The organism is Streptomyces sp. NPDC027672, assembly GCF_055566335.1.
The window spans coordinates 834,031-890,189 of sequence record NZ_JBVHSO010000001.1; the positions used below are offsets into that span (position 1 = coordinate 834,031).

At 71.9% G+C, this 56,159-nt stretch carries 50 protein-coding genes, 1 tRNA gene, 1 pseudogene and 1 riboswitch (2 of these 53 only partly in view); of the genes and pseudogenes, 18 read left to right on the top strand and 34 right to left on the bottom strand.

What is annotated here, in order from left to right:
• Both ACZ4SV_RS03755 and ACZ4SV_RS03760 read left to right on the top strand, forming a co-directional pair.
• Window positions 1–413, top strand: the 3' portion of a protein-coding gene (locus ACZ4SV_RS03755; protein WP_468001072.1) for a hypothetical protein. Its footprint begins 100 nt before the window's first position; 413 of the gene's 513 nt are visible here — the last part of the coding sequence; its start codon lies off the left edge, out of view; it ends in the stop codon at window positions 411–413.
• A 197-nt stretch (window positions 414–610) separates the two neighbouring features.
• Window positions 611–1,069 (top strand): GntR family transcriptional regulator, encoded by a 459-nt coding sequence (locus ACZ4SV_RS03760; RefSeq protein ID WP_468001074.1) that lies wholly within the window; start codon window positions 611–613, stop codon window positions 1,067–1,069.
• A 148-nt stretch (window positions 1,070–1,217) separates the two neighbouring features.
• Here the strand turns inward: ACZ4SV_RS03760 and ACZ4SV_RS03765 are convergent.
• Both ACZ4SV_RS03765 and ACZ4SV_RS03770 read right to left on the bottom strand, forming a co-directional pair.
• Window positions 1,218–1,676 (bottom strand): annotated as a pseudogene (locus ACZ4SV_RS03765) (NUDIX domain-containing protein); the annotation flags it as partial.
• A gap of 91 nt (window positions 1,677–1,767) precedes the next feature.
• Entirely contained in the window at window positions 1,768–2,070 is a 303-nt protein-coding gene (locus ACZ4SV_RS03770; protein WP_468001076.1) for a hypothetical protein, read from the bottom strand.
• Between the two features lie 45 nt (window positions 2,071–2,115).
• On the opposite strand from ACZ4SV_RS03770, the gene ACZ4SV_RS03775 reads away from it, so the two are divergent.
• A complete protein-coding gene (locus ACZ4SV_RS03775; RefSeq protein ID WP_468001078.1) occupies window positions 2,116–3,165 on the top strand; it encodes a tyrosine-type recombinase/integrase in 1,050 nt (349 codons plus the stop codon).
• Between the two features lie 153 nt (window positions 3,166–3,318).
• On the opposite strand, the gene ACZ4SV_RS03780 is transcribed toward ACZ4SV_RS03775, so the two are convergent.
• Window positions 3,319–3,400, bottom strand: a tRNA-Tyr gene (locus ACZ4SV_RS03780).
• A gap of 214 nt (window positions 3,401–3,614) precedes the next feature.
• On the opposite strand from ACZ4SV_RS03780, the gene ACZ4SV_RS03785 reads away from it, so the two are divergent.
• Window positions 3,615–4,103 carry a YajQ family cyclic di-GMP-binding protein gene (locus ACZ4SV_RS03785; RefSeq protein WP_365876047.1) on the top strand — a complete coding sequence of 163 codons (489 nt, stop codon included), beginning with the start codon at window positions 3,615–3,617 and terminating at the stop codon, window positions 4,101–4,103.
• A 90-nt stretch (window positions 4,104–4,193) separates the two neighbouring features.
• On the opposite strand, the gene ACZ4SV_RS03790 is transcribed toward ACZ4SV_RS03785, so the two are convergent.
• Window positions 4,194–4,460, bottom strand: coding sequence for a GlsB/YeaQ/YmgE family stress response membrane protein (locus tag ACZ4SV_RS03790; protein WP_365876045.1), 267 nt, complete (start codon window positions 4,458–4,460; stop codon window positions 4,194–4,196).
• Window positions 4,461–4,703: 243 nt separating this feature from the next.
• Here ACZ4SV_RS03790 and ACZ4SV_RS03795 point away from each other — a divergent pair, with 243 nt between their 5' ends.
• Window positions 4,704–5,105: a YccF domain-containing protein gene (locus ACZ4SV_RS03795; protein WP_397938337.1), complete on the top strand. Its 402-nt coding sequence runs from the start codon at window positions 4,704–4,706 to the stop codon at window positions 5,103–5,105.
• Window positions 5,106–5,163: 58 nt separating this feature from the next.
• On the opposite strand, the gene ACZ4SV_RS03800 is transcribed toward ACZ4SV_RS03795, so the two are convergent.
• Entirely contained in the window at window positions 5,164–5,478 is a 315-nt protein-coding gene (locus ACZ4SV_RS03800; protein WP_468001081.1) for a hypothetical protein, read from the bottom strand.
• Window positions 5,479–5,546: 68 nt separating this feature from the next.
• Window positions 5,547–6,179, bottom strand: coding sequence for a hypothetical protein (locus ACZ4SV_RS03805; RefSeq protein ID WP_468001083.1), 633 nt, complete (start codon window positions 6,177–6,179; stop codon window positions 5,547–5,549).
• Window positions 6,180–6,498: 319 nt separating this feature from the next.
• Here ACZ4SV_RS03805 and ACZ4SV_RS03810 point away from each other — a divergent pair, with 319 nt between their 5' ends.
• Entirely contained in the window at window positions 6,499–9,096 is a 2,598-nt protein-coding gene (locus tag ACZ4SV_RS03810; protein WP_468001315.1) for a helix-turn-helix transcriptional regulator, read from the top strand.
• 23 nt (window positions 9,097–9,119) lie between these two features.
• On the opposite strand, the gene ACZ4SV_RS03815 is transcribed toward ACZ4SV_RS03810, so the two are convergent.
• From ACZ4SV_RS03815 to ACZ4SV_RS03870, 12 genes are all read right to left on the bottom strand, one after another.
• Window positions 9,120–9,572, bottom strand: coding sequence for a hypothetical protein (locus ACZ4SV_RS03815; RefSeq protein WP_468001085.1), 453 nt, complete (start codon window positions 9,570–9,572; stop codon window positions 9,120–9,122).
• Window positions 9,573–9,768: 196 nt separating this feature from the next.
• Window positions 9,769–10,632, bottom strand: a complete 864-nt coding sequence (gene htpX, locus ACZ4SV_RS03820; RefSeq protein WP_468001087.1) for a zinc metalloprotease HtpX — start codon at window positions 10,630–10,632, stop codon at window positions 9,769–9,771.
• Between the two features lie 211 nt (window positions 10,633–10,843).
• Window positions 10,844–12,361 (bottom strand): NADH-quinone oxidoreductase subunit N, encoded by a 1,518-nt coding sequence (locus tag ACZ4SV_RS03825; RefSeq protein WP_468001089.1) that lies wholly within the window; start codon window positions 12,359–12,361, stop codon window positions 10,844–10,846.
• On the bottom strand, window positions 12,358–13,932 hold the full coding sequence (locus ACZ4SV_RS03830; protein ID WP_468001091.1) for an NADH-quinone oxidoreductase subunit M: 1,575 nt from the start codon (window positions 13,930–13,932) through the stop codon (window positions 12,358–12,360). The genes ACZ4SV_RS03825 and ACZ4SV_RS03830 overlap by 4 nt, the downstream gene beginning before the upstream one ends.
• A 6-nt stretch (window positions 13,933–13,938) precedes the next feature.
• Window positions 13,939–15,933 (bottom strand): NADH-quinone oxidoreductase subunit 5 family protein, encoded by a 1,995-nt coding sequence (locus ACZ4SV_RS03835; RefSeq protein WP_468001093.1) that lies wholly within the window; start codon window positions 15,931–15,933, stop codon window positions 13,939–13,941.
• Entirely contained in the window at window positions 15,930–16,304 is a 375-nt protein-coding gene (gene nuoK, locus ACZ4SV_RS03840; RefSeq protein WP_365880380.1) for an NADH-quinone oxidoreductase subunit NuoK, read from the bottom strand. Before nuoK (ACZ4SV_RS03840) ends, ACZ4SV_RS03835 begins: the two co-directional genes overlap by 4 nt.
• The gene (locus tag ACZ4SV_RS03845; RefSeq protein WP_468001095.1) at window positions 16,304–16,927 is read right to left on the bottom strand and encodes an NADH-quinone oxidoreductase subunit J family protein; all 624 of its coding nucleotides are present in this window, start codon (window positions 16,925–16,927) and stop codon (window positions 16,304–16,306) included. The genes nuoK (ACZ4SV_RS03840) and ACZ4SV_RS03845 overlap by 1 nt, the downstream gene beginning before the upstream one ends.
• Complete coding sequence (locus tag ACZ4SV_RS03850; protein WP_397938357.1) at window positions 16,924–17,475, bottom strand: NuoI/complex I 23 kDa subunit family protein; 552 nt, start codon at window positions 17,473–17,475, stop codon at window positions 16,924–16,926. The genes ACZ4SV_RS03845 and ACZ4SV_RS03850 overlap by 4 nt, the downstream gene beginning before the upstream one ends.
• On the bottom strand, window positions 17,475–18,443 hold the full coding sequence (locus tag ACZ4SV_RS03855; protein ID WP_397938359.1) for a complex I subunit 1/NuoH family protein: 969 nt from the start codon (window positions 18,441–18,443) through the stop codon (window positions 17,475–17,477). Before ACZ4SV_RS03855 ends, ACZ4SV_RS03850 begins: the two co-directional genes overlap by 1 nt.
• Complete coding sequence (locus ACZ4SV_RS03860; RefSeq protein WP_468001098.1) at window positions 18,440–19,990, bottom strand: NADH-quinone oxidoreductase subunit C; 1,551 nt, start codon at window positions 19,988–19,990, stop codon at window positions 18,440–18,442. Before ACZ4SV_RS03860 ends, ACZ4SV_RS03855 begins: the two co-directional genes overlap by 4 nt.
• Entirely contained in the window at window positions 19,987–20,589 is a 603-nt protein-coding gene (locus ACZ4SV_RS03865; protein WP_397938362.1) for an NADH-quinone oxidoreductase subunit B, read from the bottom strand. Before ACZ4SV_RS03865 ends, ACZ4SV_RS03860 begins: the two co-directional genes overlap by 4 nt.
• On the bottom strand, window positions 20,580–20,999 hold the full coding sequence (locus ACZ4SV_RS03870; RefSeq protein WP_365880370.1) for an NADH-quinone oxidoreductase subunit A: 420 nt from the start codon (window positions 20,997–20,999) through the stop codon (window positions 20,580–20,582). The genes ACZ4SV_RS03865 and ACZ4SV_RS03870 overlap by 10 nt, the downstream gene beginning before the upstream one ends.
• Window positions 21,000–21,221: 222 nt before the next feature.
• Here ACZ4SV_RS03870 and ACZ4SV_RS03875 point away from each other — a divergent pair, with 222 nt between their 5' ends.
• The 5 genes from ACZ4SV_RS03875 (at window position 21,222) to ACZ4SV_RS03895 (ending at window position 28,009) form a co-directional block, all read left to right on the top strand.
• Complete coding sequence (locus ACZ4SV_RS03875; RefSeq protein WP_468001101.1) at window positions 21,222–22,406, top strand: sensor histidine kinase; 1,185 nt, start codon at window positions 21,222–21,224, stop codon at window positions 22,404–22,406.
• 256 nt (window positions 22,407–22,662) lie between these two features.
• Complete coding sequence (locus tag ACZ4SV_RS03880) at window positions 22,663–23,988, top strand: sensor histidine kinase (RefSeq protein ID WP_468001317.1); 1,326 nt, start codon at window positions 22,663–22,665, stop codon at window positions 23,986–23,988.
• 183 nt (window positions 23,989–24,171) lie between these two features.
• Entirely contained in the window at window positions 24,172–24,831 is a 660-nt protein-coding gene (locus ACZ4SV_RS03885; RefSeq protein WP_365941499.1) for a response regulator transcription factor, read from the top strand.
• 195 nt (window positions 24,832–25,026) lie between these two features.
• Complete coding sequence (locus tag ACZ4SV_RS03890) at window positions 25,027–26,955, top strand: 2-oxoacid:acceptor oxidoreductase subunit alpha (RefSeq protein ID WP_468001103.1); 1,929 nt, start codon at window positions 25,027–25,029, stop codon at window positions 26,953–26,955.
• Window positions 26,948–28,009: a 2-oxoacid:ferredoxin oxidoreductase subunit beta gene (locus ACZ4SV_RS03895; RefSeq protein ID WP_365878735.1), complete on the top strand. Its 1,062-nt coding sequence runs from the start codon at window positions 26,948–26,950 to the stop codon at window positions 28,007–28,009. The genes ACZ4SV_RS03890 and ACZ4SV_RS03895 overlap by 8 nt, the downstream gene beginning before the upstream one ends.
• A gap of 13 nt (window positions 28,010–28,022) precedes the next feature.
• Here the strand turns inward: ACZ4SV_RS03895 and ACZ4SV_RS03900 are convergent, their stop codons facing one another.
• Entirely contained in the window at window positions 28,023–28,427 is a 405-nt protein-coding gene (locus ACZ4SV_RS03900; RefSeq protein ID WP_397938371.1) for a winged helix-turn-helix transcriptional regulator, read from the bottom strand.
• A gap of 93 nt (window positions 28,428–28,520) precedes the next feature.
• On the opposite strand from ACZ4SV_RS03900, the gene ACZ4SV_RS03905 reads away from it, so the two are divergent.
• The 3 genes from ACZ4SV_RS03905 (at window position 28,521) to ACZ4SV_RS03915 (ending at window position 32,475) form a co-directional block, all read left to right on the top strand.
• Window positions 28,521–29,375: an SDR family oxidoreductase gene (locus tag ACZ4SV_RS03905; protein ID WP_397946739.1), complete on the top strand. Its 855-nt coding sequence runs from the start codon at window positions 28,521–28,523 to the stop codon at window positions 29,373–29,375.
• A 131-nt stretch (window positions 29,376–29,506) separates the two neighbouring features.
• A complete protein-coding gene (gene rarD, locus ACZ4SV_RS03910; RefSeq protein WP_468001105.1) occupies window positions 29,507–30,667 on the top strand; it encodes an EamA family transporter RarD in 1,161 nt (386 codons plus the stop codon).
• 1,211 nt (window positions 30,668–31,878) lie between these two features.
• Complete coding sequence (locus tag ACZ4SV_RS03915; protein ID WP_468001107.1) at window positions 31,879–32,475, top strand: flavodoxin family protein; 597 nt, start codon at window positions 31,879–31,881, stop codon at window positions 32,473–32,475.
• Between the two features lie 3 nt (window positions 32,476–32,478).
• On the opposite strand, the gene ACZ4SV_RS03920 is transcribed toward ACZ4SV_RS03915, so the two are convergent.
• From ACZ4SV_RS03920 to ACZ4SV_RS03935, 4 genes are all read right to left on the bottom strand, one after another.
• Window positions 32,479–33,357 carry an ABC transporter permease gene (locus ACZ4SV_RS03920; RefSeq protein WP_468001109.1) on the bottom strand — a complete coding sequence of 293 codons (879 nt, stop codon included), beginning with the start codon at window positions 33,355–33,357 and terminating at the stop codon, window positions 32,479–32,481.
• Window positions 33,344–34,357, bottom strand: a complete 1,014-nt coding sequence (locus ACZ4SV_RS03925; RefSeq protein ID WP_468001111.1) for an ABC transporter ATP-binding protein — start codon at window positions 34,355–34,357, stop codon at window positions 33,344–33,346. The genes ACZ4SV_RS03920 and ACZ4SV_RS03925 overlap by 14 nt, the downstream gene beginning before the upstream one ends.
• 44 nt (window positions 34,358–34,401) lie before the next feature.
• Window positions 34,402–35,613: a LolA family protein gene (locus ACZ4SV_RS03930; RefSeq protein ID WP_468001113.1), complete on the bottom strand. Its 1,212-nt coding sequence runs from the start codon at window positions 35,611–35,613 to the stop codon at window positions 34,402–34,404.
• A gap of 241 nt (window positions 35,614–35,854) precedes the next feature.
• Window positions 35,855–36,865, bottom strand: a complete 1,011-nt coding sequence (locus ACZ4SV_RS03935) for a polyprenyl synthetase family protein (protein WP_365878717.1) — start codon at window positions 36,863–36,865, stop codon at window positions 35,855–35,857.
• Window positions 36,866–37,349: 484 nt separating this feature from the next.
• A riboswitch (cyclic di-AMP (ydaO/yuaA leader) is annotated at window positions 37,350–37,530 on the top strand.
• A 3-nt stretch (window positions 37,531–37,533) separates the two neighbouring features.
• On the opposite strand from ACZ4SV_RS03935, the gene ACZ4SV_RS03940 reads away from it, so the two are divergent.
• Complete coding sequence (locus ACZ4SV_RS03940; protein WP_468001115.1) at window positions 37,534–38,016, top strand: transglycosylase SLT domain-containing protein; 483 nt, start codon at window positions 37,534–37,536, stop codon at window positions 38,014–38,016.
• A 41-nt stretch (window positions 38,017–38,057) separates the two neighbouring features.
• On the opposite strand, the gene ACZ4SV_RS03945 is transcribed toward ACZ4SV_RS03940, so the two are convergent.
• The gene (locus tag ACZ4SV_RS03945; RefSeq protein ID WP_468001117.1) at window positions 38,058–38,870 is read right to left on the bottom strand and encodes an HAD family hydrolase; all 813 of its coding nucleotides are present in this window, start codon (window positions 38,868–38,870) and stop codon (window positions 38,058–38,060) included.
• A gap of 260 nt (window positions 38,871–39,130) precedes the next feature.
• Here ACZ4SV_RS03945 and fahA point away from each other — a divergent pair, with 260 nt between their 5' ends.
• Together fahA and ACZ4SV_RS03955 are read left to right on the top strand one after the other, a co-directional pair.
• Window positions 39,131–40,348 (top strand): fumarylacetoacetase, encoded by a 1,218-nt coding sequence (fahA, locus tag ACZ4SV_RS03950; protein ID WP_397946752.1) that lies wholly within the window; start codon window positions 39,131–39,133, stop codon window positions 40,346–40,348.
• A 222-nt stretch (window positions 40,349–40,570) separates the two neighbouring features.
• Window positions 40,571–41,509, top strand: a complete 939-nt coding sequence (locus ACZ4SV_RS03955; RefSeq protein ID WP_365941493.1) for a M56 family metallopeptidase — start codon at window positions 40,571–40,573, stop codon at window positions 41,507–41,509.
• A gap of 52 nt (window positions 41,510–41,561) precedes the next feature.
• Here ACZ4SV_RS03955 and recQ read toward each other — a convergent pair whose 3' ends face one another.
• Window positions 41,562–43,571 (bottom strand): DNA helicase RecQ, encoded by a 2,010-nt coding sequence (gene recQ, locus ACZ4SV_RS03960; RefSeq protein ID WP_468001120.1) that lies wholly within the window; start codon window positions 43,569–43,571, stop codon window positions 41,562–41,564.
• 208 nt (window positions 43,572–43,779) lie between these two features.
• Between recQ and ACZ4SV_RS03965 the strand changes: the two genes are divergently transcribed.
• A complete protein-coding gene (locus tag ACZ4SV_RS03965) occupies window positions 43,780–44,382 on the top strand; it encodes a Uma2 family endonuclease (protein WP_468001122.1) in 603 nt (200 codons plus the stop codon).
• A gap of 60 nt (window positions 44,383–44,442) precedes the next feature.
• Here the strand turns inward: ACZ4SV_RS03965 and nuoN are convergent, their stop codons facing one another.
• The 9 genes in view from nuoN to nuoF are tightly spaced (at most 15 nt apart) and all read right to left on the bottom strand, a layout consistent with a single transcriptional unit that may run on beyond the window.
• Window positions 44,443–46,092, bottom strand: coding sequence for an NADH-quinone oxidoreductase subunit NuoN (gene nuoN, locus ACZ4SV_RS03970; protein WP_468001124.1), 1,650 nt, complete (start codon window positions 46,090–46,092; stop codon window positions 44,443–44,445).
• Window positions 46,089–47,660 carry an NADH-quinone oxidoreductase subunit M gene (locus ACZ4SV_RS03975; RefSeq protein ID WP_468001126.1) on the bottom strand — a complete coding sequence of 524 codons (1,572 nt, stop codon included), beginning with the start codon at window positions 47,658–47,660 and terminating at the stop codon, window positions 46,089–46,091. Before ACZ4SV_RS03975 ends, nuoN begins: the two co-directional genes overlap by 4 nt.
• 5 nt (window positions 47,661–47,665) lie before the next feature.
• Window positions 47,666–49,612, bottom strand: a complete 1,947-nt coding sequence (nuoL, locus tag ACZ4SV_RS03980) for an NADH-quinone oxidoreductase subunit L (protein ID WP_397938397.1) — start codon at window positions 49,610–49,612, stop codon at window positions 47,666–47,668.
• 15 nt (window positions 49,613–49,627) lie between these two features.
• On the bottom strand, window positions 49,628–49,927 hold the full coding sequence (gene nuoK, locus ACZ4SV_RS03985) for an NADH-quinone oxidoreductase subunit NuoK (protein WP_030742982.1): 300 nt from the start codon (window positions 49,925–49,927) through the stop codon (window positions 49,628–49,630).
• Window positions 49,924–50,769, bottom strand: coding sequence for an NADH-quinone oxidoreductase subunit J (locus ACZ4SV_RS03990; RefSeq protein ID WP_468001128.1), 846 nt, complete (start codon window positions 50,767–50,769; stop codon window positions 49,924–49,926). Before ACZ4SV_RS03990 ends, nuoK (ACZ4SV_RS03985) begins: the two co-directional genes overlap by 4 nt.
• A complete protein-coding gene (gene nuoI / locus ACZ4SV_RS03995) occupies window positions 50,766–51,416 on the bottom strand; it encodes an NADH-quinone oxidoreductase subunit NuoI (protein WP_365873912.1) in 651 nt (216 codons plus the stop codon). Before nuoI ends, ACZ4SV_RS03990 begins: the two co-directional genes overlap by 4 nt.
• A complete protein-coding gene (gene nuoH, locus ACZ4SV_RS04000; RefSeq protein ID WP_468001131.1) occupies window positions 51,409–52,773 on the bottom strand; it encodes an NADH-quinone oxidoreductase subunit NuoH in 1,365 nt (454 codons plus the stop codon). Before nuoH ends, nuoI begins: the two co-directional genes overlap by 8 nt.
• On the bottom strand, window positions 52,770–55,274 hold the full coding sequence (locus ACZ4SV_RS04005) for an NADH-quinone oxidoreductase subunit G (RefSeq protein WP_468001133.1): 2,505 nt from the start codon (window positions 55,272–55,274) through the stop codon (window positions 52,770–52,772). The genes nuoH and ACZ4SV_RS04005 overlap by 4 nt, the downstream gene beginning before the upstream one ends.
• Window positions 55,271–56,159, bottom strand: the 3' portion of a protein-coding gene (nuoF, locus tag ACZ4SV_RS04010) for an NADH-quinone oxidoreductase subunit NuoF (protein WP_365873918.1). The gene runs 461 nt beyond the window's last position; only the last 889 of its 1,350 coding nucleotides appear in the window; its start codon lies beyond the right edge, outside the window; the stop codon is at window positions 55,271–55,273. The genes ACZ4SV_RS04005 and nuoF overlap by 4 nt, the downstream gene beginning before the upstream one ends.

Here is a 56,159-nt window from a genome sequence, read left to right on the forward strand (position 1 = left end):
CCAGAGGATCAGAGAACGAACGACTCAAGCACCTGGAATTCATACAGGCGACCATCGCTCGACTCGCCAATAACTCTTCTCTTGTTCGCGGATGGACCGTTACGACAACTGGCGCCTTGCTCGTTATTTCTCTCCAATCCAAGGAATGGCGAATTGCTGCAATCTCTTTCCTTATGGTGATCGCTTTTTGGGTATTGGATGCCTCGCACATTCGTCGCGAACGAATGTTCAGACGGCTATACAATGACGTCGCTCTCTCTAGCGCTTCGTCCATTCCCGTGTTCAGCATGGACACCAATCAATACGTAGCCTCCGTCAATTGGAGCAGTGCCCTACTCTCCAGCTCCGCCCTGATGCTTTATTGCCCCATCACTGCCATCAACCTCGCTGCCGCATTCTTCCTGGCTCGCTAACACCGCCAGTCAGGCGGTTGAGCCGACGCGCACCTACGTGGCTTGGGTCGGCCGGACGGTGCTCTGGCTAATTGCTCTCTGCCGCACCCATAGTTGGTATCGGACCGGCTGGGCGCCACCTGACGCCCAGCCCTACACCCCGCCCCGGAAGGCGTGCGCACCTTGCTTCCGTTAGCAGTCTGCAGGAGGGAGAACGGGTGTCGGAGCAGGTCAGCCCTCGGGGAACCTTCCTGAAGGTTGCCGACTCGGTGAGGGCACTGATGGGGGGCGACCCGGAGGTGACCGAGCTGCCCTCCCTGTCTGAGGTCATGCGCGAACACGGAGTCTCGCGCGGAGTCGCCATCCGCGCCTACGGCGTGTTGCGGCAGGAGGGTCTAGCCGAACCCACGCCAGGGGCACGCTGGCGCGTCGTTCGGTCCGCGGCGCGAGTCGACCGGCGTCCCCTCCACGAGCGGATCGCGGACATCATCACGACTGACGGGCTCCAGGCAGGGGAAGCGTTCCCGAGTGCTTCGTCTCTGGCCGAGCGGTTCGGGGTCTCACGCCCCACGGTGACCAAGGCCCTGGAGAAGGTGGAGGCCGCCGGCGTGCTGGCGGGGGGCGGACAGGGCAGGGTGCGGACGGTCCGTGCCGTGTCGGCACGAGAGGAGCGTTGATGCGCGCCGAGCTGGAGTCCGAGTTTCCTCGCGAGCAGGCGCACCTGAACGACGCGCTCTGCTACTGCGACATGATCCGCCGGGCCGAACCCGAGATCCTTGCGTGCACGTCCCGCGTGCTCGAACGCGTCGGCGCCGCCAAGCGTCGGCCGATGTAGGGAGCCGTACGCGTCTTGTCCTGGGCGTGCTCGATGCGGAGGCGCATCGTGGGGTGCACGTCCAGGTCCGCCGGGTCCGCTGGATCCACCCAGCGGACCTGCGTCGTCTCGTCACTCGTACGGAGTTCACCGCCGACCGGCCGCGCCCGGAAGCAGATGCTGAACTGCTGGCGCACCTCGCCGTCGTCGTACTGCATGACGTGTCCGGGGTCCGTGTAGAGCCCGGACACATCGACCACCTCCACTTTGATGCCGGTCTCTTCCCAGACCTCACGCACGACGGTGTCGCTGATGGACTCGCCCACGTCGTGACCGCCTCCCGGCAATGCCCAGCGCCCGTTATCGGACCGCTGGATCATGAGCACCTGGCCGGCGTCGTTCTGGACGAAGGCGACGACGAACAGGTCGTCGGCGCGGTAGATGGAGTTGTAGAGCGTCGAATCGTGCAGCCGGAAACCGATGTCCGGGTGGCTGCGCATGAGCGGGCGGTACAGATGCAAGGCGTTGCGGATCTTGCCGTCCATGATCTGGTGGCCCTCGTCAATGCCCCGTTGCCGGACGGCCGCGCAGCCAGGGTCCCCGATGCAAGATGCGCACCTGGGCCCCGGCCTCCACCTTCGCCTTCAGCAGGTTGTGGAAAAGAGGGTCCTCCGAGAGAAACAGTCCGGAGTACACGAGCACATCCAAGTGCCGCTCGGCGCGGCCGTACAGCTCTCGCCACAGCCCCGGCGGAACGGTGTGCCGGTGCGGGTAGACGGTCGCTATCTCGGCTTTCGTCAGGTCCGTCGCGCTGTCGACGGTCCGACCGTCCTCCCATAGCGTCGTCACGTCGACCTTGAGCACGGCCGCTGTCGCGTACTGGTGACGCCGATACGGCACCTTGACTGCGTGATCCAGCGTTCGACCGTCTTCGTGAAGGACACCAAGGGCATGCCGGACGCCAGAGTCGTGCGGCGGGCCCTCTATAGCTGGGCGTTCAACAAGAACCGCTGGGACGAGGAGATCCCCGCCGACGTGGCCAAGGTGCTGCAGTGGTTCAAACGCAAGTCGTTGTCCACGTCAGCCCTGTCGGATCTCTCGCTGGTACGGGCCGCGCTCAACGCCGCGTCCGTGAAGCTGGACGGGAAAACGGCAGCACCCGGGACCATCAGCCGCAAGCGTGCGATCTTCCACAACTCCCTGGAGTTCGCCGTGGAGTCGGAACTCCTCGCCGACAACCCGCTCGCCCGCCTCAAGTGGAAGGCACCCGAGCAGGTGGTGGAAGAAGTCGACCCCGAATGCGTGCCGAACCCCGAGCAGGCAGCCAAGCTGCTGGCCGCGGTGCGGGACCAGAGCCCGCGCGGCCGGCGGCTGGTGGCGTTCTTCGGCTGCATCTACTACGCGGCAGCCCGGCCGGCCGAAGTCATCGGCCTGCGTCGCCGCGACTGCGACCTGCCTCGGCGCGGGTGGGGACTGCTCCGTCTGAGGGAAACCCGCCCCCGCTCGGGGACGGCCTGGACGGACAGCGGCGAGGCGCACGACAAGCGGGGACTGAAGCACCGGCCCCGGCGAGCCGTCCGGCACGTGCCGATCCCACCGGAACTGGTCGCCCTGCTGCGGTGGCACCTGACCGCGTACGGCACCGCCCCGGACGGCCGGGTGTTCCAGACCGCGCGAGGCGGGTTGGTCCAGGACACGGGCTACGGGGAGGTCTGGGCCGAGGCTCGTTCACGGGCCCTGGCCCCCGAGGAGTTCGCTTCGGTGCTGGCCAAGCGCCCATATGATCTTCGCCACGCCGCGGTGTCCACCTGGCTCAGCTCCGGGGTGGAGCCCCAGCTCGTGGCGGAGCGCGCCGGCCACAGCGTGGCGGTGCTCTTCCGGGTGTACGCCAAGTTCCTCAAGGACGGAGACGAGGCAGCGAACGCCAAGATCTCCGCCCGCCTGGGGCGGGCCGGATGACCAGCAGCAGAACCCGTCCACAGTCCGTCCACACGCATCGAGACGGGGCGTTCGAACGCGAGACAGCGTGAGACAGTCCCCTGATCACTGGGGAGTACGACGATGGCCCCGTGATCTGCTGTTTACGCAGATCACGGGGCCATCGCTCCCGTGTGGCGGCGCCAGGATTCGAACCTGGGAAGGCTGAGCCGGCAGATTTACAGTCTGCTCCCTTTGGCCGCTCGGGCACACCGCCGGGTGACGCTGCCGTTCGAACCCGCTTTCGCGGTGCTCCCCGGCAACGACGTAAACAATACCCGATCCACCGGGGTGCTTCGCCACCCGGTTGATCTCCGCTTCCCGGGTCGCGAGGTGGCTAGGCTGGTGCGGATGCGGCCCGGTGCTCCACCGGGCCCGGCGGTCGCCGCCGCGCACCCGATCACGCACCCCGATACAAGGAGCCACAGGACATGGCCGACTCCAGTTTCGACATCGTCTCGAAGGTCGAGCGGCAGGAGGTCGACAACGCCCTCAACCAGGCCGCCAAGGAGATCTCGCAGCGCTACGACTTCAAGGGCGTGGGCGCCTCGATCTCGTGGTCCGGCGAGAAGATCCTCATGGAGGCGAACTCCGAGGACCGGGTGAAGGCCGTCCTCGACGTCTTCGAGTCCAAGCTCATCAAGCGCGGTATCTCCCTGAAGTCGCTGGAGACGGGCGAGCCGCAGCTCTCCGGCAAGGAGTACAAGATCTTCGCGTCGATCCAGGAGGGCATCTCCCAGGAGAACGCCAAGAAGGTCGCGAAGATCATCCGTGACGAGGGCCCGAAGGGCGTCAAGGCGCAGGTCCAGGGTGACGAGCTGCGGGTCAGCTCCAAGAGCCGCGACGACCTCCAGACCGTGATCGCCCTCCTGAAGGGCAAGGACTTCGACTTCGCGCTGCAGTTCGTGAACTACCGCTAGGCGGACGGAACCGGAGAAGGGCGGGCACCCGGTGGTGCCCGCCCTTCCGCCTTCCGTCGCCGCCCTGCCGTCCCGCCGGGCCTGCCCGGTTCAGTCGCGTGAGTTGCCGAACAGCAGGCGGTAGACGATCAGCAGCACCAGCGAGCCGCCGACGGCCGCGGCCCAGGTGGCGCCGTCGTAGAAGTGCTTGCTGACCGGGTGGTCGAGCCAGCGCGCCGAGATCCAGCCCCCGAGGAACGCGCCCGCGATGCCGATCACGGTCGTGCCGATGAAGCCGCCGGGGTCGCGTCCCGGCAGCAGCACCTTGGCGATGGCTCCGGCCAGCAGCCCGAGGATGATCCAGCCGATGATGCCCATGCCGTGAACCTGCCCTTCCGTGCGGTGACCGCACCGTCCGGGCCCGGGTCTGTTCCGCCGTGGCCCCGCCGTCCGTCACGCGAGCGTGTGCGTGCCGTGTCAACAGGGAGGACGCCACGGGCGTACCCACCGGTTGCCCCGCCCGGCCCACGGCGTACGGCGGTGGCGGGCGAGGCGGCGCGGAAGGTGATGTGCGGCCGCGGCAGGCATGCCGGCTGAGCCACCTGGAGAGGTATACGGGTTATGAAGGTGTTCAACCTGCTGCTCAATATCCTGTGGTTTCTCCTCTGCGGGCTCTGGATGGCGATCGGTTACCTGGTCGCCGCCCTGATCTGCTTCGCCCTGATCGTCACCATTCCGTTCGGCGTCGCGTCGCTGCGCATCGCCGGGTTCGTCCTCTGGCCGTTCGGCCGTACCACGGTGGAGAAGCCGGGTGCCGGCGCACCGTCGTGCGTCGGCAACGTCGTCTGGCTGGTCTTCGCGGGCTGGTGGCTCGCGCTGGCCCACCTGGTCACGAGCATTCCGCTTTTCCTGTCGATCGTCGGCATTCCCTTCGGCTGGGCGAACCTGAAGCTCATCCCGCTCTCGCTCATGCCGCTCGGACAGGAGGTCGTGCCCACGGACAAGGCATTCGGCGAACGCTGACCTCGATCCCCCTCATCGCCGACGGCTGTGACGCCTACGGCGACCGACCGAGCGGGATTCACGCACCCGTCGTAGCGCTCGGGCGAATGTCGTCCAGGCTGCCGACGTACACCACCGACGACGGATGTGCGGGCTTGGGCACCTGAATGAGAATGGGCACGTAAACGACGTCACCGTGCCTGAACTCGGCCTTCCAGGAATGCCGGTAGCACGTGATGTCGTCCGGGTTGTTCCGCGTCGCGTAGCACTGGGTCGTCGACTTCACGGGTGCGCCGGCGGCATGCGCCGGGGGTCCCCAGCCGCCCAACGCCATGAAGCAGGTCACCGCGACTGCGAGCCCGGCTCCGCGTACCGTTGCGTTCTTCGTCTTCATCACCCCGCACGAACGCGGCAGTCCGGCGGCCAGGGGACTGTGGACACCCGGCCGCCGGACCGTCAAGTTCAGCCGTTGTTGTTATTGTTGTTGTTCGCGCCTCCGCCGCCGTTGTTATTGTTGTTGTTATTGTTGTTTCCACCTCCGCCGCCGTTATTGTTGTTGTTATTGTTGTTGTTCGCGCCTCCACCGTTGTTGTTATTGTTATTGTTGTTGTTCGCACCCCCGCCGTTGTTGTTGTTATTGTTGTTGTTGTTGTTCGCGCCTCCGCCTCCGTTGTTGTTGTTGTTATTGTTGTTGTTCCCGCCCCGCCCGCCGTTGTTATTGTTGTTATTGTTGTTGTTCCCGCCCCGCCCGCCGTTGTTGTTGTTATTGTTGTTGTTCCCACCCCGCCCGCCGTTGTTGTTGTTGTTATTGTTGTTGTTCCCACCCCGCCCGCCGTTGTTGTTGTTGTTATTGTTGTTGTTCCCACCCCGCCCGCCGTTGTTGTTGTTATTGTTGTTGTTCTGGTGGTGACCGCCCCGCCCACCGTTGTTGTTGTTATTGTTGTTGTTGTTCCCACCGTTGTCGCTCGGCGCCGTCGCGTGGGTTCCTGTGGGTGCCGGGGCGGCAAAGGCGCTCGACGGCGCCAGGGCGCCTCCCGCGGCCAGGGCTGCCGATGCGGCTATCAGGGCCGCGCGCTTGGCATACTTGTTCGCCATGATGTTTCCTTTCCGATGGGTATGGACGTCGTAGATCGGCAGTCCATTAGGCACAGGGCAGGCGACACACTCAGCGCGGAGACGGCAGGCGCCGCGAACTCCGATACCCCGGTCTGAAACTCTTCGGCCAGCATGCGCGGCCGGGGACGGCGGGCGCATCGGGTGTGCACCCCAAGTTCCGCCCCGCGCACCCCACGTCCGCCCCGGCCCACACCCCACGCTCCGCCCCGGCAGCCCGCATACGGCGCCGCCGCCCGGCCGGTCTTGATCGGTCTGGATCTTTTGCGCCGCTCCGGCCACGGGAGGAAACTGGCTGGTGATGGACCTTCTAGAGCGGGAGACCGTGCTCCGGGACCTGACCGGTCACCTGAAGGCCGCCGTGAGCGGGCCCGGACGCCTGGCCCTGGTCCGCGGGGAGGCCGGGATCGGCAAGTCCGCCGTCGTCCGCCGTCTCGCCCAGGTGGCCGATCCCCACATCCGGGTCGTGATCGGCGCCTGCGACCCGCTCGCCACGCCCCGTCCCCTGGGCCCCCTGCTGGACCTGGCCCCGCGCCTGGGCGACGAGGTGCGCGCGGCCCTGACGGGCACGCTGACCGGCGCCTGCCGTTCGGACGAGGTCTACGACCGGCTGCTCGCCGACCTGAGCGCCTACCCGAGTCTGCTGGTCGTCGAGGACATCCACTGGGCCGACGAGGCCACGTTGGACCTGCTGCGTTACCTGGCCCGCCGGCTGCCGGGCGTCCCGTCGCTGGTGCTGGCCACCTACCGCGACGACGAGATCGGCCGGACCCACGACGTGACCGCGCTCCTCGGCACCCTGGCCGGCTATCCGTGGGTGTACCGGCACGACCTGACCCCGCTGAGCCGCCGGGCCGTCGCGCGGCTGGCCACCGGACACGCCGTGGACGCCGAGGAGCTGTACCGCGTCTCCGCCGGCAACCCGTTCCTCGTCACCGAGATCCTGGCCGCTCCCGCCGAAGCCATCCCGGCCACCGTGCGCGAGTCCGTGGCGGGCCGCCTGGCGGGACTGTCGGCCGCGGCGCGCCGGGCGGTCGACGTGCTGGCCGTCCTGGGGGCCCGGGTACCGCTGTCCCTGCTGGCCGGCGTCCTGCCGGCCCCCGAGGAAGCGCTGGACGAGGCCGTGGCCTGCGGGATAGTGCGCACCCACGGACAGGTGACCGGGTTCCGCCACGAACTGACCCGGCTGGCGGTGCTGGAGACCGTGCCCGCCGCCTACCGTCTGCGGATACACCGGCAGGCCCTGGCGGCGATGCGGTCCGGTCCGGTCACCGAGGAGGACCTGCCGCTGCTGGCCGAGCACGCCCACGGCGCCGGGGACGCGGCCGCCGTGCTGGAGTACGCGCCCGCGGCGGCCGCCCGTGCCGCCGCGCTGGGGGCGCACCGGGAAGCCGCCGCCCAGTACGCCCACGCCCTGCGGTACGCCGACCGCCTGCCGCCCGAGCAGCGGGTCTCCCTGCTGGAGGGCCATTCGCGGGCCTGCCTGCTGTCCGGCCGGCTGGACGAGGGGATCGCGTCGCGGCGTACGGCGGTGAGGCTGCGCCGCGCCCTCGGCGACCGGCTGGGCGAGGGCGAGGACCTGCGCTGGCTGTCCTGCTGGCTGTGGCCGGCCGGGCGGGCCGCCGAGGCCAGGCGGACCGGTCTGGAGGCGGTGCGGGTGCTCGAAGGGCTGACGCCCGGCCGGGAGCTGGCGCGGGCGCACCTGAACCTCTGCCGGCTCGCCTGCTACGGGCACGAGGGCGAGGCGGCGGTCGCCGGCCACGCCGGGAAGGCACTCGCCCTGGCCGGGCGCTCCGGTGATACGGAGGTGCTCGTCCAGGCGCGCTTCCACACCGCGGCGGCACGCGTGCTGAGCGGGGGACGCGGCTGGGAGGAGTGCGAGCGGGCGGTCGCGGACGCGATGGCCGGGGGTCCGCCGCCGGACGCGGGGTCGTTGGCGCTCGTGCTGTGCTGGCTGGCCGCGTTGCGGCGGGACGCCGCCCGGACGGCCGCGGCCGTGAGCCGGGCGGAGGACTACTGCCTCGATCACGACCTGCCGGCCTACCTGCTGTGCGCGCGGGCCTGGGGCTGCTGGGGCCTGTTGAACCGGGGGCTGTGGTCCCGGGCCGCCGATGCCGCGCAGAAGGTCCTGGCCCATCCCGGCTCGCCGCCGGTCGCCCAAGCCCTGGCGCTGACCGTGCGGGGCCTGGTACGGGCCCGTCAGGGCCGGCCCGAGGTGTGGCCGCCGCTGGACCGGGCGGCGAGCCTGGTCGACCCGGACTGCCTGCGGGACACGGGACTGGGCTGGGAGGCCCGGGCCGAGGCGGCCTGGCTGGCCGGCGACCACGAACGGGTGCGGACGGAGGCCCGCCGCGCTCTGACCGCGCTGGCGGACCGCACCCATCCCTGGCTGTCCGGCTCCCTGGCCTGTTGGATCCGCCGCGCCGGAGGAGATCCCCCACCGGTCCCGGCGGCCGGTCCGTACGCGCGGGAACTGGCCGGCGACTGGGCCGGCGCCGCGGCGCACTGGGACCGGCTCGGCTGCCCGTACGACGCCGCGCTGGCCCGCCTGTCCGGTGACGCCTCCGCGCTGCGCCGGGCCCTGGCCGCCTTCGAGGCCCTGGGCACCCGGCCGGCCGTGGCCCACACCCGCTCCCTGATGCGGGCCCGCGGAATCCGCCCGGTCCGGCAGGGCCCGCGGCCGGCCACCCGGGCCAATCCCTACCGGCTCACCAACCGGGAGATGGACGTCCTGAAGCTGCTGGACGAGGGTCTTTCGGACGCCGAGATCGCCGCCCGCCTCTACATCAGTCCCAAGACGGCCGGACATCACGTGGGCGCCGTACTGACCAAGCTGGGTGTCCACACCCGCCATGAGGCCGCCCGGAAACACCACGGCCCCGACCCCGAGCGCGGGTAGCGCTGCGCGACGGACCGTTCAGGTCAACTGAATTTGCAGTTGATGTTCTGGCTGCCGGTGAAGGTGTTGTTCCCCTGTGCGGCCTGTCCCGTCGGAGAGCAGATCTGCAGCAGCGGCGGAATGCCCAGCAGGGAGAGAAGTCCACCGCCTCCGGGCGCCGCCGTACCGGCGAGGATGTTGTTGTTATTGGTGTTGTTGTTCGTGTTCACGCCCCCATTGTTGTTGTTATTGTTGTTGTTGTTCACCCCGCCGGGATTGTTGTTATTGTTGTTGTTCGTGTTGGTGTTCGTGGTGCTCTGGGTGTCGGTGCCTCCCAGGCCCGCCTGCCCCATCCGGTAGGGGGCCTGCAGCAGTGACGCCACGCCCAGGCGGGACAGGAGTCCCCCGTCGCCCTGCGCCTGCGCGCCTCCGGCGCTGAAGAGCACCACCGTGACCGCGGCGGTACTGATTGCGGCGAACCGCTTGGTGAGCTTCACTCGGCCAACCTTTCGTCGTCCCTGGTGCCGCATACTCAGTGCACAGGATGGCGACGGCCGGGCGGCAACGATCACCAGACGCGCGGCAGCGCCCGCGTTTTCCCCCGTACAGCCTCAGGGTTTCGCGCGCATTGGGAGGTCGGAAAAGAACGGCCGCTCAATGCGGAATTGCAGCGCGCGGCCGGCCGGAACGGTCCTACCGGTAGCCGCCCGCCATCTTTTCGAGCCGGGCGATGCGCTCCGTCATCGGCGGGTGCGTGGAGAACATCTTCGACAGCCCCTGGCCCGGACGGAACGGGTTGGCGATCATCATGTGGCTCGCCGTCTCGATGCGGGGCTCCGGGGGCAGCGGAAGCTGCCGGGTGCCCGTCGCCAGCTTGCGCAGGGCACTGGCGAGGGCGAGCGGGTCGCCGGTGAGCTGGGCCCCGGAGGCGTCCGCCTCGTACTCCCGGGAGCGGCTGATGGCGAGCTGGATCAGGGAGGCGGCGAGCGGGCCCAGGATGGCGATCAGCAGCATGCCGAACAGACCGGGTCCCTCGTCGTCGTCCGAACGGCCGACCGGGATCAGCCACGCGAAGTTCACCAGGAACATGATCACGGAGGCGAGGGCGCCGGCGACCGAGGAGATGAGGATGTCCCGGTTGTAGACGTGGCTCAGCTCGTGGCCGATGACCCCGCGCAGCTCGCGCTCGTCCAGCAGGCGCAGGATGCCCTCGGTGCAGCACACGGCCGCGTTGCGCGGGTTGCGGCCCGTGGCGAAGGCGTTCGGGGCCTCCGTCGGCGAGATGTACAGCCGGGGCATGGGCTGGCGGGCCTGCGTGGACAGCTCCCGCACCATCCGGTACAGCACCGGGGCCTCGAACTCGCTGACCGGACGGGCGCGCATCGCGCGCAGCGCCAGCTTGTCGCTGTTCCAGTACGCGTACGCGTTCGTCCCCAGGGCGACCAGCACCGCCACGATCAGTCCGGCGCGGCCGAAGAAGCCGCCGATGACGATGATGAGTGCCGACAGCCCTCCGAGGAGAACTGCGGTCCTGAGCCCGTTGTGCCGGCGGTGCACGGTGCGTCCTCCAAGTCGTGCGGCTGGGGAACACTCTGTTCCGGTGACCCTCCCGCAGGTGACAACGCCAGGCGGAGGCCACGAGTTCCCTGTGCGTACGGTGGCGCGCGGCGGCCGGGCGGGTGAGGTGCCCGTCCGGCCGTACGCGCGCGTGGCCGCACGGGTGCCCCACGCGCGCGGGACGACTCCTAGGACAGCCCGGAGGCCGCTCCTAGAACAGCCCGGCGGCCGCGAACCGCAGCACTAGCTGGGGTGCTCCGGAGAGGGCGACTCCGAGGACTCCGGTGACGGCGAGGGCGGCCGTGAGCGGGGCCGGCACCCGGTGCCGGACGGACTCGCCCTCGGGGGCGCGGAACAGCAGGGCCGCCCACTGGAGGTAGTAGAAGAGGCCGATCACGACGTTGACGGCCATGACGACGGCGAGCCAGCCGAGGCCCGCGTCGACGGCGGCCGAGAACACCGTGACCTTCGCGAACAGACCGATGACGCCCGGCGGCAGCCCGGCCAGGCACAGCAGGAAGAACGCCAGCAGCAGCGCGGCGAGCGGGTTGGTGGCGTACAGGCCCCGGTAGTCGCTGATCCGGTTCAGCGCGCGGCCGCGGCCCACCAGGGCGGCCACGGCGAACGCGCCGAGGTTCACGGCGGCGTACATCAGGGCGTACGCCACGGTGGAGCCGATCGCCCGCTCGGCGTCCTTGCTGTATCCGGCCGCGGCGATCGGCACCAGCAGATAGCCGGCCTGGCCGACGGAGGACCAGGCGAGCAGCCGTACGGCGCTGTACGCGCGCGTGGTCTGCTGGCGCAGCGCGGCGACGTTGCCGACGGTCATGGTCAGGGCGGCCAGCGCGGCGAGCGCGGGCCCCCAGACGCCGGCGTACGACGGGAACGCGACGACGGTGACCAGGATCAGGCCGGAGAAGCCGACGGCCTTGCCGACGACGGACAGGTAGGCCGCGACGGGCAGGGGCGCGCCCACGTAGGTGTCGGGCACCCAGAAGTGGAAGGGCACGGCGGCGGTCTTGAAGGCGAAGCCGACGAGGGTGAGGACGACACCGGTCTGGGCGAGGGTGTGCAGTTGTCCGCCGACGTGCGGCAGGCGCTGGGCGACCTGGGTGAGGTAGAGGGTGCCGGTGGTGGCGTAGACGAAGCTGATGCCCAGCAGGCTGACCGCGGTGGCGGTGACCGAGGACAGGAAGAACTTCAGGGCCGCCTCGGAGGACCGCTTGTCGCCGTGCCGGATGCCGACGAGGGCGAAGGCGGGCAGGGAGGTGACCTCCAGGGCGACGATCAGGGTGGCCAGGTCGCGGGAGGCGGGCAGGAGGGCGGCGCCGGCCGCGGAGGACAGCAGCAGGAACCAGAACTCGCCCGGCGGGACGCGGCGCCGCTCGTCGTCCAGGTGGGTGACGGAGAGCAGGGCGGCGAGCAGGGCGCCGCCGAGCACCAGGAGCTGGATGACGAGGGTGAAGCGGTCGGCGGTGTAGCTGCACGCGCGCGCGTGGGCGTCGGTGCAGAAGGTGGCGCGGTCGCCGTCCAGGAGGGGCAGCAGCAGCGCGGTCGCCGCGGCGAGTCCGGCGACCGAGACCCAGCCGAGCACGGCCTTGCGGGGCTCGGGCACGAACAGGTCGGCGACGAGGACGGCGAGTCCGACGAGGGCCGCGAGGGCGGGCGGGGCGATCGCGAGCCAGTCGACGGACTGGACCAGCGACTCGGCAAGCGGCTGGGCGCTCATCGGGTGCCTCCTGCGAGGAGCTGCTGCACGGCCGGGTCGGTCAGGCCGAGCAGGGCCTTCGGCCACAGTCCGGCGAGGACGGTGAGGGTGACGAGCGGGGTCCAGGCGGCGAACTCGTACCCGTGCACGTCCGCCAGCTCCGGGACCTCGCGCCGCACACCGCCCATGCAGACGCGCTGGACCACGATCAGCATGTACGCGGCCGTCAGCAGGGTGCCGGACGCGCCGATCGCCAGGAAGGTGAGGAAGGCGGGCCGGCTGAGGCCGGCGGCGGGCCGGAACGCGCCGAACAGCGTGAGCATCTCGCCCCAGAACCCGGCCAGGCCCGGCAGGCCCAGCGAGGCGACCGCGCCGAAGGCGAGCAGACCGCCGAGGCGGGGGGCCCTGCCGTACAGCGCGGCGCCGGTCTCCTTCGCCAGCGTGTCCAGGTCGGTGCTGCCGGTGCGGTCCTTCAGGGCGCCGACCAGGAAGAACAGCAGGCCGGTGATGAGGCCGTGGGCGATGTTGGCGAACAGGGCGCCGTTCACGCCGGTCGGGGTCATGGTGGCGATGCCGAGCAGGACGAAGCCCATGTGGCCGACGGAGGAGTAGGCGATCAGTCGCTTGAGGTCGCCCTTCGCGCCCTGCCGGGCGAGGGCGAGGCAGGCCAGGGAGCCGTAGACGATCCCGACGACGGCGAACGCGGCGAGGTACGGCGCGAAGGTGTGGAAGCCGTGCGGCGCGACCGGCAGCAGGATCCGGACGAAGCCGTACGTGCCCATCTTCAGCAGGACACCGGCCAGCAGGACCGAGCCGACGGTCGGCGCGGCCGTGTGGGCGTCGGGCAGCCAGCTGTGCAGCGGCCACATCGGCGTCTTCACGGCGAGCCCGAGCCCGATCGCCAGAACGGCGACGACCTGCACGGACGCGGTCAGCGACCGGCCGTTGTCAGTGGCGAGTGCCACCATGTCGAACGTGCCCGCCTTGAGACCGACCAGGAGCAGGCCGAGCAGCATGACCACGGAGCCGAGCAGCGTGAACAGGATGAACTTCCACGCGGCCCGGGTCCGGTCCGCACCGCCCCAGCGGGCGATGAGGAAGTACATCGGGATGAGCACCGTCTCGAAGGCGAGGAAGAACAGCAGCAGGTCGAGGACGGCGAAGCTGGCGAGGGTGCCGCCCTCCAGCAGGAGCAGGAGGGCGACGAACGCCTTGGGGGCCGGGCCCGCCGGCGGCTTGAAGTAGGAGTAGAGCGCGCAGAGGAAGGTCAGCAGCGCGGTCAGGACCAGAAGGGGGAGGGAGATGCCGTCGGTGCCGAGGTGGATCCGCACGTCGAGCGCGGGGATCCAGCTGATGTCGGTCGTGGCCTGCATCTTCGACGGATGGTCGTGGTCGAAGCCGAGCGCGAGGACGATCGCGGCGGCGAGGACCGCGCCGGTGACGGTCACGCCGTGCCGCAGCACGGCCTGCCCGGGTGACTTCCCCTTCAGTCCGGGGGGCGCCGGGAGGAGGGCGGCGACGGCGCCGAGGAGCGGGCCGACGACGACGAATGCCAGAAGGAACTGCATCACGGACTCGTTGATACCGATCACGCCTGCTCACGCTCCCGTGGCGACGAGGAGGACGGCGACCGCCAGGACGACGGTGCCGGCGAGCAGCGCGCTCACATAGGTCTGCACATTGCCGGTCTGGGCCCGCCGTACGGCGGTCCCGAGCAGCCGGGGCACGGCGGCGGCGCCGCGTACGTAGGTGTCGACGACCTCGCGGTCGAGGAACCGGACGAGACGCGCTGCGGCCTGGACCGGGCGGACGAACAGCGCCGCGTACACCGCGTCCAGGTGGAAGCCGGCGGCCGCGGGCCGGTGCAGCGGGCCGAGCAGCAGCCGTCCGGGGTCCGCCGGGTCGGGTGCGGAGGCGATGTCGCCGTAGGCCGGTGTGTGGGCGGCGATGGCCTCCGCCTCGACCAGGCCGGCGTCGCCCTCGGGATGGGCGGCGACGGCACCCAGCGGGGTCCGGGCGGCGAGCGCGGTGGTGCGCTGCCAGGCGCCGTAGGTGAGCAGGCCGCCGACCACGGCGAGGCCCGTGCCGAGGATCGAGGTGAGCGGGGCCGGGGTCAGGTCACGGCCGCCGAACCAGCCGGGCAGCGCGCGGTAGGCGAGCCCGCCGAAGGCGAGGGAGGGCAGGGCGAGGACCCAGAGCACCACGGTCATCGTCAGCGGCTGCCTGCCGTGGTCGGGGGCCTCGGCGCCCCGGCCGCGGAAGGCGAGCAGCCACAGCCGGGTGGCGTAGGCGGCGGTCAGCAGCGCGGCGAGCAGGCCGGCGACCAGGACGATCCAGCCGGCCGCGGCGGGAGCGTGTCCGGGGTGGCCCTGCGTCACGTGCTCGGCGGCACCGAGGACGGACTCCTTGGAGAAGAAGCCGCTGAAGGGCGGGATCGCGGCGAGCGCGAGCAGCGCCACGGTCATCGTCCAGTAGGCGTCCGGGACGCGGTCGCGCAGGCCGCGCATGCGGGACATGGCGGCCAGCGAGTTGGTGCCGGCGGCGTGGATGACGGCGCCGGCCGCGAGGAACAGCAGCGCCTTGAAGGCGCCGTGGGACAGGAGGTGGAAGACGGCGGCACCGCGGTCGCCGACGGCGAGGGCGCCGGTCATGTAGCCGAGCTGGCCGATCGTCGAGTAGGCGAGGACGCGCTTGATGTCGTCCTGGGCGAGCGCGGCGAGACCGGAGCCGGTCATCGTGACGGCGGCCATGACGGCGAGGACCACCATCGCGGCCTGGGAGGCCTCGAAGAGCGGGAGGAGACGGGCGGTGAAGTAGACACCGGCGGCGACCATGGTCGCGGCGTGGATCAGCGCCGAGACGGGCGTCGGGCCGGCCATCGCGTCCGGGAGCCAGGTGTGCAGCGGGAACTGCGCCGACTTGCCCGCGACCCCCGCGAGCAGCAGCAGCGCGATCGGCGTCGGATGGCTGATGCCGCCGCTCGCGACGGCGTCGAGGACGCGGGTGACGCGGAACGACCCGGCGTCGCCGGCCAGCGCGAACAGGCCGATGAGGAACGGCACGTCGCCCAGCTTGGTGACCAGGAAGGCCTTCAGGGAGGCGGCGCGGGCCTCGGGGGTCTCCCAGTAGTGGCCGACCAGGAAGTAGGAGCAGATGCCCATGACCTCCCAGCCGACCAGCAGCACGATCAGGTCGCCGGAGTAGACGACCAGCAGCATCGCGGAGGTGAACAGGGAGACGAGAGCGGCGTACGACGGGTAGCGCGGGTCGTCGCGCAGGTAGCCGGTGGAGTAGATCTGCACGCAGGCCGCGACGAAGGCGACCAGTACGGCGACGAGCGCGGCGAAGCCGTCGATGTGCAGGGCCAGCTCGACGGGCACGGACCCGGTGGGCGTCAGCTCGGTGTGGGCGTCCACGGCCGCGTCGCCGCCCTGGCGTACGGCGACCAGCGCGGCCAGCACCAGCGAGGCCAGCGGCGGCAGGACGGCGAGCGGGCGGACGAACCCGGGCGCGGTCCGGCCGAGCAGCAGGCCGGCCGCGGCGCCCAGGAACGGCAGGAGGGGGACGAGGACGGCGAGGGTGGTCGTGGTCACGCGGTGGCCTCAGCCTTCTCGGCCGCGGAGGTGCCGGGGCCCTCGGTCGCGGGGCCCTCGGCGGTGTCGCGGAGCTTGTCGATGTCGGCGGTGCCGCGGTTGCGGTGCACGGCGAGCACGATCGCCAGGCCGATGCCGATCTCGGCGGCGGCGATGGCGATGGTGAACAGGGTCAGCGCCTGGCCGGAGTGCAGGGTGTCCTCGGCGGTCCGGCTGAGCCAGACGTCGAAGGCGACCAAATTTAGGTTGACGGCGTTGAGCATCAGCTCGACCGACATCAGGACCAGGATCGCGTTGCGGCGGGCGAGGACGCCGTAGAGGCCGGTGCAGAACAGGAGGGCGGAGAGTACGGCGGGATAGGCGAGGTGCATCAGCGGGCGCCTTCCTTCCCGGGGGCCGCGGGCACGGCGCCGGCCCTGGCCTTGCGGGACAGCACGATCGCGCCGACCAGCGCGGCGAGGAGCAGCACGGACAGCGCCTCGAACGGCAGCACCCAGTGCCGGAACAGGCTCGCGCCGGTGACCGCGGTGGTGCCGGCGGCCGGGCCGTCCAGGTCGATCCAGGTGGTGCGGAAGGCGTCGGTGACGACCCACACCAGGGCGACGGCGGCGGCCGCCGCGACGGTCAGCGCGGCCCAGCGGTTGCCGGAGTCGGCGTCCGGGGAGCGGCCGATCGGGGCCCTGGTGAGCATCAGCCCGAACAGCAGGAGGACGACGACGGAACCGACGTAGATCAGGACCTGCACCCAGGCGATAAACTCGGCCGTGAGCAGCAGGTACTCCACGGCGAGCCCGCCGAGCGCCACGACCAGCCACAGGGCGGCGTGCACGAGCTGCCGGGTGGTGACGGTGATCAGCGCGGCGCCGAGGGTGACCAGGCCGACGAGCAGGAAGGCGATCTCGACACCGGTCGGCGACAGGAAACCGTGCGGGGCCGCGGCGAGGCGGAGGCCGTGCCCGGTCCCGGCGAGGTGCGCGGCTGCGGCGGGGGTCACGACTCGCCCTCCCGGGGTTCGGCCTGGGCGGCGGCCAGCTTCTCGGCGGTCTTGCGGGCCGCGGCGATCTCCTTGGGCTCCTCGGCGCCGGGGTCCAGGGCGGGCGGGGCCGGCACGGTCCACATCCACTCGCGGAGCTTGTCCCGCTCGTGGGTGAGGTCGCGGATGTCGGTCTCGGCGTACTCGAACTCGGGGGACCAGAACAGCGCGTCGAAAGGACAGACCTCGATGCAGATGCCGCAGTACATGCACAGGGAGAAGTCGATCGCGAACCGGTCGAGGACGTTGCGGCTGCGCTCCCGGCCGCCGGGCGCGGCGGGCGGGACGGTCTCCTTGTGGGAGTCGATGTAGATGCACCAGTCCGGGCACTCGCGGGCGCACAGCATGCAGACCGTGCAGTTCTCCTCGAACAGCCCGATCACCCCGCGGGAGCGGGGCGGCAGCTCGGGCAGGGTGTCCGGGTACTGCTCGGTGACCGTCTTCTTCGTCATCGTGCGCAGGGTGACGGCCAGACCCTTGGCGAGGCCGCTGCCGGGGACGGGGGCCATCAGGAGATCACCACCTTGACGATGCCGGTGAGGGCGATCTGGGCGAGGGAGAGGGGGACGAGGAGGGTCCAGGACAGCTTCTGGAGCTGGTCCTCGCGCAGCCGGGGATAGGTCACGCGGAGCCAGATCACCAGGAAGGCGAGGAGCGCGGTCTTCAGCAGGGTCCACACCCAGCCGAGGCCGTCGGCGCCCCACGGGCCGTGCCAGCCGCCGAGGAAGAGGACGGTGGTCAGACCGCACAGGACGACGATGCCGGCGTACTCGGCGAGCAGGAACAGGGCGAAGCGCAGACCGGTGTACTCGGTGTAGGCGCCGAAGATGATCTCCGAGTCGGCGACCGGCATGTCGAACGGCGGGCGTTGCAGCTCGGCGAGTCCGGCGACGAAGAAGACGACCGCGCCGACGAGCTGCCACGGCACCCACCACCAGTGGAAGGCGTGCAGGACGCCGGGCAGGGAGACCGTGCCGGCCGCCATCGCCACGGAGGCCGCGGCCAGCAGCATCGGCAGTTCGTAGGCGAGGAGCTGGGCGGCCGTGCGCAGGCCGCCGAGCAGGGAGAACTTGTTGGCGCTGGCCCAGCCGGCCATCAGCGAGCCGAGCACGCCGACGCCCATCACCGCGAGGACGAAGAACATCCCGGCGTCGAGGACCTGGCCGACGGCGCCCTCGCCGGGGCCGATCGGGATCGCCAGCAGCACCAGGAGGTACGGCAGGAGGGCCACGGCGGGGGCGAGCTGGAAGACGCGGCGGTCGGCGCCCGCCGGGACCACGTCCTCCTTCTGCGCGAACTTCACGCCGTCGGCGATGAGCTGGGCCCAGCCGTGGAAGCCGCCCGCGTACATCGGGCCGAGGCGGCCCTGCATGTGGGCCATCACCTTGTGCTCCGTCTGGCCGACGATCAGCGGGAAGGTGAGGAAGACGACGAAGACGACCAGGAGTCGCAGGGCGACGTCCAGCACGTCGTTCACTGCGGGCCTCCTGGGGGATCTTCGGGGGTGTCGGGACGATCGGGTCCGGCGGCCCCGCCGGGGCCTTCGGACTCGCCGGGGCCTTCGGGCCCGCCGGGCCTGGCTACCTCGCGTGAGTCCGGTTCCGGGGCGCGGTCCGGCTCGGAGCCCGGCTTGGCTGCCTCGCCTGATTCCGGTTCCGGGGCGCGGTCCGGCTCGGAACCCGGCCGGGCCGTCTCACGTGACTCCGGCTCCGGTTCCGGGGCGCGGTCGGGTTCGTCGAAGGCCGGGCGGGCGTGGTGCCACGGCGCGTCCGCGCTGCGCGGGGCGGCGCCCCGGCGCGCGGGCCGACCGGGACCGGCCGACTCGGCCGCCTTGTCCGGCACGGCCGCCTTGTCCGGCACGGCCGGCTCACTCGGCTCCGCCGCTTCCGGTGACCCCACCGGCTGCGACGGCTCGATCGGCTCGCCCGGCTCCCCCGCCGGCACCGGCTGCGGCGACTGGGCCGACTCGGTCGGCCCGCTCGGCGCGGTCGCCCTGTCCGGCACAGCCAGCGCGGACGGCTCGGTCGGCCCAGTCGGCTCACCCGACCCAGCCGGCGCGGTCCGCTCACCCGAGGCGGGCGGCTCCGTTTCCGTTCGTTGTGAGGTCGAGCCCTCCGACGCGCTGCGGGTGCGGCGCGGGCGTGCCGGTGCGGTCGGCTCGTGGGCCGTGGACGCCTCGGCGGCCGGGCCCGGGGCCGCCGCCCGGGTGGCGTCGCCCTCGGTCGCGGCCTGCTTGCGCGTCGCCGCGTCCTCGGTCCGTTCCGCCTGCTGGCTCGCCGAGCCCTCGCTCACACTCCGCGTCCGGCGCGCCGGCTGGGCCGTACCGCCGGCCTCCTGCCCCGTACGCGCGGCCTGGCCGGCCGAGCCCTCCGACGCCGAGCGAGTGCGCCGTACCGGACGCTCGCCGGCGGCGCGGCCCGCCGCCGCCCTGGCCGGGCGGGCCGGGGCGGGCGGCAGCTGGCCCTTGAGCGGGCCCCACTCGTTGGGGTCGGGCACGCCCGGGGGCAGCATCTGGCGGCGCTTGGGGCCGCCGTGCTCGGACTCGCCCGGTTCCTTGGCGCCCGGCCACGCCTTGGCGACCCGGGCGGCCAGGACGAAGTCCTTGCGGAGCGGGTGTCCCTCGAAGTTCTCCGGCAGCAGCAGGTGGTCCAGCCCCGGGTGGCCCTCGAAGACGACGCCGAACATCTCGTGGGTCTCGCGCTCGTGCCAGCCGGCGCCCGCGTAGACGCCGACGGCGGAGGGCAGCGCGGGGGCCTCGTGCGGGACGGTCGTACGGACCAGGAGGCGGCGGACCGGGCCGAGGGCGACGACGTGCGCGCAGACCCGGAAGCCGGTGCCCGGTTCGTCGACCGCGCTCAACCAGTCGAAGTAGGTGCAGGACAGGGTCGTACGGGCCGTCTCCAGGGCGGTGAGCCAGGCGGACGGCGGCACGTCGACGGTCAGCAGGCCGTACGACTCCTCGGCCGTGGCGTCCGGTCCGAAGAGTTCCCCGGCGGGGGCGGGCAGCCAGCCGGCCGTGCTCATGGCGTGCCCTCCTCACCGGCCGGGGCCGGCGGTCGCACCAGGCCGCTCTGGAGCGCGGCGGCGGACGGCCGGGCGGACCCGGCGCCGTACCGGTCTCCCAGCGACTCGTGGGCGATCTTCTCCTGCAGCTTGAGGATGCCCTGGAGCAGGGCCTCGGGGCGCGGCGGACAGCCGGGGACGTAGACGTCCACCGGGATGATCTGGTCGACGCCCTTGGTGACGGAGTACGAGTCCCAGTAGGGGCCGCCGCAGTTGGAGCAGGCGCCGAAGGAGATGACGTACTTCGGCTCGGGCATCTGCTCGTACAGCCGCTTGACCGCCGGGGCCATCTTGTCCGTCACCGTGCCCGAGACCACCATCAGGTCGGCCTGGCGGGGGCCCGGTGCGAAGGGGATGACTCCGAGGCGGATGAAGTCGTGGCGGGCCATCGACGCGGCGATGAACTCGATGGCGCAGCAGGCGAGGCCGAAGTTGAACACCCAGAGCGAGTAGCGGCGGCCCCAGTTGAGGACCACCTTCATCGGTTCGGGAGCCAGGCGGGCCAGCGTCCCGAGCCGCTGGGGCTCCGGCAGGTACACGGGATCCGGGGTCACGTCCATGCCAGGACGCCCTTCTTGTATGCGTACAGCAGGCCTACGGCGAGGAAGCCGAGGAAGACGAACATCTCCACGAGGGTCGCGGCGCCGTAGCCGGGGGCGGCGAAGACCGTCGCCCAGGGGAACAGGAACACCGAGTCGACCGCGAAGACGACGTACAGGAAGGCGTAGACGTAGTAGCGGACCTGGGTGTGGGCCCAGCCCTCGCCGACGGGGTCGACGCCGCACTCGTAGGTCAGGAGTTTCTCCGGCGTCGGCACGACCGGGCGCAGCAGCCGGCCGGCGCCGAAGGCGACCGCGACGAACAGCACGCCGACGAGGGCGAGCAGTCCGACCACGGAGTAGGACTGGAAGTATCCGGCCGCGACGGCGTGCGCCGCGGCGGTTGTCGAGTCGCCCAACGTCTCCCGCACCGTCCGTCCCTCGCTTCCTGGCCTCGTGTCCCCGGTGCTGCGGTGCCGCAGCGCGATTCGAGGATCTGTACGCACGGGAGTCTAGGCCCTGATAAAGAACCGGTAAGCAGCCCGTCACGGGAGAGGAGGGCCGCATCCCGCCCGGGGTGGGGTTTTCCCCCGGCGGTCCAGGGCGGCGTACCGCATGGCGGGAACCGTGCCGGTCACGGCAGGCTGGCCGGCATGACCCCAACCAGCCCCGCCGCCGGTGACCCGCGTGCCGCCCTCCACCGGCTGCCTCCGCCCCGGCCGGCGTACGACGTCCACACCTGGAAGGAGATCCTGCATCTCCTGCTGAACCTGCCGGTGGCGGTGGTCGGGTTCACGTACGCGTTCGTCGTGGTGGTGGCCGGCGGTGTCCTCAGCCTCACCGCGATCGGACTCCCGCTGCTCGCGCTGAGCCTGCTGGGCTCCCGGCAGCTGGGCAAGCTGGAGCGGGCGCGCGCCCGGAAGCTGCTCGGGGTGCGGGTGGAGGAGCCGACCCCGCTGCCGCTGGCCCGCAGCGGGGGCCCGATGCAGCGGCTGTGGATGGCGCTGAAGGACCCAGTGGGCTGGCGCACCCTGCTGTACGACGTCATCCGGCTGCCCTGGGGCGTCCTCACCTTCTGCACCACGCTGGTCTCGCTGTTCGTCCTGTGGCCGGTGCTGCCGTATCTGTCCCGGGGCCTGGCGAACCTGGACCGGGCGATGGTCCGCGGGCTGCTGTCGCCCTCGGACGAGCTGGAGCGCCGGATCGCCGAGCTGGAGTCGGACCGGGGGATCGTCGTGGACACGGCGGCGGCGGACCTGCGCCGGATCGAGCGGGACCTGCACGACGGCGCCCAGGCGCGGCTGGTGAGCCTGGCCATGGGGCTCGGGCTGGCCCGGGAGAAGCTGCTGGAGGATCCGGACACGGCCGCGGCGATGGTGGACGAGGCGCACGGCGAGGTGAAGCTGGCCCTCCAGGAGCTGCGCGACCTGGCCCGCGGCATCCACCCGGCCGTCCTCACCGACCGCGGCCTGGACGCGGCGCTGTCGGCCATCGCCGCCCGCTGCACGGTGCCGGTACGGGTCGAGGTCGACCTGCCGGCCCGGCCGGCGCAGGCCATCGAGGGCATCGCCTACTTCACCGTCTCCGAGCTGCTCCAGAACATCAGCAAGCACAGCCGGGCCCGCACCGCCTCGGTGGACGTGCGGCACGCGGACGGGCGGCTGCTGGTCCGGGTGAGCGACGACGGCGTGGGCGGCGCCCGGCTCGACGGCGGCAGCGGGATGCGGGGCCTGGCGGAGCGGCTGGGCGCGGTGGACGGCCGGTTCGCGGTCGACTCCCCGGCCGGCGGCCCGACCGTGGTCACCGCCGAGCTGCCGTGGCGGGACCGGCAGGAGTAGGGCCTTCCTCCCGTCGAGCTGCCGTGACGGGACCGCCAGGAGCAGGCCCCTTCCTCCCGCCGAGCTGCCATGGCGGGACCGCCAGAAGCAGGCCCCGTCCTCCCGCCGAGCGGAACGCCGGGGTGGGGAAAACCCCCGGTCCAAGACGCCGATGGCCTCCATGTCGGGACGGCGCCCGGCGGACGACCCTGGACTGGGGCCTTTCGGAAGACCCTGGGGCGGAACCGCCGCCATGACGAGGAGAACGGACGAAGCGATGGCCACGGAGTACGGACACGGGTACGCCCGCCGGGACGAGCGGCGCCACCGGCTGCCGGCCGCGCTGCGGGCACCGTTCGAGGCGCGCGGTTGGCGCGAGTTCGCCTATGTGCTGCTGAGCCTGCCGGTCGCGGTGGTGCTGTTCGGCTGGGCGGTGACGATGATCGCCCTCGGTGCGGGCCTGCTGGTGACCTTCCTCGGCGTCCCGGTGCTGGCGGTGGCGCTGGCCGGCTGCCGGGGCATCGGCGCGCTGGAGCGGGCGCGGGCGCGGGCGCTGCTCGGCCTGGAGGTGGCCGAACCGGAGCCGCTGCGGCCGCGCAAGCCGGGCCCGGTGGCCTGGACGGGCGCGCTGCTCAAGAGCGGTTCCTCCTGGCGGCAGGCGCTGTACGCGCTGGTGCAGTTCCCCTGGGCGGTGTTCTCGTTCTCGGTGACGGTGACCTTCTGGAGCCTGGGCTGGTCGCTGCTGACGTATCCGCTGTGGCGCTGGGTGTTCCCGGCGTACGCCGGCGAGGCCGGGATCCAGCTCTACGGCGACGCCCACCACGCCATCTACCTCGACAACCCGTTCGAGATCACCGTGACCGCGCTGGTCGGGCTGGTGTTCACGCTGGTCACGCCCTGGCTCGTGCGGGCCCTGACCGGCGTGGACCGGCTGCTCGTACGCGGACTGCTGGGCCCGTCGCCGCTGTCGGCGCGGGTGGTGGAGCTGGAGTCGGACCGGGGCACCGTGATCGACACGGCCGCCGCCGACCTGCGCCGGATCGAGCGGGACCTGCACGACGGCGCCCAGGCGCGGCTGGCCGGCCTGGCCATGGACCTGGGCCTGGCGAAGGAGAAGCTGCGCGAGGACCCGCGCGCGGCGGCCCGGATGGTGGAGGAGGCGCACGGCGAGGTGAAGACGGCCTTGCAGGAACTGCGCGACCTGGCCCGCGGCATCCACCCGGCCGTCCTCACCGACCGCGGCCTGGACGCGGCCCTGTCGGCGATCGCCGCCCGCTGCACGGTGCCGGTACGGGTCGAGGTCGACCTGCCGGCCCGGCCGGCGCAGGCCATCGAGGGCATCGCCTACTTCACCGTCTCCGAGCTGCTCCAGAACATCAGCAAGCACAGCCGGGCCCGCACCGCCTCGGTCGACGTGTGGCACGTGGAGGACCGGCTGCTGGTCCAGGTGACCGACGACGGCGTGGGCGGCGCCGACCCGGCGCGGGGCTCCGGACTGGCCGGGCTGGCCGCCCGCCTGGACGCGGTGGACGGCGTCCTCGTGGTGGACTCCCCGGCCGGCGGTCCCACCCGGGTGACCGCCGAACTGCCCTGGCGCCCCTGAGCGCGCGCACGCCCTCCCTTCCCGCTCCCGCCCCGGCACGGCGGCACTCCCGCGCGAATCCTGGAATGCTGGGCCTGCGCAGGACGGCGGCCGGCACGGACGGACGCCGTCGTCACGGACCCGGTCACGAGGACCGGGCCGCAGGAGCGGGCTGTGGGGGGCCGGAAGATCGTGGAGGACAGGGTGCGGGTGGTCATCGCCGAGGACTCGGTGCTGCTGAGAGAGGGCCTGACCCGGTTGCTGACCGACCGCGGGCACGACGTCGTGGCCGGCGTCGGCGACGCGGACGCGCTGGAGAAGACCATCGCCGATCTCGACGGCCGGGGAGAACTGCCGGACGTGGTCGTGGCGGACGTGCGGATGCCGCCGACCCACACCGACGAGGGCGTCCGGGCGGCCGTGGCGCTGCGCCGGCTGCATCCCGGCCTCGGGGTGCTCGTGCTGTCGCAGTACGTGGAGGAGCGCTACGCCACCGAGCTGCTGGCCGGTTCCAGCCGGGGCGTGGGCTATCTGCTCAAGGACCGGGTCGCGGACGTACGGGAGTTCGTCGACGCGGTGGTGCGGGTCGCCCGGGGCGGTACGGCGCTGGACCCGGAGGTGGTCGCGCAGTTGCTCGGCCGCAGCCGCAAGCAGGACGTGCTGGCGGGGCTGACGCCCCGGGAGCGCGAGGTGCTCGGGCTGATGGCGGAGGGGCGGACCAACTCGGCGATCGCCCGGCAGCTCGTGGTCAGCGACGGCGCCGTGGAGAAGCACGTGAGCAACATCTTCCTGAAGCTGGGCCTGTCCCCGAGCGACGGCGACCACCGGCGGGTGCTGGCCGTTCTCACCTATCTGAACTCCTGAGGCCCGGCCGGGGCCCGGCGGCGGGGGTCGGGATGGGCGGACATGAGGCGAAGTCGCCGCGAACGGGCGATCTCAAATCGTCGTCCAATCCACGAATGACCCCGGGAAGGCGACCCTGACCGACGTAGGGTTGATCCTGGGATGGTCCGTGGGACGACCGGCCCCGGACAGCCGCCTCGAAGGAGGTCCAGTTCAGTGACCAGCCAGGTCAGCAGCCCAGCGGAGCACACCGACGGAAGCGTCGTGGGAGAGCAGCGCACACCGGGCGGCGCGAAGGACGTGCGGCGCCTGGACCGGGTGATCATCCGGTTCGCGGGGGACTCGGGTGACGGTATGCAGCTCACCGGCGACCGGTTCACCTCGGAGACCGCTTCGTTCGGCAACGACCTCTCCACGCTCCCGAACTTCCCCGCCGAGATCCGCGCCCCCGCCGGCACCCTGCCCGGTGTCTCGTCCTTCCAGCTCCACTTCGCCGATCACGACATCCTCACGCCCGGTGACGCGCCGAACGTCCTCGTCGCGATGAACCCGGCCGCCCTCAAGGCCAACGTCGGGGACCTCCCGCGCGGGGCCGAGATCATCGTCGACACCGACGAGTTCACCAAGCGCGCCCTGCAGAAGGTCGGCTACGCCGGCGACCCCCTCCAGGACGGCTCGCTCGACGGCTACCACCTGCACCCGGTGCCCCTGACCACCCTGACGGTCGAGGCACTGAAGGAGTTCGACCTCACCCGCAAGGAGGCCGAGCGCAGCAAGAACATGTTCGCGCTGGGCCTGCTGAGCTGGATGTACCACCGGCCCACCGAGGGCACCGAGAAGTTCCTGAGAACGAAGTTCGCCAAGAAGCCGGAGATCATGGCGGCGAACATCGCCGCGTTCCGCGCGGGCTGGAACTTCGGCGAGACCACGGAGGACTTCGCGGTCTCGTACGAGGTCGCGCCGGCCTCCGCGGCCTTCCCGGTGGGCACCTACCGCAACATCTCCGGCAACCTCGCCCTGGCCTACGGTCTGATCACCGCGGGCCGCCAGGCGGAGCTGCCGCTGTTCCTCGGGTCGTACCCGATCACGCCGGCCTCGGACATCCTGCACGAGCTGTCCCGGCACAAGAACTTCGGCGTGCGGACCTTCCAGGCCGAGGACGAGATCGCGGGCATCGGCGCGGCGCTGGGCGCGGCGTTCGGCGGCTCGCTGGCGGTCACCACCACCTCCGGCCCGGGTGTGGCGCTGAAGAGCGAGACGATCGGCCTCGCGGTCTCGCTGGAGCTGCCGCTGCTGGTGGTGGACATCCAGCGCGGCGGCCCGTCGACGGGGCTGCCGACCAAGACCGAGCAGGCCGACCTGCTCCAGGCGATGTACGGCCGCAACGGCGAGGCACCGGTGCCGGTGATCGCCCCGCGCACCCCGGCCGACTGTTTCGACGCGGCCCTGGAGGCGGCCCGGATCGCGCTGACGTACCGCACACCGGTGATGCTGCTGTCGGACGGCTATCTGGCCAACGGCTCCGAGCCGTGGCGCATCCCCGACCTGACGGAGCTGCCCGACCTGCGGGTGCCGTTCGCCTCCGGGCCCAACCACACCCTGGCCGACGGCACCGAGGTCTTCTGGCCGTACCAGCGGGACCCGCGGACCCTGGCCCGGCCGTGGGCGATCCCGGGCACCCCGGGCCTGGAGCACCGCATCGGCGGCATCGAGAAGCAGGACGGCACGGGCAACATCTCCTACGACCCGGCCAACCACGACTTCATGGTCCGCACCCGGCAGGCCAAGATCGACGGCATCGAGGTGCCGGACGTGGAGGTCGACGACCCGCACGGCGCGCGGACGCTGGTCCTCGGCTGGGGCTCGACGTACGGCCCGATCACGGCGGCGGTCCGGCGGCTGCGCCGGTCCGGCGAGTCGATCGCCCAGACCCACCTGCGCCACCTCAACCCGTTCCCGCGCAACCTCGGCGCGGTGCTGAAGAGGTACGACAGGGTGGTGATCCCCGAGATGAACCTCGGCCAGCTCGCCACGCTGATCCGGGCGAAGTACCTGGTGGACGCCCACTCCTACAACCAGGTCAACGGCATGCCGTTCAAGGCGGAACAGCTCGCCGCGGCGCTGAAGGAGGCCATCGATGACTGACGCCGGCGACGGGCTGCTCCAGCTGGTCCCCAGGGCCGAGGCCAAGCAGTCGATGAAGGACTTCAAGTCCGACCAGGAGGTGCGCTGGTGCCCGGGGTGCGGTGACTACGCGATCCTGGCCGCCGTGCAGGGCTTCATGCCGGAACTGGGCCTGGCGAAGGAGAACATCGTCTTCGTCTCCGGCATCGGCTGCTCCTCCCGTTTCCCGTACTACATGAACACCTACGGGATGCACTCCATCCACGGCCGCGCCCCGGCCATCGCGACGGGCCTGGCCGCCTCCCGCCGGGACCTGAGCGTGTGGGTCGTCACCGGTGACGGCGACGCCCTGTCCATCGGCGGCAACCACCTCATCCACGCCCTGCGCCGCAACGTCAACCTGAAGATCCTGCTGTTCAACAACCGGATCTACGGCCTGACGAAGGGCCAGTACTCGCCGACCTCCGAGGTCGGCAAGATCACCAAGTCGACGCCGATGGGCTCGCTGGACGCGCCCTTCAACCCGGTGTCGCTGGCGATCGGCGCGGAGGCGACCTTCGTGGCGCGCACGATCGACTCCGACCGCAAGCACCTGACCGAGGTGCTGCGCGCCGCCGCCGCCCACCCGGGCACGGCGCTGATCGAGATCTACCAGAACTGCAACATCTTCAACGACGGCGCCTTCGACGCCCTGAAGGACAAGGAGCGGGCCGGCGAGGCGCTGATCCGCCTGGAGCACGGGCAGCCGATCCGGTTCGGCGCCGACGGCGCGAGGGGCGTCGTGCGCGACCGCGCCACCGGTGACCTGGAGGTGGTCACCGTCACCCCCGAGAACGAGGCGGACATCCTGGTCCACGACGCCCACACCGCGTCCCCGACCACCGCGTTCGCCCTGTCCCGGCTGGCCGACCCCGACACCCTGCACCACACGCCGATCGGTGTGTTCCGCTCGGTCGAACGGCCGGTCTACGACACGCAGATGGCCCAGCAGCTCGACACCGCCGTGGCGCAGCACGGCAAGGGCGACCTGGCCGCGCTGCTCGCGGGCGGGGACACCTGGACGGTCGTCGGCTGATCCGTCCGCCGCTTCACGAGGCCCGGGACCCGGTGTCCCGGGCCTCGTCGTACGCCCGGCGGGCCGCCTCGACCCGGTCCATGCGCTCGTGCGTCCACCGGGCGAGGGCCCGGACCTGCTCCGCCGCCTCACGGCCGAGGCCGGTGAGCGAGTAGTCGACGCGGGGCGGGATGACCGGCTTGGCGTCCCGGTGGACCAGGCCGTCGCGCTCCAGGGTCTGGAGGGTCTGGGCGAGCATCTTCTCGCTGACGCCCCGGCCGGCGGCGCCGCCGACCGCCCGGCGCAGCTCGCTGAACCGGTACGGCCGCTCCAGCAGTTCGATCAGGACGAGGACGCCCCAGCGGCTGGTGACGTGCTCCAGGACGAGGCGGTACGGGCACCGCGCCTCGGTGACCGCCGCGTTCTCACTTACCGTCATGCCAGTACCTTACTTGAAAGTGGGTACTTTCCCAACGACAGCGCAGCTCTTACGGTGAGTGTCAGCACCCCATCCCCCTAGGAGTCGTGAACCATGAGCATCGTCGTCACCGGAGCCACCGGACACCTCGGCCGGCACGTCGTGGAGCAGTTGCTGGAGAAGGTCCCGGCGGAGCGGATCACCGCCGTCGTGCGCGACGAGGCCAAGGCCGCCGCCCTCGCCGCCCGCGGCGTCCGGCTCGCCGTCGCCGACTACGACGCGCCCGAGACCCTCGAGGGTCTGTTCGCCGCCGGCGACAGGGTCCTGCTGATCTCCGGCAACGAGGTCGGCGAGAACCGGGTGCGGCAGCACTCGGCCGTCATCGACGCGGCGAAGGCGGCCGGTGTGGCGCTGCTCGCCTACACCAGCGCCCCGGGCACCCTGACGGCCGCGCTGGCCGACGACCACCGGGCCACCGAGAAGGTGCTGCTCGCCTCCGGCGTTCCGTACAGCCTGCTGCGCAACGGCTGGTACCACGAGAACTACACCGAGAACCTGGCGCCGGTGCTGGAGCACGGCGCGGTCGTCCAGGCCGCCGGAGACGGCCGGGTCTCCTCCGCCGCCCGTGCCGACTACGCCGCCGCGGCGGTCGCGGTGCTGACCGGCGAGGGCCACGAGAACACCACGTACGAGCTGGGCGGCGACGAGGCGTGGAGCTTCGCCGAGTACGCGGCCGAGCTGAGCCGGCAGACCGGCCGGGAGATCGCCTACCAGCCCGTCCCGGCCGAGACCCTCACCGGCATCCTGACCGGCGCCGGGCTGCCCGAGCCGCTGGCCGCGGTGCTGGCCGGCGTGGACGCCTCGATCGAGAAGGGCGAGCTGGTCGTCACCTCCGGCGACCTGTCCCGGCTGGCCGGCCGGCCCACCACGCCCCTCGCGGACGCCGTCCGGGCCGCGCTGAAGGACTGACGCGCGGGGCCCGTCCCGGCCGTCGCGGCTGTCATGACTGTATGGCGATACGGACATGACAGCCGGGAGCGTCCGGCGCTACCTTCTCCTCGCGTGCCCGGACCGGGCACCCGAGTGCGAAGGAGGAGGCCGTGGCCCAGGCGCCCGAGCGTGAGCACCGCATAGGTCTGCTGAACGGTTTCGCCGCCTACGGCATCTGGGGCCTGGTGCCCCTCTTCTGGCCGCTGCTCAAGCCCGCCGGTGCCGTGGAGATCCTCGCCCACCGCATGGTGTGGTCCCTGCTGGTGGTAGCCGTGGCGCTGCTCTTCATCCGGCGCTGGGCCTGGGCGGGAGAGCTGCTGCGCCGGCCCCGGCGGCTCGGCCTGGTCGCCGTGGCCGCCGCCGTGATCACCGTGAACTGGGGCGTCTACATCTGGGCGGTGAACTCCGGCCATGTCGTGGAGACGTCGCTCGGCTACTTCATCAACCCGCTGGTCACCATCGCGCTGGGCGTGCTGCTGCTGAAGGAGCGGCTGCGGCGGGCGCAGTGGGCGGCGGTCGCGATCGGCCTCGCCGCCGTCGTCGTCCTCACCGTCGGCTACGGCCGCCCGCCATGGGTCTCGCTCTCCCTCGCCGTCACCTTCGCCGTCTACGGACTGGTGAAGAAGAAGGTCGACCTCGGCGGTGTGGAGTCGCTGGCCGCCGAGACCGCCCTGCAGTTCCTGCCGGCGCTCGGCTACCTGGGCTGGCTGGTCGCGCACGGCGACGCCAGCTTCCTCAACGACGGCACCGGCCACGCCGCCCTGCTCGCCTCCACCGGCATCGTCACCGCGCTGCCCCTGGTCTGCTTCGGCGCGGCCGCGATCCGCGTGCCCCTGTCCACGCTGGGCCTGCTCCAGTACCTGGCGCCGATCTTCCAGTTCCTGCTCGGCATCTTCTACTTCCACGAGGCCATGCCGCCCGAGCGGTGGGCCGGGTTCGCGCTGGTCTGGGTGGCCCTGTTCCTGCTCACGGGCGACGCGCTGCGCCACTCCCGGCGCCCGCGGCGGCCCGCCGGGCCGCCGCGGGCGCCGGGACACCGGCGTCGGCACCGGCGGACGTCTGACGGTCAGGACCGCGCCGCCGCCGCGCGGTCGGCCAGCCGGACCATGCGGGTCCGGGCGGCCTCCAGCGGGCGCGGATCGTCCGCGGCCGGGCCCGGCTCGGCGGCGAGGTCCGTCCACAGGCCGACCAGGTCGCGGCCCAGCCGCAGGCCCTCCTCCGGATCGCGCACCGCGCGCCAGGCGGTGGCCGCGCTGCGTACGTTGCCGTAGGCGGCCTCGCCGTCCCGGGCCTGGCGGCGCAGCCGGGCGAGGTCCAGGGAGAGCCGGCAGGCGCGCACGGGGTCGTCCGCCAGGTAGGCGATGTAGGCGGTCAGCTCGCGCACGTGCAGCACCTCGGCGTGGGTGGGGCCGAACACGGCGGACGCCTCGGCCAGCGTCCGGTCGGCCAGCTCCGCCGCCGCTTCGATCCGGCCCGCCCGCACGGCCTCGTTGATCCGGCCCAGCGGCTCGGTGAGCAGCTCCGCGCCCTCGGCGGTCTCGGTCAGCGGCCCGTCCCCGAGCACCTCCTCGGCGACCGCGTCGAACCCACGGGCCGGGGTGTGCCCGGGCGCGGGCGGCTCCTCCGGTACGGCGGTGACGGCGGCCCACAGGTCCGCGTCCCCGCTCACTCCGGCGCCTGTCCCGGCGCGCGCCGCCGTCTCCGCCTTGGCCGACGCGTCCGCGCCTGCGAGGGGGGCCGGGGCGGCGGTCGTGGTGTGCGGGCCCGGACCGGTGAGGGTGGCTCGCGGACCCGGGACGGCGGCCGGGGAGGGCACGGCCGGGGCCTGCGGGAACGGGACGGCACTGGCCTGCCGGCCCGGGGCGGCGGCCGGGGCCTGCGGAGCCGGGCCCGGAGAGGGCGTGGCCGGTGGGTCCATCACGGGCGGTGGACCGAATCGGCCGGCCGGGGTCTGGCCGGTGCCCGGGGTCGTGGTCTGCGCGGTCTCCGGCGCGGTCAGCCGGACCGGTTCGCCGGTCATCCGGCTGGAGCCGTCCGCCGAGACCTCCAGGGGGACCACACAGCCGGCGACGTCGTCGTGGACCGTGGCGCGTATCGGGGCACCCAGGCTGATGGCCAGGCGCTGGAGGTGGTTCAGGACGGCCTGCTGGATCTCCTCGCCCGGCGCCGCCACGACCGGCACCCCGTCCACCGAGGCGCCACCCCCGCCGAACACCCGTACCGGCAGCGCCGCCGGATGCCCCACGGGCTGCCGCGGCCGCTTCTTCTCGAAGCTGAGTCGAGCCATCGGTGAACCTCACTCCCCCGGCGCCGCGATCCGGTCGTACGCGTCCTGGCCTCCAGTGTGTCGGTTCGCGCCCCGTTTCCGCGTCACCACGGCGTCACAGCCTCGCATCAGCCGCCCCTGGCGCAGGTTACTTGCATGTGCATAAGATGCACAGGACTTGTCCGGGGTACGACACGACCCACTGGGGGGACTCCCATGAGCCGCCGCTTCCTCTTCGTCCTGGGCAGCGCCCGCGCCGAGAGCAACACCGAGCTGCTGGCCCGCGAGGCCGCCGAGCAGCTACCCGCCGGCACCGGACAGCGCTGGATCCGACTGGCCGAGCACCCGCTTCCCGACTACACGGACCTGCGGCACGACAGCGACCACGTACGGCCGCCCGCGGACACCCCCGCCGGGCTGCTGCTGGACGCCACCCTCGAAGCCACGGACATCGTGATCGCCTCGCCGCTGTACTGGTACTCGGTCTCCAGCCTCACCAAGCGCTACCTGGACTACTGGGCGGGCTGGCTGCGCACCCCGGGGGTCGACTTCAAGGAGACGCTGTCCGGCCGCACCCTCTGGGGCGTCGCGGCGCTCGCGCACGAGGAGCCGGCCGTGGCCGACCCGTACGTGGGCACCCTGCGCAACTCGGCCGCCTACCTGGGGATGCGGTTCGGCGGAGTGCTGCTGGGCAACGGCAGCAAGCCCGGTGACGTGCTGAAGGACACCGGGGCGCTGACGCGCGCGAAGACGTTCTTCGCGCAGGACGCGCCCTTCGCTCGCTTCCCGTACGAGACCGGCGGCGCCTCCTGAGCGCTACGCGTTGATGTCCCTCGCCGTGAACCGCGCCCAGGCCGCCGAACCGAACACGGCCGCGTACAGGGCCTGGAGACCGAGGTCGCGCACCAGATCGTCCCAGTAGACGGGGTCGCGCATCAGGTCGGCGAACGACAGCCAGTAGTGCGAGAAGAGGTACGGCTGGAGCGCGTGCAACTGGGGTATCTGGTCGACGATCTGCACGGTGATGAGCAGGCCGACCGTGGTCGCCATCGCCGCGATGCCGCTGTCGGTGAGGGTCGACACGAACAGGCCGAGGGCCGCCACGCCGACCAGGGAGGCCGCCACCACCAGGGCGATCAGCAGGGCGCGGGCCAGTCCCTCGGCCAGGCTGATCCGGGTCCCGGAGATCGTCGTCAGCTCGCCGAGCGGAAAGAGCAGCGCGCCCACGGCCAGCGCCGAACCGGCGACGACCAGGGTAGCCAGCAGGCAGAAGGCCAGCACCGTCGCGTACTTGGTGAGCAGCAGCCGGGTACGGCCGGCCGGGGCGACCAGCAGATAGCGCAGCGTGCCCGCGCCGGCCTCCCCGGCGATCGCGTCGCCCGCGACGACGCCGACCGCCATCGGCAGGAAGAACGGCAGGGTGGCGGCCAGCGCGGTGAACACCAGGAACAGGCCGTTGTTGGTGATCTGCGCGAGGAAGGCCGGGCCCTCGCCGCCGCCCGCCCGGCCGCCGTCCCGTGTCTCGATCCGCACCGCGATCCCGACCAGCACCGGCACCGCGGCCAGCACCCCGAGCAGGGCGAGCGTGCGCCACCGGCGGACGGTGGTGACCAGTTCGCTGCGCAGCAGCCCGAGGGCCCACAGCGGATGCGGACGGCGGACGGCTGCGGTCCGCGGCGGCTCAGCCCGCGACATCGAATCCCTCCCCGGTCAGCGCCACGAACGCGTCCTCCAGCGAGGCCCGTTCCACGGTCAGGCCCCGGACGCGGACACCCGCGGCGACCAGGGCCGCGGTCACCTCGGCGAGATCCCGGCCGGGCGGTTCGCCGGTGACCCGGTCGCCGTCCGAGGACACGTCCCCGACGCCCAGCTCCTTCAGCACCCGGGCCGCCTCGGCCGGGTCCGGGGTGGTCACGGCCAGCCGGCCGCGCGCCCCGGCCGCCAGGTCGGCCACCGCGCCCTGGGTGACGAGCCGGCCGCGCGCCATGACCGCCGCGTGCGTGCACACCTGCTCGATCTCGTCGAGCAGGTGGGAGGAGAGGAAGACGGTCGTGCCCTCGGCGGCCACTTCCCTGACCAGGGCGCGGATCTCGCGCATGCCCTGCGGGTCGAGGCCGTTGGTGGGCTCGTCCAGGACGAGCAGCCGGCGCGGCTGGAGCAGCGCGGCGGCCAGGCCCAGGCGCTGTTTCATGCCGAGCGAGTACGCCTTCGCCTTCTTGCCGGCGGCGGCCGCGAGGCCGACCCGGTCCAGTGCGGCGGCCACGCGCGCGTGCCGGGTGCGCGGGTCGGCGGTGGGGTCGGCGGCGTCGTAGCGCAGCAGGTTGTCCCGGCCGGAGAGGAAGCCGTACAGGGCGGGGCCCTCGATGAGCGCGCCGACCTGCGGGAGGACCGTGCGGGCCGCCTGGGGCATGGGCCGGCCGAGCACCCGGACCGTGCCCGCGGTCGGCTGGATCAGGCCCATCAGCATGCGGATGGTGGTGGTCTTGCCCGAGCCGTTCGGACCGAGGAAGCCGAAGACGCTGCCCGCCGGGACGGTCAGGTCGAGACCGTCCACGGCGAGCTGGCCGCCGCGGTAGCGCTTGCCGAGCCCCCGGGTGACGATCACACTCGCCGGCTCCGCGGCCGGGGGCGCCGCCGGATCGTGCGCGGCGCGCGCGTCCCGCGGGCCGTGGTCCGCGGCGGACGGTCCGTCCATCGGCTCCCCCTCGCTTCCTGCGTCCGGCGGCGGCCCCGCAGGGGTCACTTCCCCGTGTCGGCCGCCTTCACCAGGGTCTCCTTCGTCACCGCGCCCGCGTACACCTTGCCGTCGTCGGTGATCAGCGCGTTGACCAGGCGGGTGGAGAAGAGCGTGCCCTTGCCGAACTTCCCGGAGACCGGGTCGCCGAGCGAGCCGAGGAAGCCGCCGAGGTCCCCGCCCTGGGAGCCGGTCGGCAGGCCGCCCTCGGCGCCCGTCTCGATCACGGCGACGGACGTCCAGCCCTTGCCGAGGACCTGCGGTCCGTCCGGGCCCCCGGCGGGCCGTCCGCCGCGCTCCGGGGTGTGCTCCGGTGCCTTGGCCGCGTCCTTCTCCTCGGTGACCTTCGCGCCCTTGGGCGGGGTGAAGTCGAAGGCGGAGGCGGCCGGGCGGGCGAAGGAGACCTGGGTGAAGCCGGCGTCGACCACGGCGGCGCCGCCGCTCTTCGGGGTCAGCGTGAACTTCAGCGGCAGGCCCGTCTTGGCGTCCACGGCGATGCTGATCGCGCCGACCGTGGTGCCGGACTGCCGGGGCCGGATCAGCAGCTTGTAGGCGTCGCGCCCGGCGACCTGCGCGGTGCCGTCGACGGTGACGGACGTGGTGTCGTCCACCGCCTTCAGGGCCTCGTCGGCGAAGTCCTTGGGCGTGGCCGGCGCCTCGGCCCGGTGGTCCTTGCCGGACGCGGGCGCGGTGGAGTGGTAGACCTCGTTGCTCTTGCTGTCGTAGCCCCAGACGTCCTTGCCGTCGTGGATCAGGCTGTACTCGGCGCCGCGCTCCAGCAGCGACAGCTTCTGCCGGTCCGGGCCGTCCGCGGCGACGCGCAGGGTGTGCGTGCCGGACACCAGCTCGGTGAGCCTGTCCTTCGGGTCGGCCGAGGAGCCGTCGCCGGAGTCCTTGCCGGAGCCGCCCCGGGCCCCGGAGAGCAGCCCGTCCTCCAGGCCGCCGAGGTCGGGCAGGCCCAGGTCGGTGCTGATCTTCACGGTGCCGGACAGCCGCTGTACGTCCGACCGGGCCATCTTCTCGACGAGCTGCTGCGCGCTGATCTTCGGCAGATCGGGGTCACCGGAGTCGGCGAGCGCCGGGACGAGCCCGATCGTGACCGCCGCCACCCCCACCACCGCGACCGGAAGCGCGTACCGGGCGGCCGTGCGCCGTCCCGTGCGCGCGTCCTCGTCCCGCGTGGCGCCCACTGTGTCCTCGCTGTCGTACGGTGCCATGTGTGCCCTACCTCCGTCGTCGGCGGCGGCTGTCCTCACGCTGGTCCACCCTGACCGCCATTCTCACCCGAAACGGTGAGGAGTGGTGATGTCCGTGGTGTCCATATGACCAAATCGGCCGCGCGGAAGCGTCACCCCACGGAGCCAGCCGCGCGTACGCCTGCGGTATGACACGGGACGGCCGCGCCTCCTCCCGACCCCTAGGGGACGGGTGATCGCCGGGCGGGGCCGGCCGGGCGGGTCAGCCCGCGCGGTGCACCACCGCGTCGCACAGCTCGGTCAGCGCGGCCTTGGCGTCGCACTCGGTGAGCGGGGCCAGCGCGGCCCGCGCCTCCTCCGCGTACCGGATCGTGTCCCGGCGGGCCTGCTCCAGCGCGGGGTGCGTGCGCAGCCCGGCCAGCGCCTCGGCGTGCCGGGCGTCGTCGCTGAGGTCGGAGTCCAGCAGCTCGCACAGCGCGACGTCCTCGGGCAGGCCCAGCCGGGCGGCCCGCTCGCGCAGCCGGAGCACCGGCAGGGTCGGGATGCCCTCGCGCAGGTCGGTGCCCGGGGTCTTGCCGGACTCGTGGGAGTCGGAGGCGATGTCCAGGACGTCGTCCGCGAGCTGGAAGGCGACGCCGAGCCGTTCGCCGTACTGGGTGAGCACGTCGACGACCCGCTCGTCGGCGCCGGACATCATCGCGCCGAACCGGCACGCCACCGCCACCAGGGAGCCGGTCTTGCCGGCCAGCACGTCCAGGTAGTGCTCGACCGGGTCGCGGCCGTCGGAGGGGCCCGCGGTCTCCAGGATCTGACCGGTGACGAGCCGTTCGAAGGCCAGGGCCTGCACCCGGACCGCCTCCGGGCCGAGGTCGGCGAGGATGTGGGAGGCGCGGGCGAAGAGGAAGTCGCCGGTGAGGACCGCGACGGAGTTGCCCCAGCGCGTGTTGGCGCTGTCCACGCCCCGGCGCACGGCCGCCTCGTCCATGACGTCGTCGTGGTAGAGCGTGGCCAGGTGGGTCAGCTCCACGACCACGGCCGACGGCACGACGCCCGGTGCGTAAGGGTCGCCGAACTGGGCCGCGAGCATCACGAGCAGGGGCCGGAACCGCTTCCCGCCGGCCCGGACGAGGTGCTGCGCGGCCCCGGTGATGAACGGGACCTCGCTCTTGGTGGCCTCGAGCAAGCCTTCCTCGACAGCCGCCAATCCGGCCTGGACATCGGCTTCCAGAGCCTGGTCCCGCACGCTCAGCCCGAACGGCCCGACGACGGTCACGAGGGGTCTCCTGTCTGCTGGTGTCTGCTGGCGATTACACGGTTTGTCGATAGGTCGCTGCCATCACTCAAGTCAGCGTATCCGGTCCCGTTTCGATCACCGATAGCGCCCACCCGTCCAGCTTGGGTGGTATCGGATCATGGCGGGCATAGTTTTGATCACATAGTAATACTCCACTTCCATCACGACCCGGACTCTGGGTTCGAAAGCCCCTAATGCCTCTAATCCCTCATGTCTGATTTGACGTCATTTGCTATTTCGTGAATTGGGTCACCCGGCCGACGGACCCACCCCACCCGCCACACCGCCGTCCGCCCGTTGCCCGTCGGCGAGTTGAGGATTGGCGACCGCAAAGGATCAAGTACCCCATACAGCGGTGATCAAGGTCAAATAGCGCCTTAAGCGCATCCGGTACTTGTTCCCGACATGTGCTCTCGCATACGTTCCGGGCCGTCGGGCGGACGCCGAATCCTGCCGCCGCCCGCGTAACCCATCGACGAACTCATTCGTACGGCAGGAGCGGGGGACCCAGGTAAGCCGCCGTCCCGGCGCGGCACGTGCCGCGTCTGGACGGCTAGGGGTGAAGCCGTGCCTCCTCCAGGGCACGGCCGGGCGCCTCCCCGCCCGAACCCGACAGCTCACCTCGCAGGCGCCGGAGAGGATTCCCCATGCCTGCCGCCGCTCAGCACACCCGCAACACCCGGCTCGTCCGCGCCGTCGCCGCCGCCTGCACCGGTGCGGCCGTCCTCGCCCTGCCGCTGATCGGCGCGACCGGCGCCGCCGCGGCCACCACCGCCGCCCCGGCGGCCGCCACCACCCCCGCCGGCTACCCGAACACTCTCGACGGCTGGATCCGCGAGTCCCTCGCGATCATGGGCCAGAAGGGCATCCCGGGCACCTACCACGGCATCTACCGCAACGTGATGCGCGAGTCCTCGGGCAACCCGGCGGCCATCAACCTCTGGGACTCCAACGCCGCCAAGGGCATCCCGTCCAAGGGCCTGCTCCAGGTCATCGACCCGACGTTCAACGCCTACCACGTCGCCGGAACGTCCTTCGACATCTACGACCCGGTCGCGAACATCACCGCCGCCTGCAACTACGCCGCCGCCCGGTACGGATCGATCGACAACGTGTTCGGCGCCTACTGACCGGCACCGGTCGGTGTCCCCGGACACCACCGCGGGCCCGGTCAGCCGGCCGGGAACAGTCTTTCGAGGACGACGGCGACGCCGTCGTCCTCGTTCGACGCGGTGACCTCGTCCGCCACCGCCTTCAGCTCGGGATGCGCGCCGGCCATGGCGACACCGCGCGCGGCCCAGTCGAACATCGGGATGTCGTTGGGCATGTCACCGAAGGCGAGGGCCCGTTCGGCGCCGATCCCCAGCCGCTCGGCGGCCAGCGCCAGACCGGTCGCCTTCGTCACCCCGCCCGGCTGGAGCTCCACGGTGCCCGGCCCCGACATGGTGACCGTCGCCAGCGAGCCCACCACCGAGCGCGCCACGGCCGCCAACTCGTCGTCGGACAGCTCGGCGTGGCGCAGCAGCACCTTGCTGATGGGCGCGCTCCACAGCTCGGCCCGCCGGCCGACGCGGACCGCGGGCAGCGTCGGGTGGGGCATCCGGTAGCCGGGCTCGATGAGCGTGCGCCCGTCCACGCCGTCCTGGTCGACCGCCGCGTACACCTGCCCCACCTCCGCCTCGATCTTGCCGAGCGCGGTCTCCGCCAGCTCCCGCTCCAGCCGCACCGACCACAGCAGCCGGCCGGCCCCGGCGTCGTAGACCTGTGCTCCCTGTCCGCACACCGCCAGCCCCGTGCAGCCCAGGCGGGCGAGCAGGGACCGCACCCGCGGGGCCGGGCGGCCCGTCACGACCAGATGCCGGGCCCCGGCCCGCGCCACCCGCGCGAGCGCGGCCAGCGACCGGTCGGAGACGGTGTCGTCGCCGCGCAGCAGCGTCCCGTCCAGGTCGGTGGCGATCAGTGCATATGCCGGGGTGGGTGCCATGATCAGAGAATACGGACACCGCGCCCCGCCGACTCACCCGTCTTTGCGCCTACTTGTGTGCCGTCCGGCCCGAAATACCCTGCGGGGACGCCCTCCTGGCGGCCGGGGCCGGCGCAAGCCGCCGGCGCACCCGGTCCGGCCGCCCTTCCGGGGCCCGCCGTGCGGCACTGCCCATGACACGCATGTCGGCCGTAACGTGTGGCGCGACCACATGGAACGCATCGCCATGCACGGCCCGGATGAGAGTGAGGCAGCACCCCATGCCCCCCTTCGACGTCCCCGAGGGCGACCCCTTCGGCCCGCACAACCTCCCCTACGGCGTGTTCTCGCCCGCCGGCAGCACGGAGCGGAGGATCGGCGTCCGGCTCGGGAACCACGTCCTGGACGCGGGCGCCGCCGCCGCGGCCCTCGGCTCGCCCCACCAGCCGCTGCTCGCCCGGCCCACCCTGAACCTGCTGCTGGCCGCCGGCCCCGCCGCCTGGTCGGAGGTGCGGCGCGCCGTCACGTCCTGGGTCACGGACCCGGCGCACCGCGCGGCCGTCGAGCCGCTGTTCCACCCCTTGTCCGAGGTGGCCCTGCACCTGCCCTTCGAGGTGGCGGACTACGTCGACTTCTACGCCTCGGAGCACCACGCCCGCAACGTCGGCCGGATCTTCCGCCCGGACGCCGAGGACTCCCTCACCCCCAACTGGAAGCACCTGCCGATCGGTTACCACGGCCGCTCCGGCACGGTCGTCGTCTCGGGCACGGACGTCGTACGGCCGGCCGGGCAGCGCAAGGGCCCGGCCGACCCCGCGCCCGTCTTCGGCCCGTCGGTGCGGCTGGACATCGAGGCCGAGGTCGGTTTCGTCGTGGGCGTGCCGTCGCGGCCGGGCAGCCCGGTCCCGCTCGGCGCGTTCCGGGAGCACGTCTTCGGGCTGTGCCTGCTGAACGACTGGTCCGCACGGGACGTCCAGGCCTGGGAGTACGTCCCGCTCGGCCCGTTCCTCGGCAAGTCCTTCGCCACCTCGGTGTCGGCGTGGATCACCCCGCTGGAGGCGCTGGAGCACGCCCGCGTGGCACCTCCGGAGCGCACGCACCCGCTGCTGCCCTACCTGGACGACTCGGCGCCCGGCATCGAACCGGGCGGCTACGACCTCCGTATCTCCGTCGCGGTCAACGGCCACGTGGTCGCCGAGCCGCCGTTCTCCACCATGTACTGGACCGCCGCCCAGCAGCTCGCGCATATGACGGTCAACGGCGCCTCGCTACGCACGGGCGACCTGTACGGCTCGGGCACGGTGAGCGGCCCCGCCGCACGCCAGCGCGGCTCGCTGCTGGAGCTGACCTGGAACGGCCGCGACCCCCTCGACCTCCCGGACGGCAAGCGGACGTTCCTGGAGGACGGGGACACGGTGACCCTGTCGGCCTGGGCGCCCGGCCCGGACGGCCGCCGGGTGGGACTGGGCGAGGTCGGCGGACGGGTCGTACCGAACTGAGCGGCACCCCGGCCGGCCACGCGCGGCCGGCCGGGGCACCCGCGCGTGACCCTGTCGGTGCGCGGGCCGGGCGGATCGTCCTCGGCACCTGACTCGGGGCGTTGTCTTCGTCATACTGACAAGGACACGCACCACTCGTTCCGCGCGACGCGCCACCCTGCGCCGCGCGCCCGGCAAGACCCGCACCCGCATACGTCTCCGACCAGGAACCGGAGCCCCGGCATGACCGTCTGCCTGCTCCTGCTGAGCGTCGTCGCCCTGACAGCCGCCGTGCCGGTGCCGCGCGCGCTGACCCGGGCCGCCTGGCCCGAGCGGGATCCCGTGGTGGCGCTGTGGGTGTGGCAGTGCCTGGTCGCCACCGTCCTGCTGTGCTGTCTGACCGCACTGGTGCTGGGCGCGGCGGCCGTCTTCCACACCGTCCGCGACCACGTGTTCGCCCCCGCGCCGCCCGCCGTCACCGCCGCCTACGACCTGTCCACCGCGCCGGGTTGGGCCGCCGCCCTCACCGTGCTGCTGGCCTGCGGGGCCGCCTGGACGACGGCGATGCTGGCCCGGGAACTCGCCGAGGTCCGCCGCAGCCGCGGCCAGGCCCGGGCGCACCTGCGCGAGCGCGCCCCCGAACTGCCGGCCGGACTGCCGGCGGCACGCGGCCCGATGCTGGTCCTGGAGGACGAGTACCCGGACGCCTGGTGGATGCCCGGCCACCCGCCCCAACTGGTCGTCACCACCGGGGCGTTGCACCGCCTCACCGATGTGCAGCTCGACGCCGTCCTCACCCACGAGCGCGGGCACGCCCGTGCCCACCACGACTGGCTGCTGCACCTGTCCGCGGCGCTCGCCACGGGCTTCCCGCGCGTGCCGCTCTTCGCCCACTTCTGCGACCAGACCCACCGCCTGGTCGAGCTGGCCGCCGACGACACGGCCTCCCGGCGCTGCGGGCACCTCACCACGGCCCTCGCCCTGATCGAGCTGAACCAGCACCGGGGCGTCCTGTCCTGCGCCTCCAGCCGCCGGCTGCTGGGCGAGCGCGTGGACCGGCTGCTGGAGCCGCCGCCACGGCTGCTGCGCCGGCAGCGGGCCCTGACCACGACGGTGGCCGCGCTGGTCCCGCTGCTGCCGCTGCTGATCACCTTCGCGCCCGGCCTGACCGCGCTGTCCTGAGCGCCCCGCCGGCCGGCGGACACCCGCCCCGGCGGGACGCTGTGTCCCGCCGCTATATCCAGTCGTCCGGCTCGGGCTCGTCCGGCGGCTCGGGCCAGTCCTCGTCCGGTGCGCCGCCGGCTGCGGCGGCCGGTGCGTCGCCGGGGGCGGCCGGCGCGGACCCGCCCAGGGAGGTCAGCACCTGGAGCACGCCTTCGCCGTACGTCGCCAGCTTCTTCTCGCCGACGCCGTTCACCGTGCCCAGATCCCGCACCGAACCGGGCCGCCGGGCCACGATCTCCCGGAGGGTGGCGTCGTGGAAGATCACGTACGCCGGGACGCCCTGTTCCCGGGCCTGCTCGGCACGCCAGGCCCGCAGCGCCTCGAAGGCGGGCAGCAGCTCCTCGGGCAGCTCGACCGCGGCCGCCTTGGCCTTGCCGGTGCCCGCCGCGCCACCGGCGGACCGCGACCGGACGACGGCCGCCTTCTTCGGCTCCTTGCGCAGCGGCACCTCGCGCTCGCGCCGCAGCACCGTGCCGCTCGCCTCGGTGAGCACCAGCGTGCCGTACTCCCCTTCGACCGCGAGCAGTCCCTGGGCCAGCAGCTGCCGGATGACTCCCCGCCACTCCCCCTCGGCGAGGTCCTGGCCGATACCGAAGACGGAGAGCTGGTCGTGGTCGAACTGGATCACCTTGCCGGTGCGCTTGCCGAGCAGGATGTCGACGATCTGGAGCGCGCCGAACTTCTGCCCGCGCTCCCGTTGCAGCCGCACCACCGTGGACAGCACCTTCTGCGCCGCGACCGTGCCGTCCCAGGTCTCCGGCGGGCTGAGGCAGGTGTCGCAGTTGCCGCAGGCGTCGGCGTCGGCGTCCTGGCCGAAGTAGGCGAGCAGCTGACCGCGCCGGCACCGGACGGTCTCGCACAGCGCGAGCATGGCGTCCAGGTGGGCCCCGGCCCGGCGGCGGAACGCCTCGTCGCCCTCGCCGGACTGGATCAGCTTGCGCTGCTGCACGACGTCGTTCAGGCCGTACGCCATCCAGGCCGTGGACGGCAGGCCGTCGCGGCCCGCCCGGCCGGTCTCCTGGTAGTACCCCTCGATCGACTTGGGCAGGTCCAGGTGGGCGACGAAGCGCACGTCCGGCTTGTCGATGCCCATGCCGAAGGCGATCGTCGCGACCACGACCAGGCCGTCCTCGCGCAGGAACCGGGACTGGTGTGCCGCGCGCGTGGCCGCGTCCAGGCCCGCGTGGTACGGCACCGCCTGGACGCCGTTCGCGGTCAGGAACTCCGCCGTGCGCTCGACCGAGTTGCGCGAGAGGCAGTAGACGATGCCGGCGTCGCCCGGGTGCTCCTCCCGCAGAAAGGCGAGGAGCTGCTTCCTGGGGTCGGCCTTGGGCACGATCCGGTACTGGATGTTGGGCCGGTCGAAGCTGGCGACGAAGTGGCGGGCCGCCGGCAGGTTCAGCCGCTGGGTGATCTCCTGGTGGGTGGCGTCGGTGGCCGTGGCGGTGAGGGCGATCCGCGGGACGTCCGGCCAGCGCTCGCCGAGCAGCGACAGGGAGAGGTAGTCGGGGCGGAAGTCGTGGCCCCACTGGGACACGCAGTGCGCCTCGTCGATCGCGAAGACGGAGATCTTGCCGCGCGAGAGCAGGTCCAGCGTGGCGTCCAGCCGCAGCCGCTCCGGGGCCAGATAGAGCAGGTCCAGCTCGCCGGCCAGGAACTCGGCCTCGACCACGCGCCGCTCGTCGAAGTCCTGCGTGGAGTTCATGAAGCCGGCGCGGACGCCGAGGGCGCGCAGCGCGTCGACCTGGTCCTGCATGAGCGCGATCAGCGGTGAGACCACCACGCCCGTGCCCGGTCTGACCAGGGCCGGGATCTGGTAGCACAGCGACTTCCCGCCGCCGGTCGGCATGAGCACGACGGCGTCGCCGCCCGCGATCACATGCTCGACGATCGCCCGCTGCTCGCCCCGGAAGGTCTCGTATCCGAAGACCCGGTGCAGCGTGGCCGCAGCCTCGCTGCCGACCGTGCCCGGCCCTTCGGTCATCTGTGGCATCTCGCTGATTCCGCCCGTCACGCCCATCGTCCTGTCCCCGCCGGTCCCCCGTGTGCCGTCTGTCGACCGCTCCCTCCACCATAGGGGCCCGCACCGACAGCCTCGGAGTTATCCACAGACCGGCCGGACGCCACACGTCAACGACACGACCATTGGTCACACGTTCGCGGGAGACCCGCCCGTTCCCCCCGATACTCTGGACGGACCGGCGAGACTCCGTCCCATGGGAGCACTGATGAGCGTCGCACCGAAGGCGTCCACACCCAGCTGGCCGACACCGCCGAAGGGCGGATGGACCGCCGACGACCTGGACCGCCTCCCGAATCTTCCTCCGCACACGGAACTGATCGACGGGAGCCTGGTCTTCGTGAGTCCGCAGACTCTCTTCCACACCCGCGCCATCGACTTCTTCAATTGGCAGCTTCAATCGCTGGCGCCCGAGGAATTCGAGGTCGTCCGCGAGTTCACGATCGACATCGACCGCCAGAACCGGCCCGAGCCGGACGTGGTCGTGGTGCGGGCGGACGTGGTGGACGATCCGTACCAGACCCGCTTCCCGGTGGAGTCCGTCGTCCTGGCCATCGAGGTCGTCTCCGAGGACTCGGCCTCCCGGGACCGCGAGACCAAGCCGCTGAAGTACGCCCGCGCGAAGATTCCGCACTACTGGCGGGTCGAGAACGAGAACGGCCGGGCCGCGGTGCACGTCTTCGAGCTGGAGCCGACGACCGGCGCGTACACCGGCACCGGGATCTTCCGCGAGCGGATGAAGGTGGACGTGCCGTTCCCGGTGGACCTGGACCTCACCCGGATCAGGGCGCGCCGCGACAGCGCCGGGTGACGTACGCGGACAGACCACTGCCCGGCCCCTCTTGCTTGCAGGGAGCCGGGCAGTGGCACGTCAGCGCACGAACACTCCCGCCTGGCCCGCCAGGTCCAGGAAGTACTGCGGTGCCACGCCGAGCACCAGGGTCACCGCCACGCCCACGCCGATCGCCGCCATGGTCAGCGGGGACGGCACGGCCACGGTCGGGCCGTCCGGCTTCGGCTCGCTGAAGAACATCAGCACGATCACCCGGATGTAGAAGAACGCGGCGATCGCCGACGAGATCACACCGACAACGACCAGCGGGGCCGCGCCGGCGTCCGCCGCCGCCTTGAACACCGCGAACTTGCCCGCGAACCCGGAGGTCAGCGGGATGCCGGCGAAGGCCAGCAGGAACACCGCGAACACGGCCGCCACCAGCGGCGAGCGCCGGCCGAGGCCCGCCCACTTGGACAGGTGGGTGGCCTCGCCGCCCGCGTCCCGGACCAGCGTGACCACGGCGAACGCACCGATCGTCACGAAGGAGTAGCCCGCCAGATAGAACAGGACCGACGACACGCCGTCCTTCGACGTGGCGATGACACCCGCGAGGATGAAGCCGGCGTGCGCGATGGACGAGTACGCCAGCAGGCGCTTGATGTCGGTCTGGGTGATGGCGACGATCGCGCCGCCCAGCATGGTGATGATCGCCACCGCCCACATGACCGGCCGCCAGTCCCAGCGCAGGCCGGGCAGGACGACGTAGAGCAGGCGCAGCAGCGCGCCGAACGCGGCCACCTTCGTCGCCGCCGCCATGAAGCCGGTCACCGGGGTGGGCGCGCCCTGGTAGACGTCGGGCGTCCACATGTGGAACGGCACCGCGCCCACCTTGAACAGCAGGCCCATGACGAGCAGGGCGCCGCCGATCAGCAGCAGCGCGTCGTTGCCCATCGTGCCGGCCAGGGCGGGGTCGACACCGGTGACCGTGCCGTCGACGACCTGGGCGATGCGCGCGTACGACACCGAGCCCGCGTAGCCGTACAGCAGCGCGATGCCGAACAGGGTGAACGCGGAGGCGAACGCGCCCAGCAGGAAGTACTTGACCGCGGCCTCCTGCGACACCAGCCGCTTGCGCCGGGCCAGCGCGCACAGCAGGTACAGCGGCAGGGACAGCACCTCCAGGGCCACGAACAGGGTCAGCAGGTCGTTGGCCGCGGGGAAGACCAGCATGCCGCCGACCGCGAAGAGCAGCAGCGGGAAGACCTCGGTGGTGGCGAAGCCCGCCTTGACCGCCGCCTGCTCGCTGTCGCTGCCGGGCACGGAGGCGGCCTGCGCGGCGAAGGAGTCGACCCGGTTGCCGTGCGCCGCCGGGTCCAGGCGCCGTTCGGCGAAGGTGAACAGGGCGACCAGGCCGGCCAGCAGGATGGTGCCCTGGAGGAAGAGGGCCGGGCCGTCGACCGCGATGGCGCCCATGGCGGCGATGTGGGCCTTCGTGGTGCCGAATCCGTCGGCCGCCAGCGCGACGACCGCGGCGAACGCGGCGCACAGCGCGACGACGGAGACGAAAACCTGTGCGTAGTAGCGGGACCTGCGCGGGACGAACGCCTCGATGAGGACTCCGACCAGGGCCGCGCCGACGACGATCAGCGTCGGCGACAATTGTCCGTATTCGATCTTCGGCGTGTCGATCTTCGAGATCGGTTCGGCCGCGGTTGTCCACAGGCTGTGGACGGCTGCTGCGCTCACTTGGCCGCCTCCACCTCGGGCTGGGGGTCCTTCTTGTGTACGTCGGACAAGGTCTGCTTGACCGCCGGGTTCACGATGTCCGTGACGGGCTTCGGATAGACGCCCAGGAAGATCAGCAGCACGATCAGCGGGGCCACGACCACCAGCTCGCGCACGCGGAGATCGGGCATCGCCGAGACCTCCGGTTTCACCGGGCCCGTCATCGTCCGCTGGTACAGCACCAGGGTGTAGAGGGCGGCGAGGACGATGCCGAGGGTGGCGATGACGCCGATCACCGGATAGCGCGTGAACGTGCCGACCAGGACCAGGAACTCGCTCACGAACGGTGCCAGGCCGGGCAGCGAGAGGGTGGCGAGACCGCCGATCAGGAAGGTGCCGGCGAGCACCGGGGCGACCTTCTGCACGCCTCCGTAGTCGGCGATGAGCCGGGAGCCGCGCCGGGAGATCAGGAAGCCGGCGACGAGCATCAGCGCGGCCGTGGAGATGCCGTGGTTGACCATGTAGAGCGTGGCGCCGGACTGGCCCTGGCTGGTCATCGCGAAGATGCCCATGACGATGAAGCCGAAGTGCGAGATCGACGCGTACGCCACCAGGCGTTTGATGTCCCGCTGGCCGACGGCGAGCAGCGCGCCGTAGAGGATGCTGACCAGGGCCAGGACCAGGATCACGGGCGTCGCCCACTTGCTGGCCTCCGGGAAGAGCTGGAGGCAGAAGCGGAGCATCGCGAACGTGCCCACCTTGTCGACGACCGCGGTGATGAGCACGGCGACGGGTGCGGTGGACTCCTGCATGGCGTTGGGCAGCCAGGTGTGCAGCGGCCACAGCGGCGCCTTCACCGCGAAGGCGAAGAAGAAGCCGAGGAACAGCCAGCGCTCGGTGCCGGCCGCCATGTGCAGCGAGCCGTTCGCGCGGGCCTCGGCGAGCTGCTGGAGGCTGAAGTTCCCGGCCACCACATAGAGGCCGATCACCGCGGCCAGCATGAGGAGGCCGCCGGCCAGGTTGTAGAGGAGGAACTTCACCGCCGCGTACGACCGCTGGGTGGCGGCCGTCTCCTCGCCGTGCTGGTGGGCACGGTCCCCGAAGCCGCCGATGAGGAAGTACATCGGGATCAGCATGGCTTCGAAGAAGATGTAGAAGAGGAAGACGTCGGTGGCCTCGAAGGAGATCAGCACCATCGCCTCGACCGCGAGGATCAGCGCGAAGAAGCCCTGGGTGGGCCGCCAGCGGCGGTTGCCGGTCTCCAGCGGGTCGGCGTCGTGCCAGCCGGCGAGGATGATGAACGGGATCAGTACGGCGGTCAGCGCGATCAGCGCCACCGCGATGCCGTCGACGCCCAGTTCGTACCTGACGCCGAAGTCCTTGATCCAGGCGTGGCTCTCGGCGAGCTGGTAGCGGTCGCCGTCCGGGTCGAAGCGGACCAGGACGGTGACCGCCAGGGCGAGCGTGGCGAGCGAGACGAGCAGCGCCAGCCATTTCGCGGCGGTGCGCCGGGCGGCCGGTACGGCGGCCGTGGCGACGGCCCCGAGGGCCGGGAGCGCCGCCGTCGCTGTGAGCAGAGGAAAGGACATCGGTATCAGACCGCCCTCATCAGCAGGGTCGCGGCGACGAGGAGTGCCGCACCGCCGAACATCGAGACCGCGTAGGAGCGGGCGAAGCCGTTCTGGAGCCGGCGCAGTCGTCCGGACAGGCCGCCGAAGCCGGCCGCCGTGCCGTTGACGACGCCGTCGACCAGGGTGTGGTCGACATAGACCAGCGAGCGCGTCAGGTGCTCGCCGCCGCGCACCAGGACCACGTGGTTGAAGTCGTCCTGGAGCAGGTCGCGGCGGGCGGCCCGGGTGAGCAGCGAGCCGCGCGGGGCGACGGCCGGGACGGGCTTGCGGCCGTACTGGGCCCAGGCGACGGCCACGCCGAGGACGAGGCAGACCATGGTCGCGCCGGTGACGGTCGCCGCGCCGAGCGGGGAGTCGCCCTCGCTGTGCCCGGTGACCGGCTCCAGCCAGTGCAGGAAGCGGTCGCCGATGCTGAAGAACGCGCCGCCGAAGACCGAGCCGACGGCCAGCACGATCATCGGGATCGTCATGACCTTCGGGGACTCGTGCGGGTGCGGTTCGGTGTGCTCGCCGCGGGTCTCGGCGGCGGGCTCGGCGCTCGGCGCCTCCGGGGAGCGCGTGGGCTGGTTCTTCCAGCGCGCCTCTCCGAAGAACGTCATCAGCATCACGCGCGTCATGTAGAAGGCGGTGAGGGCCGCGCCCAGCAGGGCCGCGCCGCCGAGGATCCAGCCCTCGGTGCCGCCCTTGGCGAACGCCGCCTCGATGATCTTGTCCTTGGAGAAGAAGCCGGACAGGCCCGGGAAGCCGATGATGGCGAGGTAGCCGAGGCCGAACGTGACGAACGTGACCGGCATGTACCTGCGCAGGCCGCCGTAGCGGCGCATGTCCACCTCGTCGTTCATGCCGTGCATCACGGAGCCGGCGCCGAGGAACAGCCCGGCCTTGAAGAAGCCGTGCGTCACCAGGTGCATGATCGCGAAGACGTAGCCGATCGGTCCGAGGCCGGCCGCGAGGACCATGTAGCCGATCTGCGACATGGTGGAGCCGGCCAGCGCCTTCTTGATGTCGTCCTTGGCGCAGCCGACGATCGCACCGAACAGCAGCGTGACCGCGCCGACGACGGTGACGGCGAGCTGGGCGTCGGGCGCCGCGTCGAACAGGGCGCCGGAGCGGACGATCAGATAGACGCCCGCGGTCACCATCGTCGCCGCGTGGATCAGGGCCGAGACCGGGGTCGGGCCCTCCATGGCGTCGCCGAGCCAGGACTGCAGCGGCACCTGGGCGGACTTGCCGCAGGCGGCGAGCAGCAGCATCAGGCCGATCGCGGTGAGCCTGCCCTCGGAGGCGTCACCGGTGTGCGTGAGGACCGGGCCGAAGGCGAAGCTGCCGAAGGTGGTGAACATCAGCATGATCGCGATCGACAGGCCCATGTCGCCGACCCGGTTGACCAGGAACGCCTTCTTCGCGGCCGTGGCGGCGCTGGGCTTGTGCTGCCAGAAGCCGATCAGCAGGTACGAGGCGAGACCGACGCCCTCCCAGCCGACGTAGAGCAGCAGGTAGTTGTCGGCGAGGACGAGCAGCAGCATCGCCGCGAGGAACAGGTTCAGGTAGCCGAAGAAGCGGCGGCGCCGCTCGTCGTGCGCCATGTACCCGACCGAGTACAGGTGGATCAGTGAGCCGACGCCCGTGATGAGCAGGACGAACGTCATGGACAGCTGGTCGAGGCGGAAGGTGACGTCCGCCTGGAAGCCGGCCACCGGGACCCAGCTGAACAGGTGCTTGACCAGGGTGCGGTGTTCGGCGCCCCGGCCGAGCAGGTCGGCGAAGAGGATCAGGCCGCACACGAAGGAGGCGGTCGACAGCAGCGTGCCGATCCAGTGGCCGGCCCGGTCCAGGCGCCGGCCGCCGGTCAGCAGGACGGCCGCTCCGAGCAGGGGCGCCGCGATGAGCAGCGCGATCAGGTTCTCCACGATTCTTCCGACCCCTTACAGCTTCATCAGGCTGGCGTCGTCGACCGAGGCCGAGTGGCGGGTGCGGAACAGCGACACGATGATCGCCAGGCCCACCACGACCTCCGCGGCGGCGACGACCATCGTGAAGAAGGCGATGATCTGGCCGTCGAGGTTGCCGTGCATCCGGGAGAAGGTGACGAACGCGAGGTTGCAGGCGTTCAGCATCAGCTCGACGCACATGAAGACGACGATGGCGTTGCGCCGGATGAGGACACCGGTCGCGCCGATCGTGAACAGCAGGGCGGCGAGGTAGAGGTAGTTGACCGGGTTCACTTCGACGCCTCCTCGGGCCGCTTGAACGTCTCCGGCGGGGTGGGACCGCGCTCCAGGCGCTCCTGCGCGCGCTGCTCCAGCGCCCGCAGGTCGTTGAGCGCCTGCATGGACACGTCCCGGATCTGGCCGCGCTCGCGCAGCGTCTTGCTCACGGTCAGCTCGGACGGGGTGCCGTCGGGCAGCAGGCCCGCGATGTCCACCGCGTTGTGCCGGGCGTAGACGCCGGGGGCGGGCAGCGGCGGGATGTTCGTGCCCTCGCGGATGCGCTGCTCGGACAGCTCGCGCTGGGTCCTGGCGCGCTCCGTGCGCTCGCGGTGGGTGAGCACCATGGCGCCGACGGCGGCCGTGATGAGCAGCGCGCCGGTGATCTCGAAGGCGAAGACGTACTTGGTGAAGATGAGGGACGCCAGGCCCTCCACGTTGCCGTTCGCGTTCGCCTGGCCGGTGCCGTTGAACTGCTTCAGGGAGGCGTTGGCGATCCCGGCGAACAGCAGCACGCCGAAGCCGAGCCCGCACAGCAGGGCCAGCCAGCGCTGGCCCTTGATGGTCTCCTTCAGGGAGTCCGCGGCCGTGACGCCGACGAGCATCACCACGAACAGGAACAGCATCATGATCGCGCCGGTGTAGACGACGATCTGCACGACGCCGAGGAAGTAGGCGCCGTTCGCCAGGTAGAAGACCGCCAGGACGATCATGGTGCCGGCGAGGCAGAGCGCGCTGTGCACGGCCCGCTTCATGAAGACGGTGCACAGGGCGCCGATCACCGCGACCGTGCCGAGGACCCAGAACTGGAAGGCCTCGCCGGTGGAGGTGGCGTAGGCGGCGAGGTGCTGCGCGCTCATCGGCCGATCACCTGCTCCGCGGCCGGCTCGTCCGGGCCGGCGGTGGCGGCGCCCTCCTGCGGGGCCTCGCCCTTGGACACGGCGGTCTGCTGGACGGTGCCGGGCGCGGCGTGGGTGACCACACCGCGGTAGTAGTCCTGCTCGTCCGTCCCCGGGAAGATCGCGTGCGGGGTGTCGACCATGCCCTCGTCGAGACCGGCGAGCAACTGCTCCTTGGTGTAGATGAGGTTGGCGCGGCTGGAGTCGGCCAGCTCGAACTCGTTCGTCATCGTCAGCGCGCGGGTGGGGCACGCCTCGATGCACAGTCCGCACAGGATGCAGCGGGCGTAGTTGATCTGGTAGACGCGGCCGTACCGCTCGCCCGGGGAGTAGCGCTCCTCGTCGGTGTTGTCGGCGCCCTCCACATAGATCGCGTCGGCGGGGCAGGCCCAGGCGCACAGCTCGCAGCCGACGCACTTCTCCAGGCCGTCCGGATGGCGGTTGAGCTGGTGCCGTCCGTGGAACCGCGGAGCCGTGGTCTTCTTCTGCTCCGGGTACTGCTCGGTCAGCCGCTTCTTGAACATGGCCTTGAAGGTCACGCCGAAGCCGGCCACGGGGTTCTGGAAGCCGGGCTTGGACTGCCCGGACTCCTGAGGCTCCTCAGCCATCGGACGCCTCCTTTCCATCCGAAGTTCCGTCACTGACAGTGTCCGGTCCGCCACTGACAATCAGTTCCCGCTCCCGGCGCGGGCGGCGCCTCGGCACCGGCGGCAGTTCCTGTCCGGGCAGCGGCGGGACCGGGAAACCGCCCGCCATCGGGTCGAAGGACGGCTGCCCGGCGGCGGGCCGCGCGGCCGTCCTGCCCTTCTCGCGGAACATGTCGGCGACGAAGGAGACGAGCAGCAGGGCGAGGACACCGCCGCCGACGTAGAGGGCGATGTCGGCGAAGTCGTAGTTCTCGTTGCGCAGGGCGCGGACGGTGGCGACCAGCATCAGCCAGGTCACGGAGACCGGGATGAGGACCTTCCAGCCCAGCTTCATCAACTGGTCGTAGCGGACCCGCGGGAGCGTGCCGCGCAGCCAGATGAAGAAGAACAGCAGCAACTGGACCTTGACGACGAACCAGAGCAGCGGCCACCAGCCGTGGTTGGCGCCCTCCCAGAAGCCGCTGACGGGCCAGGGCGCGCGCCAGCCGCCGAGGAACAGGGTGGCCGAGACGGCCGAGACCGTCACCATGTTGACGTACTCGGCGAGCATGAACATCGCGAACTTGATCGACGAGTACTCGGTGTTGAAGCCGCCGACCAGGTCGCCCTCGGACTCCGGCATGTCGAAGGGGGCGCGGTTGGTCTCGCCGACCATCGTGACGATGTACAGGACGAAGGAGACCGGCAGCAGCAGGATGTACCAGCGGTCGTGCTGCTGTTCCACGATCGTGGACGTCGACATCGACCCCGAGTAGAGGAACACGGAGGCGAACGCGGCGCCCATGGCGATCTCGTAGGAGATCATCTGCGCGCAGGAGCGCAGACCGCCGAGGAGCGGGTAGGTGGAGCCGGAGCTCCAGCCGGCCAGCACGATGCCGTAGATCCCGACCGAGGCCACCGCGAGGATGTAGAGCATCGCGATCGGCAGGTCGGTGAGCTGCATGGTGGTGCGGTGGCCGAAGACCGAGATCTCGTTGCCGGCCGGTCCGAACGGGATCACCGCGATCGCCATGAAGGCCGGGATGGCCGCGACGACCGGCGCGAGGACGTACACCACCTTGTCCGCGCGTTTGACGACGAGGTCTTCCTTGAGCATCAGTTTCACGCCGTCGGCCAGCGACTGGAGCATGCCCCAGGGGCCGTGCCGGTTGGGGCCGATGCGTAGCTGCATCCAGGCGACGACCTTGCGTTCCCAGACGATGGAGAACAGCACGGTCACCATCAGGAAGGCGAAGCAGAACACCGCCTTGACGACGACCAGCCACCACGGGTCGCGGCCGAACATCGAGAGGTCTTCAGCGGCGAGGTACGCGCTCATGCCTCCACCTCCTTGGGGGCCGGGCCGGCGACCGCCGCCGGGCCGATGCGGACGAGGGAGCCGGGCCGCGCCCCGGTGTCGGAGGCGACGCCGGCGCCCGTGGAGTTCAGCGGGAGCCAGACCACCCGGTCGGGCATCTCGGTGATCTCCAGCGGCAGGGCGACGGTGCCGGCCGGACCGGTGACGGCCAGGACGGCGCCCGCCGCGACGCCCGCCTCGGCGGCCGTCGCCGGGGACAGGCGCGCGCGGGCGGCGTGCCGGGTGCCGGCCAGCGCCTCGTCGCCCTGCTGGAGGACGCCCCGGTCGAGCAGGAGGCGGTGCCCGGCGAGTACGGCCTCACCGGCGGCGGGGCGGGGCAGCGCGCCCGCGGTCTCCACCGGCTCGGCGGCGCGGGGGCCGTCCCAGGGGCCGAGCCGGTCGATCTCCGCGCGGGTGGTGCGCAGGTCCGGCAGGCCCAGGTGGACGTCCATGGCGTCGGCGAGCATGTGGAGCACGCGCGTGTCGGCCGGGGCGAGCCGGCGGGTCATCTGGTCGGGCTTGAGCGCGGCCTCGAAGAAGCGGACCCGGCCCTCCCAGTTGAGGAAGGAGCCCGCCTTCTCGGCGACCGCCGCGACCGGCAGGACGACGTCGGCGTGTTCCGTGACCTCGCTGGGCCGCAGCTCCAGCGAGACCAGGAAGCCGACGTTCTCCAGGGCCGCACGCGCGCGTGCCGGGTCGGGCAGGTCGGCGACCTCCACCCCGGCGACCACCAGTGCGGACAGTTCGCCCGCGGCCGCGGCCTCGACGATCTGCCCGGTGTCGCGGCCGTAGCCCGCCGGCAGCTCCGCCAGGCCCCAGACCGCGGCGACCTCCGCCCGCGCGCGCGGGTCGGTCGCCGGGCGGCCTCCCGGCAGCAGCGAGGGCAGCGCGCCCGCCTCGACGGCGCCGCGCTCACCGGCCCGCCGGGGGATCCACACCAGGCCGGCGCCGGTCGCGGTGGCGGCGCGCGCGGCGGCAGTGAGGCCGCCCGGGACGCCGGCCAGCCGCTCGCCCACGACGATGACGGCGCCGTCGGCGCGCAGGGCCTCGGCGGCCAGCGTGCCGGGCTCCTCCAGGCCGAGGCCGCTCGCGAGGGCCTCCAGCCACTCCGTCTCGGTGCCGGGAGCGGCCGGCAGCAGCGTGCCGCCCGCCTTCTCCAGGCCCCGGGTGGCGTGCGTGGCCACCGCGAACACCCGCTGCCTGTGCTTGCGCCAGGCCTTGCGCAACCGCAGGAAGACGCCGGGGGCCTCCTCCTCGGACTCGAAGCCGACCAGCAGGACGGCGGGCGCCTTCTCCAGGGAGGTGTACGTGACACCGCTGCCGTCGAGGTCGCGGCCGTGGCCGGCCACCCGGGAGGCCAGGAAGTCGGCCTCCTCGCCGCTGTGCACGCGGGCGCGGAAGTCGATGTCGTTGGTGTCGAGCGCCACCCGCGCGAACTTCGTGTAGGCGTAGGCGTCCTCGACGGTCAGCCGGCCGCCGGTGAGGACGGCGGCGCGGGAGCGAGCGGCGGTCAGGCCGCGCGCCGCCGCCTGGAGCGCCTCGGGCCAGGAGGCGGGCTCCAGGACGCCGTCGGCGTTCCGGACCAGCGGCGTCTCCAGGCGGTCCCGGGTCTGCGCGTACCGGAACGCGAAGCGCCCCTTGTCGCAGATCCACTCCTCGTTGACCTCGGGGTCGGCGGCGGCGAGCCGGCGCATGACCTTGCCGCGCCGGTGGTCGGTGCGGGTGGCGCAGCCGCCGGAGCAGTGCTCGCACACCGACGGCGAGGAGACGAGGTCGAAGGGGCGGGAGCGGAAGCGGTACGCGGCCGAGGTGAGCGCGCCGACCGGGCAGATCTGGATGGTGTTGCCGGAGAAGTACGACTCGAACGGATCGCCCTCGCCGGTGCCGACCTGCTGGAGCGCGCCCCGCTCGACCAGCTCGATCATGGGGTCGCCGGCGATCTGCTGGGAGAAGCGGGTGCAGCGGGCGCACAGCACGCACCGCTCGCGGTCGAGGAGCACCTGCGTGGAGATCGGGACGGGCTTCTCGTACGTCCGTTTGCGGCCCTCGAAGCGGGACTCGGCGTTGCCGTGGGACATGGCCTGGTTCTGCAGCGGGCACTCGCCGCCCTTGTCGCAGACCGGGCAGTCCAGCGGGTGGTTGATGAGCAGCAGCTCCATCACGCCGTGCTGGGCCTTCTCGGCGACCGGCGAGGTCAGATGGGTCTTGACGACCATGCCGTCCGTGCAGGTGATCGTGCAGGACGCCATCGGCTTGCGCTGGCCCTCGACCTCGACGATGCACTGCCGGCAGGCGCCGGCCGGGTCCAGGAGGGGGTGGTCGCAGAAGCGGGGGATCTCGATGCCGAGCTGTTCGGCGGCCCGGATGACCAGGGTGCCCTTGGGCACGCTGACCTCGATGCCGTCGATGGTCAGTGTGACGAGGTCCTCCGGCGGGACCGCCGCCTCCCCGCCGCCGGCGGGAGCGTTGGTGGTCACGGTCATGCGTTCACCTCCGGGCGGTCCGCCCAGGCCGTCGACTTGGCCGGGTCGAAGGGGCAGCCCCGGCCCGTGATGTGCTGCTCGTACTCCTCGCGGAAGTACTTCAGCGAGGAGAAGATCGGGGACGCGGCGCCGTCGCCGAGGGCGCAGAAGGACTTGCCGTTGATGTTGTCGGCGATGTCGGCCAGCTTGTCCAGGTCGGACCTGGCGCCCTTGCCGGCCTCGATGTCCCGCAGCAACTGCACGAGCCAGTACGTCCCCTCGCGGCAGGGCGTGCACTTGCCGCAGGACTCGTGGGCGTAGAACTCGGTCCAGCGGGTCACGGCCCGTACGACGCAGGTCGTCTCGTCGAAGCACTGCAGGGCCTTGGTGCCGAGCATGGAGCCGGCCGCGCCGACGCCCTCGTAGTCGAGGGGGACGTCGAGGTGCTCGTCGGTGAACATCGGTGTCGAGGAGCCGCCCGGCGTCCAGAACTTCAGCCGGTGGCCGGGGCGCATGCCGCCGCTCATGTCGAGGAGCTGGCGCAGGGTGACGCCGAGCGGTGCCTCGTACTGGCCGGGGCTCGCGACATGGCCGCTGAGCGAGTACAGCGTGAAGCCCGGGGACTTCTCGCTGCCCATCGACCTGAACCACTCCTTGCCGTGGTGCAGGATCGCGGGAACCGACGCGATCGACTCGACGTTGTTCACCACGGTGGGGCAGGCGTAGAGGCCCTCCACGGCGGGGAAGGGGGGACGCAGCCGCGGCTGGCCGCGGCGGCCTTCGAGCGAGTCGAGCAGCGCGGTCTCCTCACCGCAGATGTACGCGCCGGCGCCCGCGTGCACGGTGAGCTGGAGGTCCAGTCCGCTGCCGAGGATGTTCTCGCCGAGGTAGCCCGCCGCGTAGGCC

Coding starts and splice junctions, on each gene's coding strand:
- fahA (WP_397946752.1), top strand. CDS start 39,131: ATGCCCCCCTTCGACGTCCCCGAGGGCGACCCCTTCGGCCCGCACAAC.
- ACZ4SV_RS03880 (WP_468001317.1), top strand. CDS start 22,663: ATGGCCACGGAGTACGGACACGGGTACGCCCGCCGGGACGAGCGGCGC.
- ACZ4SV_RS03875 (WP_468001101.1), top strand. CDS start 21,222: ATGACCCCAACCAGCCCCGCCGCCGGTGACCCGCGTGCCGCCCTCCAC.
- ACZ4SV_RS03790 (WP_365876045.1), bottom strand. CDS start 4,460: ATGGGCATCATCGGCTGGATCATCCTCGGGCTGCTGGCCGGAGCCATC.
- ACZ4SV_RS03990 (WP_468001128.1), bottom strand. CDS start 50,769: ATGAGCGCGCAGCACCTCGCCGCCTACGCCACCTCCACCGGCGAGGCC.
- ACZ4SV_RS03825 (WP_468001089.1), bottom strand. CDS start 12,361: ATGAGCGCCCAGCCGCTTGCCGAGTCGCTGGTCCAGTCCGTCGACTGG.
- ACZ4SV_RS03865 (WP_397938362.1), bottom strand. CDS start 20,589: ATGGACGTGACCCCGGATCCCGTGTACCTGCCGGAGCCCCAGCGGCTC.
- recQ (WP_468001120.1), bottom strand. CDS start 43,571: ATGGGCGTGACGGGCGGAATCAGCGAGATGCCACAGATGACCGAAGGG.
- ACZ4SV_RS03920 (WP_468001109.1), bottom strand. CDS start 33,357: ATGTCGCGGGCTGAGCCGCCGCGGACCGCAGCCGTCCGCCGTCCGCAT.
- ACZ4SV_RS03925 (WP_468001111.1), bottom strand. CDS start 34,357: ATGGACGGACCGTCCGCCGCGGACCACGGCCCGCGGGACGCGCGCGCC.
- nuoH (WP_468001131.1), bottom strand. CDS start 52,773: ATGAGCGCGTACCTCGCCGCTGAAGACCTCTCGATGTTCGGCCGCGAC.
- ACZ4SV_RS03975 (WP_468001126.1), bottom strand. CDS start 47,660: ATGTCCTTTCCTCTGCTCACAGCGACGGCGGCGCTCCCGGCCCTCGGG.
- ACZ4SV_RS03940 (WP_468001115.1), top strand. CDS start 37,534: ATGCCTGCCGCCGCTCAGCACACCCGCAACACCCGGCTCGTCCGCGCC.
- ACZ4SV_RS03930 (WP_468001113.1), bottom strand. CDS start 35,613: ATGGCACCGTACGACAGCGAGGACACAGTGGGCGCCACGCGGGACGAG.
- ACZ4SV_RS03945 (WP_468001117.1), bottom strand. CDS start 38,870: ATGGCACCCACCCCGGCATATGCACTGATCGCCACCGACCTGGACGGG.
- ACZ4SV_RS03795 (WP_397938337.1), top strand. CDS start 4,704: ATGAAGGTGTTCAACCTGCTGCTCAATATCCTGTGGTTTCTCCTCTGC.
- ACZ4SV_RS03905 (WP_397946739.1), top strand. CDS start 28,521: ATGAGCATCGTCGTCACCGGAGCCACCGGACACCTCGGCCGGCACGTC.
- ACZ4SV_RS03785 (WP_365876047.1), top strand. CDS start 3,615: ATGGCCGACTCCAGTTTCGACATCGTCTCGAAGGTCGAGCGGCAGGAG.
- ACZ4SV_RS04005 (WP_468001133.1), bottom strand. CDS start 55,274: ATGACCGTGACCACCAACGCTCCCGCCGGCGGCGGGGAGGCGGCGGTC.
- ACZ4SV_RS03955 (WP_365941493.1), top strand. CDS start 40,571: ATGACCGTCTGCCTGCTCCTGCTGAGCGTCGTCGCCCTGACAGCCGCC.
- ACZ4SV_RS03965 (WP_468001122.1), top strand. CDS start 43,780: ATGAGCGTCGCACCGAAGGCGTCCACACCCAGCTGGCCGACACCGCCG.
- ACZ4SV_RS03850 (WP_397938357.1), bottom strand. CDS start 17,475: ATGGCCCCCGTCCCCGGCAGCGGCCTCGCCAAGGGTCTGGCCGTCACC.
- ACZ4SV_RS03810 (WP_468001315.1), top strand. CDS start 6,499: ATGGACCTTCTAGAGCGGGAGACCGTGCTCCGGGACCTGACCGGTCAC.
- ACZ4SV_RS03860 (WP_468001098.1), bottom strand. CDS start 19,990: ATGAGCACGGCCGGCTGGCTGCCCGCCCCCGCCGGGGAACTCTTCGGA.
- nuoK (WP_365880380.1), bottom strand. CDS start 16,304: ATGCACCTCGCCTATCCCGCCGTACTCTCCGCCCTCCTGTTCTGCACC.
- ACZ4SV_RS03805 (WP_468001083.1), bottom strand. CDS start 6,179: ATGGCGAACAAGTATGCCAAGCGCGCGGCCCTGATAGCCGCATCGGCA.
- ACZ4SV_RS03800 (WP_468001081.1), bottom strand. CDS start 5,478: ATGAAGACGAAGAACGCAACGGTACGCGGAGCCGGGCTCGCAGTCGCG.
- ACZ4SV_RS03915 (WP_468001107.1), top strand. CDS start 31,879: ATGAGCCGCCGCTTCCTCTTCGTCCTGGGCAGCGCCCGCGCCGAGAGC.
- ACZ4SV_RS03895 (WP_365878735.1), top strand. CDS start 26,948: ATGACTGACGCCGGCGACGGGCTGCTCCAGCTGGTCCCCAGGGCCGAG.
- nuoI (WP_365873912.1), bottom strand. CDS start 51,416: ATGGCTGAGGAGCCTCAGGAGTCCGGGCAGTCCAAGCCCGGCTTCCAG.
- ACZ4SV_RS03900 (WP_397938371.1), bottom strand. CDS start 28,427: ATGACGGTAAGTGAGAACGCGGCGGTCACCGAGGCGCGGTGCCCGTAC.